Origin of the sequence: Parabacteroides provencensis, assembly GCF_900232875.1 — a bacterium.
Classification (GTDB): Bacteria; Bacteroidota; Bacteroidia; order Bacteroidales; family Tannerellaceae; genus Parabacteroides; species Parabacteroides chinchillae.
On record NZ_LT960491.1, the window covers coordinates 230,686 to 288,356 of the forward strand.

43 protein-coding genes and 1 pseudogene (2 of these 44 only partly in view) are annotated in these 57,671 nt (G+C 39.3%); 16 read left to right on the forward strand and 28 right to left on the reverse strand.

Annotated elements, in window-relative coordinates:
- The 5 genes in view from CTY47_RS14270 to potA are tightly spaced (at most 42 nt apart) and all read right to left on the reverse strand, a layout consistent with a single transcriptional unit that may run on beyond the window.
- Window positions 1-322, reverse strand: partial view of an HAD family hydrolase gene (locus CTY47_RS14270; RefSeq protein ID WP_099465448.1) — the 5' portion only. The gene continues 293 nt to the left of window position 1, outside the view; 322 of the gene's 615 nt are visible here — the first part of the coding sequence; it begins with the start codon at window positions 320-322; its stop codon lies off the left edge, out of view.
- A gap of 8 nt (window positions 323-330) precedes the next feature.
- The gene (locus tag CTY47_RS14275; protein WP_099465449.1) at window positions 331-1,665 is read right to left on the reverse strand and encodes an ABC transporter substrate-binding protein; all 1,335 of its coding nucleotides are present in this window, start codon (window positions 1,663-1,665) and stop codon (window positions 331-333) included.
- A 5-nt stretch (window positions 1,666-1,670) separates the two neighbouring features.
- Window positions 1,671-2,459, reverse strand: coding sequence for an ABC transporter permease (locus CTY47_RS14280; RefSeq protein WP_394340722.1), 789 nt, complete (start codon window positions 2,457-2,459; stop codon window positions 1,671-1,673).
- Complete coding sequence (locus tag CTY47_RS14285) at window positions 2,459-3,229, reverse strand: ABC transporter permease (RefSeq protein WP_099465451.1); 771 nt, start codon at window positions 3,227-3,229, stop codon at window positions 2,459-2,461. Before CTY47_RS14285 ends, CTY47_RS14280 begins: the two co-directional genes overlap by 1 nt.
- Window positions 3,230-3,271: 42 nt before the next feature.
- Entirely contained in the window at window positions 3,272-4,651 is a 1,380-nt protein-coding gene (potA, locus tag CTY47_RS14290; protein WP_099465452.1) for a polyamine ABC transporter ATP-binding protein, read from the reverse strand.
- Between the two features lie 269 nt (window positions 4,652-4,920).
- Between potA and CTY47_RS14295 the strand changes: the two genes are divergently transcribed.
- From CTY47_RS14295 to CTY47_RS14320, 6 genes are all read left to right on the forward strand, one after another.
- Window positions 4,921-6,333 carry an efflux transporter outer membrane subunit gene (locus tag CTY47_RS14295; RefSeq protein WP_099465453.1) on the forward strand — a complete coding sequence of 471 codons (1,413 nt, stop codon included), beginning with the start codon at window positions 4,921-4,923 and terminating at the stop codon, window positions 6,331-6,333.
- Window positions 6,334-6,372: 39 nt separating this feature from the next.
- Window positions 6,373-7,494 (forward strand): efflux RND transporter periplasmic adaptor subunit, encoded by a 1,122-nt coding sequence (locus CTY47_RS14300; protein ID WP_099465454.1) that lies wholly within the window; start codon window positions 6,373-6,375, stop codon window positions 7,492-7,494.
- Window positions 7,495-7,500: 6 nt separating this feature from the next.
- On the forward strand, window positions 7,501-10,620 hold the full coding sequence (locus CTY47_RS14305) for an efflux RND transporter permease subunit (RefSeq protein WP_199163432.1): 3,120 nt from the start codon (window positions 7,501-7,503) through the stop codon (window positions 10,618-10,620).
- Between the two features lie 167 nt (window positions 10,621-10,787).
- Window positions 10,788-12,044 carry an acyloxyacyl hydrolase gene (locus tag CTY47_RS14310; protein WP_099465456.1) on the forward strand — a complete coding sequence of 419 codons (1,257 nt, stop codon included), beginning with the start codon at window positions 10,788-10,790 and terminating at the stop codon, window positions 12,042-12,044.
- Between the two features lie 818 nt (window positions 12,045-12,862).
- The gene (locus tag CTY47_RS14315; protein ID WP_143813400.1) at window positions 12,863-13,084 is read left to right on the forward strand and encodes a hypothetical protein; all 222 of its coding nucleotides are present in this window, start codon (window positions 12,863-12,865) and stop codon (window positions 13,082-13,084) included.
- The gene (locus CTY47_RS14320; RefSeq protein WP_099465458.1) at window positions 13,068-14,213 is read left to right on the forward strand and encodes a sensor histidine kinase; all 1,146 of its coding nucleotides are present in this window, start codon (window positions 13,068-13,070) and stop codon (window positions 14,211-14,213) included. Before CTY47_RS14315 ends, CTY47_RS14320 begins: the two co-directional genes overlap by 17 nt.
- Before the next feature lie 48 nt (window positions 14,214-14,261).
- On the opposite strand, the gene CTY47_RS14325 is transcribed toward CTY47_RS14320, so the two are convergent.
- The 5 genes from CTY47_RS14325 to CTY47_RS14345 are packed head-to-tail and all read right to left on the reverse strand — an operon-like array spanning window position 14,262 to window position 19,363.
- Window positions 14,262-14,633 (reverse strand): YbaN family protein, encoded by a 372-nt coding sequence (locus CTY47_RS14325; protein ID WP_099465459.1) that lies wholly within the window; start codon window positions 14,631-14,633, stop codon window positions 14,262-14,264.
- Window positions 14,634-15,608, reverse strand: a complete 975-nt coding sequence (fmt, locus tag CTY47_RS14330) for a methionyl-tRNA formyltransferase (protein WP_099465460.1) — start codon at window positions 15,606-15,608, stop codon at window positions 14,634-14,636. It abuts the gene before it with no gap.
- A 6-nt stretch (window positions 15,609-15,614) separates the two neighbouring features.
- A complete protein-coding gene (locus CTY47_RS14335) occupies window positions 15,615-17,399 on the reverse strand; it encodes a chloride channel protein (RefSeq protein WP_099465461.1) in 1,785 nt (594 codons plus the stop codon).
- A 1-nt stretch (window position 17,400) separates the two neighbouring features.
- Window positions 17,401-18,801: a sugar transferase gene (locus CTY47_RS14340; protein WP_099465462.1), complete on the reverse strand. Its 1,401-nt coding sequence runs from the start codon at window positions 18,799-18,801 to the stop codon at window positions 17,401-17,403.
- A 1-nt stretch (window position 18,802) separates the two neighbouring features.
- Window positions 18,803-19,363, reverse strand: coding sequence for an L-threonylcarbamoyladenylate synthase (locus tag CTY47_RS14345; RefSeq protein ID WP_099465463.1), 561 nt, complete (start codon window positions 19,361-19,363; stop codon window positions 18,803-18,805).
- A gap of 195 nt (window positions 19,364-19,558) precedes the next feature.
- On the opposite strand from CTY47_RS14345, the gene recJ reads away from it, so the two are divergent.
- The 3 genes from recJ to CTY47_RS14360 are packed head-to-tail and all read left to right on the forward strand — an operon-like array spanning window position 19,559 to window position 24,133.
- Window positions 19,559-21,283: a single-stranded-DNA-specific exonuclease RecJ gene (gene recJ, locus CTY47_RS14350; protein WP_099465464.1), complete on the forward strand. Its 1,725-nt coding sequence runs from the start codon at window positions 19,559-19,561 to the stop codon at window positions 21,281-21,283.
- Between the two features lie 9 nt (window positions 21,284-21,292).
- A complete protein-coding gene (locus CTY47_RS14355; protein ID WP_099465465.1) occupies window positions 21,293-23,209 on the forward strand; it encodes a RecQ family ATP-dependent DNA helicase in 1,917 nt (638 codons plus the stop codon).
- A gap of 60 nt (window positions 23,210-23,269) precedes the next feature.
- Window positions 23,270-24,133, forward strand: a complete 864-nt coding sequence (locus CTY47_RS14360) for a hypothetical protein (RefSeq protein ID WP_099465466.1) — start codon at window positions 23,270-23,272, stop codon at window positions 24,131-24,133.
- 98 nt (window positions 24,134-24,231) lie between these two features.
- On the opposite strand, the gene CTY47_RS14365 is transcribed toward CTY47_RS14360, so the two are convergent.
- Both CTY47_RS14365 and CTY47_RS14370 read right to left on the reverse strand, forming a co-directional pair.
- Complete coding sequence (locus tag CTY47_RS14365) at window positions 24,232-25,077, reverse strand: ROK family protein (RefSeq protein WP_099465467.1); 846 nt, start codon at window positions 25,075-25,077, stop codon at window positions 24,232-24,234.
- A 320-nt stretch (window positions 25,078-25,397) separates the two neighbouring features.
- Entirely contained in the window at window positions 25,398-27,074 is a 1,677-nt protein-coding gene (locus CTY47_RS14370) for a putative transporter (RefSeq protein ID WP_099465526.1), read from the reverse strand.
- Between the two features lie 112 nt (window positions 27,075-27,186).
- Between CTY47_RS14370 and CTY47_RS14375 the strand changes: the two genes are divergently transcribed.
- A complete protein-coding gene (locus tag CTY47_RS14375) occupies window positions 27,187-28,002 on the forward strand; it encodes a peptidylprolyl isomerase (RefSeq protein WP_099465527.1) in 816 nt (271 codons plus the stop codon).
- A gap of 36 nt (window positions 28,003-28,038) precedes the next feature.
- On the forward strand, window positions 28,039-28,413 hold the full coding sequence (locus tag CTY47_RS14380) for a hypothetical protein (protein ID WP_233202204.1): 375 nt from the start codon (window positions 28,039-28,041) through the stop codon (window positions 28,411-28,413).
- Here CTY47_RS14380 and CTY47_RS14385 read toward each other — a convergent pair.
- The 9 genes and pseudogenes from CTY47_RS14385 to CTY47_RS14420 form a co-directional block, all read right to left on the reverse strand.
- Complete coding sequence (locus CTY47_RS14385; protein WP_099465469.1) at window positions 28,391-29,953, reverse strand: NAD(P)/FAD-dependent oxidoreductase; 1,563 nt, start codon at window positions 29,951-29,953, stop codon at window positions 28,391-28,393. The two genes, CTY47_RS14380 and CTY47_RS14385, sit on opposite strands and share 23 nt — an antisense overlap.
- 9 nt (window positions 29,954-29,962) lie before the next feature.
- Window positions 29,963-31,333, reverse strand: coding sequence for a DNA repair protein RadA (gene radA / locus CTY47_RS14390; protein ID WP_099465470.1), 1,371 nt, complete (start codon window positions 31,331-31,333; stop codon window positions 29,963-29,965).
- 2 nt (window positions 31,334-31,335) lie between these two features.
- A complete protein-coding gene (locus tag CTY47_RS17145; protein ID WP_233202205.1) occupies window positions 31,336-32,418 on the reverse strand; it encodes a glycoside hydrolase family 43 protein in 1,083 nt (360 codons plus the stop codon).
- 81 nt (window positions 32,419-32,499) lie between these two features.
- A pseudogene (locus CTY47_RS17480) lies at window positions 32,500-33,453 on the reverse strand (glycoside hydrolase family 43 protein); the annotation flags it as partial.
- A gap of 49 nt (window positions 33,454-33,502) precedes the next feature.
- Window positions 33,503-34,681, reverse strand: coding sequence for a glycoside hydrolase family 172 protein (locus CTY47_RS14400; RefSeq protein ID WP_099465472.1), 1,179 nt, complete (start codon window positions 34,679-34,681; stop codon window positions 33,503-33,505).
- 17 nt (window positions 34,682-34,698) lie between these two features.
- Window positions 34,699-35,688, reverse strand: a complete 990-nt coding sequence (locus CTY47_RS14405; RefSeq protein WP_099465473.1) for an isoaspartyl peptidase/L-asparaginase family protein — start codon at window positions 35,686-35,688, stop codon at window positions 34,699-34,701.
- A gap of 175 nt (window positions 35,689-35,863) precedes the next feature.
- Window positions 35,864-38,074, reverse strand: coding sequence for a GH92 family glycosyl hydrolase (locus tag CTY47_RS14410; protein ID WP_099465474.1), 2,211 nt, complete (start codon window positions 38,072-38,074; stop codon window positions 35,864-35,866).
- A 100-nt stretch (window positions 38,075-38,174) separates the two neighbouring features.
- Entirely contained in the window at window positions 38,175-39,017 is an 843-nt protein-coding gene (gene tatC / locus CTY47_RS14415; RefSeq protein WP_099465475.1) for a twin-arginine translocase subunit TatC, read from the reverse strand.
- A gap of 6 nt (window positions 39,018-39,023) precedes the next feature.
- Window positions 39,024-39,224 carry a Sec-independent protein translocase subunit TatA/TatB gene (locus CTY47_RS14420; protein ID WP_099465476.1) on the reverse strand — a complete coding sequence of 67 codons (201 nt, stop codon included), beginning with the start codon at window positions 39,222-39,224 and terminating at the stop codon, window positions 39,024-39,026.
- Between the two features lie 141 nt (window positions 39,225-39,365).
- On the opposite strand from CTY47_RS14420, the gene fabD reads away from it, so the two are divergent.
- From fabD to CTY47_RS14435, 3 genes are all read left to right on the forward strand, one after another.
- Entirely contained in the window at window positions 39,366-40,244 is an 879-nt protein-coding gene (gene fabD / locus CTY47_RS14425; RefSeq protein ID WP_099465477.1) for an ACP S-malonyltransferase, read from the forward strand.
- A gap of 154 nt (window positions 40,245-40,398) precedes the next feature.
- A complete protein-coding gene (locus tag CTY47_RS14430) occupies window positions 40,399-41,748 on the forward strand; it encodes a Gfo/Idh/MocA family protein (RefSeq protein ID WP_099465478.1) in 1,350 nt (449 codons plus the stop codon).
- Window positions 41,749-41,757: 9 nt separating this feature from the next.
- Window positions 41,758-42,429 carry a 3-keto-disaccharide hydrolase gene (locus CTY47_RS14435; RefSeq protein ID WP_099465479.1) on the forward strand — a complete coding sequence of 224 codons (672 nt, stop codon included), beginning with the start codon at window positions 41,758-41,760 and terminating at the stop codon, window positions 42,427-42,429.
- 79 nt (window positions 42,430-42,508) lie between these two features.
- On the opposite strand, the gene CTY47_RS14440 is transcribed toward CTY47_RS14435, so the two are convergent.
- A complete protein-coding gene (locus CTY47_RS14440) occupies window positions 42,509-44,425 on the reverse strand; it encodes a SusD/RagB family nutrient-binding outer membrane lipoprotein (protein ID WP_099465528.1) in 1,917 nt (638 codons plus the stop codon).
- Window positions 44,426-44,471: 46 nt separating this feature from the next.
- Window positions 44,472-47,639, reverse strand: a complete 3,168-nt coding sequence (locus CTY47_RS14445; protein WP_099465480.1) for a SusC/RagA family TonB-linked outer membrane protein — start codon at window positions 47,637-47,639, stop codon at window positions 44,472-44,474.
- Window positions 47,640-48,376: 737 nt separating this feature from the next.
- On the opposite strand from CTY47_RS14445, the gene CTY47_RS14450 reads away from it, so the two are divergent.
- Both CTY47_RS14450 and CTY47_RS14455 read left to right on the forward strand, forming a co-directional pair.
- Window positions 48,377-51,553: a SusC/RagA family TonB-linked outer membrane protein gene (locus tag CTY47_RS14450; RefSeq protein WP_099465481.1), complete on the forward strand. Its 3,177-nt coding sequence runs from the start codon at window positions 48,377-48,379 to the stop codon at window positions 51,551-51,553.
- A 19-nt stretch (window positions 51,554-51,572) separates the two neighbouring features.
- Entirely contained in the window at window positions 51,573-53,525 is a 1,953-nt protein-coding gene (locus tag CTY47_RS14455) for a SusD/RagB family nutrient-binding outer membrane lipoprotein (RefSeq protein ID WP_099465482.1), read from the forward strand.
- 65 nt (window positions 53,526-53,590) lie between these two features.
- Here the strand turns inward: CTY47_RS14455 and CTY47_RS14460 are convergent, their stop codons facing one another.
- From CTY47_RS14460 to nifJ, 5 genes are all read right to left on the reverse strand, one after another.
- Window positions 53,591-54,589: a M20/M25/M40 family metallo-hydrolase gene (locus tag CTY47_RS14460; RefSeq protein WP_099465483.1), complete on the reverse strand. Its 999-nt coding sequence runs from the start codon at window positions 54,587-54,589 to the stop codon at window positions 53,591-53,593.
- Window positions 54,590-54,796: 207 nt separating this feature from the next.
- On the reverse strand, window positions 54,797-54,958 hold the full coding sequence (locus CTY47_RS17150; RefSeq protein WP_199163433.1) for a hypothetical protein: 162 nt from the start codon (window positions 54,956-54,958) through the stop codon (window positions 54,797-54,799).
- 188 nt (window positions 54,959-55,146) lie between these two features.
- Window positions 55,147-55,689, reverse strand: coding sequence for a beta-class carbonic anhydrase (locus tag CTY47_RS14470; protein ID WP_099465485.1), 543 nt, complete (start codon window positions 55,687-55,689; stop codon window positions 55,147-55,149).
- Window positions 55,690-55,720: 31 nt separating this feature from the next.
- Complete coding sequence (locus CTY47_RS14475; RefSeq protein WP_099465486.1) at window positions 55,721-56,497, reverse strand: Cof-type HAD-IIB family hydrolase; 777 nt, start codon at window positions 56,495-56,497, stop codon at window positions 55,721-55,723.
- Between the two features lie 229 nt (window positions 56,498-56,726).
- Window positions 56,727-57,671, reverse strand: partial view of a pyruvate:ferredoxin (flavodoxin) oxidoreductase gene (gene nifJ, locus CTY47_RS14480; RefSeq protein ID WP_099465487.1) — the final stretch only. 2,604 nt of this gene lie beyond the right edge of the window; the window shows 945 of its 3,549 coding nt (coding positions 2,605-3,549); its start codon lies off the right edge, out of view — the gene reads right to left on this strand; its stop codon occupies window positions 56,727-56,729.

Sequence of the window (57,671 nt, forward strand, 5' to 3'; positions counted from 1 at the left end):
TCGTATTGTATTTTTTCCGAAGTTTCAATAACAGATCAAGCTTATATTCGGGCACATCTCCCAACATGGCAATCCAGGCTTCATTTATTTGCCGATCTGTAAGATTTTTTTTAGCTAAATCACGAATACCATCCCTAAAGTCGGCCGGAGAAATATAGCCTAACTCCAGTTTCATAAAAAGATCTTTGTGCTGAAAATTATTTACGATATTTTCCCGGACATTACTTACTCCCAGTTGTTCAAAAGCCTCGATACAGCGATTGCGCGTCAAATTAATAATAACTCCGCCTAAATCTATGATTATATTTTTAATACCATCCATAATGTTCTTTATTTATACCAACGTTTACGACGTCTGCGATGACGCTGTTTCTGCTTATATTTCCGTATCTTACGAATCACGATCCATACAAAAAGTAGCCCGAATACCGTAAATATCAACAAAAGAATGCCCGTATTCAAATTATCTCCTTTAACGCGACTCCACATTTCCAATACAAGTTCTGTTTCATCTCCGAAGTCACGGATCATTGCGCATCGCTCTACTATTTTTTGATCAGGATATTGGACTAAATTAATCTGTATGCTATCCGCACCAGCTCCAAAAAAATAGCTCAGATTTGAATATTGTGTAATTGTCGTATCAATTTTAGCTTCCAGTATTTCAGGGGTAGCAACAGCACTAACGTAGCCTATTGCATCCATATTTTTCAAAGCAATATCCGGTTGACAAATATAATCAATAAAATAACTGGCTGCCTTTACGTTACATGCGTATTTCGGAATAACCCAGCCGTCATACCATATATTACTTCCCTCCTGCGGAACTTCATATCCAAGATTCACACCAACAGCAGCCGCTTCTTCCATAGCCCAGACTGCATCACCGCTCCAGGTAAGATTCATCCAGGCTTTGTTCTTAGTCATCATTTCTTTTCCAAAATCTGCTTCCCAACCGGCAATATTCGGTTTCATCAATTTCAAATACTTTTCAGCCAAAGCGATTGCTTCAGGCGAATTGTCATTCATCAACTGTTCAACAGAAACTTTGCCTTCTGCCATTTTATTGGCATGGGCATATATAATGGCTGTTCCGTAAGCATCCCGATAGCTATCTTTCATCAGGATTTTTCCCTTATACTCAGGATTCCACAAACAATCCCACGTCATAACCTCTTCACGAGAGATGAAATTTTCATTATAAAGCAATCCGGTTGTGCCCCACATATAAGCTACGACATAATTTGTAGCTACACGTCCGGGCTGGCTCAGTTTATTCAATTGCTCTTTTATATAAGGAGATATGTTATTTATATAATCGGGAGTCTTACCAAAGTTTCGATCTATCGGGAGCAATAAATTTTTTTTCAACATCCGTTCGATAATATATTCGGAAGGGCAAACCAAATCAAAATCTTCATGTCCACGTTCAATTTTGGTAAGCATGATTTCATTAATATCGAAAACCTGATAGATAACTTTTATATCTTCACCCGTCTGTTCTTTATACCATTTCGGGAAATTATTCAATACATCCTCATCTATATAATCTGCCCAATTATATATCTTCAATATTTTATTACGTTCTTCCTTTGTTCTGGAACATGAAGAAAACAAACCAATCAAAAAGGTTAACAGGCATAAGAATCTTAAAATTTTACTCATTTTATTTATCTGGCTTTTGCTTTTTCAGCCCGTTTATTTATAATAATCAATAATACTAACACTGTAACGAAGATAATAGTTGATAAAGGACGAAGCTCAGGTGTCAGCCCTCCTTTACGGGCATCTGCATAAATAAAGGTAGACAACGTTTCTAATCCTTCATTTCCTATAGTAAAAATAGTTACGGCAAAATCATCAATCGATAAAGTGAATGCCAAAATAAATCCGCTAATCATACCCGGCCGTATTTCAGGAAAAATAACTTTGCGTAACGCCTGAAAAGGTGTTGCCCCCAAATCCAGTGCGGCTTCATACACATTCGGATTCATTTTCTTTAAACGGGGCATCACACTTAATACCACATAAGGGGTACAAAAAGTAATATGGGCAAGAAGTACGGTTGTAAATCCCTGAGAAATCCCGAAACTCACAAACAGTAAAAACAAAGATATACCTGTGATAATATCTGCATTCATCATCGGTATTGCATTTACAAAACTAACAACCTGGCGAGTACGCGAACGCAGATTGAAAATGCCAATGGCTGCTACACTTCCCAACAACGTCGATATAATGGCCGCCAATATAGCTATCGCAAATGTCGTCCACAAAGCACCGATTAATGAATGTTGCACATTGCCTGCAAACAAAGAGCTATACAACTTAGTAGAAAAACCTGTCCAGTTACCTAATACTTTAGCTTCCGTAAAAGAGAATATCATTATAATCAATATCGGAGCATAAAGCAATACGAGAAGCAGCCATAAATAAGTCTTCGCTATAAATTTCGCCATCATATCACACCTCCTTCATTTGATGCGTCATCGCTATCATTGCTGAATAAAATAGTGACTCCTATCAATATCAACATAATTAAAGAAAGAGCAGCACCATAATTCCACATTCCATTATTAATATTTTCCTGTACTGTTGTTCCGAAGAGTTTAATGTTATTCATTGTAAGCAACTCGGCAATAGCAAAAGTGGAAACCGTTGGCATAAATACCATAACCACGCCACTCATTACTCCGGGCATTGACAATGGAAAAATAGTTTTAATAAAAACCTGGAGAGGATTTGCCCCTAAATCCTGTGCCGCCTCAACTAAGCTGGAATCCATTTTTTGGAGCGTATTATAAATCGGATAAATCATAAACGGGAGAAAATTATAAACCATACCGAATATCAGAGCACCTTCTCCCAAAGGGAAATCAAGAAAATCGAACAATGCAACAGTAGCCAATGTACGAATCAGTATATTTACCCACATAGGAAGGATAAACAGCATGACCATAGTACGGGATGTATTAAACCGCGCCTGGCTTAATATATAAGCAGCCGGATATCCCAGAATAAGGCAGATTAACGTTGTTATTATAGCAATCCCTATCGAATAAACGAATGTGTTTATAGCTTCCGGGTGCATCATAAACTTCCTGAAATTGGCAAAAGTGAAAGCACCATCCGCATTCGTAAACGCATAAATTACAATCAGGAGCAGCGGCATTACCACAAAAATGGCAAGAAAAACAGCATATGGAATCGTCCAATTCCTACGCCGCATAAAAAAAGCTGAGAATTTAGTAATCACTTCCTTTCCTTTTTATCAATGAATGATTCGTATATTTTCAGGGGCTATAGTAATACCTACCCGGTCTCCGTCGTCCCATACATCATTTGTATCTACAAAAATATTTTCATCCCAATCCGTAAAAACAGTCAGATGATAATGGTTTCCTTTATATAAGATAAATTTCACCTCGCCGGTCAACCTTCCGTCTTCTTCATTATCCTCCAGAATAACGTGCTCAAAATTCACCTCAACCTTAACCGGTGTTTCCGGGTCAATATCTTTCACTTCCTTACATTCAAACACACATCCCAAAAACTCCACATGGGTAGCATCAACCAATTTTCCTTCAAATGTATTGCAAGTGCGTTCTTTCTTCATAACATGAATATCGAATGGCTTCACCAGCAACCCTACTTCCATGCCTGTATCGAAACAATGGTAGTCCTGTACCATAAATTCATATCCGTTCGGTGTTTGAACCATCATTTCATAGTGAACACCTTTGAAGATCGAAGAGGTTACCGTACCTGTCAGCATTGCGGCCTCCGAGGGTTCAAAAATATAAATATCTTCAGGCCGGATAACCACATCGACAGGGACATTATCTCCAAAGCCTTCATCAACACATTCAAACTCGCGCCCGGCAAACGTAACAAGTTTGTCCTTTACCATCAAACCATTTAGCACATTACTCTCTCCAATGAAATCTGCAACAAACGAATTTATCGGTTCATTGTATATATCGATCGGCGTACCAATCTGTTGAATCTTCCCTTCGCTCATGACAACAATAGTGTCGCTGAGCGTCAAAGCTTCTTCCTGATCATGCGTCACATACACGAACGTAATACCTAAAGATTTATGCATCTCCTTCAACTCCATTTGCATATCCTTGCGCATTTTCAGATCCAAGGCAGCCAATGGTTCATCCAGCAAAAGCACTTCCGGCTCATTCACAATTGCACGCGCTATAGCCACACGTTGCTGTTGTCCACCGGAAAGAGAATCTACATCCCTGTATTCATAATCCGTCATCCCCACCATCTTTAAAGCTTGCTTTACCTTTTTGGTTATGGTAGCAGACGGCATTTTTTTAAGTTTCAATCCGAAGGCAATGTTATTAAAAACATTAAGATGCGGGAAAAGTGCATATTTTTGAAATACGGTATTGACAGGGCGCTTATGAGGGGGTGTTTGTGTAATATCTTTTCCGGCAATGGATATTTCGCCTTCCGACGCTGTCTGAAACCCGGCAATCAAACGTAAAAGAGTAGTTTTACCACAACCCGAAGGTCCTAATATAGTAACGAACTCGCCCTTGCGAACAAACAAATTTACATCATTCAGTACAGCCTTATCTCCAAAATATTTATAGACATGTTCTATACCAATAATGCAGTCGGACTTTTGCATAAATCTATCCTTAATTCTATCAAATTAAACAATCAACCGTTCATTTATTATAAGCGGGACAAAGGTACACAATTTGAAGGATAATCAAACACTCCTTCCGTTATCTAAAGATTGTACCAACGTAGTTTTGTTAGTTTAATCGCCCGTACCGCCATCGCGGCCTGTTTATTGAAGGTTTAACACGTTCGTTATAGTTATGTTAACGGAGAAAACAAAACAGAACAATTCCTACTTTTAAATGTTATGAAATAAATCTAAACAAGAATATTATGTACGTATATTTACGCAAATGGTGTTATGCCGTACTCTGCCTTCTTTCGCCTGTTTTACTTTCCGCCCAGAACGGACAGAAGTATCTTGAACGGGCACTTCCCCAGACTTGGCAAGAAAACAGCGACGATTTCCAACAAACATTACCTGTAGACGACCATTGGTGGAGCAACTTCAACGATCCGCTACTCGATTCCCTGATAGCTGTTGCCATAAAACAGAATTATTCTGTTCAAATGGCTGCCGACCGTATTGCCATGGCAAAAGCCAACCTTCGCATACAACAAGGCAGTTACTCCCCAACACTAGGTTTAAATGCAGGATGGACGCGACAACAAAGCAGTGGCAATACCACACAACTGCCTCAATCCGTCACTCAATATACGGATGCATCGCTTAATATGAATTGGGAAATTGATGTCTTCGGCAGTATCCGCAACAGGGTAAAAGCCCAAAAAGAAAACTTTGCCGCTTCAAAAGAAGAATACAATGCTGTTATGGTCTCCCTTTGCGCTCAGGTTGCATCCGCTTATATTAACTTACGGGAATTGCAACAAGAACTGGAAGTAGTAAACAAAAACTGTGAATCCCAACTGGCCGTAGTGAAAATAACGGAAAAAAGATTTGAGACCGGACTTGTTTCAAAACTCGACGTTGCACAAGCTCTATCCGTATATTACGACACAAAATCATCCGTCCCGATGCTGGAAGCCGGAATCATTCAATACACCAATTCCCTTGGAGTTTTAATGGGACTTTATCCATGGGATGTACGCAAAATAACAGAAACCCAACAGCCATTACCCGAATATATTGAACCCGTAGGAGTCGGTATTCCTGCCAATCTATTATTACGCAGGCCGGATATTCGTTCTGCCGAACGGCAGGTCAACGCATACGCGGCTTCGTTAGGAGCATCCAAATCGGATTGGTGGCCCCAGATATTCGTTAAAGGTTCCGTGGGCTTTGCATCTCATGACATCGACAAAATTGCAAACCATAATAGCTTGACTTATGAAATAGCCCCTACCCTTACCTGGAATTTTTTCCAGGGAACAAAGCTGATGCAAGCTACCCGGTTGGCAAAAGCCCAATTGGACGAATCCGTACGTCAGTTTAACGAAACGGTTTTAACTTCCGTGCAGGAAGTCGATAATGCAATGAGCGCATACAAGAATTCCATCAAACAGATTGTTGCCTTACGGGAAGTAGTAAACCAAGGGAAAGAGACATTGACTCTATCACTTGACTTATATAAACAAGGGCTCAGCCCCTTCCAGAATGTACTTGATGCACAGCGCTCTCTGCTTTCATACGAAAATGCCCTCACACAGGCAAAAGGAAATTCACTGCTCAGCCTTATTCAACTCTACCAGGCATTAGGCGGAGGATGGAGCGAAAGTAATAATTGAACTGAAAACTAATTATTGACAATATAAATATAAAGCACAATGAATACGATTATTAAATATAGCTTTACAATAGTAACCCTTTTATTGCTGGCCGCTTGTAAAGGAAAAAACAGTCACCCTGTGGAGATGCCGGTTCCTTCCATTAGTGTAGCGACTCCCGAAATACGGGACATTACACTGACAAAAGACTATCCGGGCTATTTAACATCCGAACTCATGGTCAATCTTGTTGCCCGTGTAAACGGATATTTACAAACCTCTTATCTTAAACCGGGGCAAAAAGTAAAAAAAGGAGATTTAATATATATCATTGAACCGGACATTTACAAAGACAATGTTCAACAGGCAGAAGCTTCTTTAAAAACGACCCAGGCACAGCTAACTTATGCTCAAAGTAATTACGAGAGAATGAAAGAAGCCGTAAAGAGCGGAGCTGTAAGCCAGATTCAAGTATTACAAGCACAATCGACCGTATCGGAAGCAGAAGCATCGGTCAAGAATGCCGAAGCTGAACTAAATACGGCGCAAAAAAATTTAAGTTATTGCTATATACGTGCACCATTCGACGGAAGTGTAACAAGAGGAAAATATGATATCGGTAATTACATTAACGGTTCCTTGCAACCCGTAACATTAGCAACTATCTATAAAGACGACCTTATGTATGCCAACTTCAATATCGAAGACAATCAACTTATGAAAATGCTTATGCTAAATGCCCGGAGCGACGAAGGAAAAGTAAAACTACCTAAAGAAATCACAGTCCATCTGGGAAAAGACGGCAAACAAAGCTATATAGGAAGACTGGATTATTTATCCCCGAATGTAGATTTATCGACAGGTACATTAAATGTCCGTGCAAACCTGGACAATCCCGAAGGCTTATTAAAAAGCGGACTTTATGTAACGATCACATTACCTTATGCCGAAGAGAAACAAGCAATTTTAGTACAAGATGCTTCCATAGGTACAGACCAGTTAGGAAAATACCTTTATATCGTTAATGATTCCAACATAGTTAAATACCGTCATATTGAACCCGGACAACTGATAAACGACACTTTAAGGCAGGTTATCAGTGGCATTCAACCTAACGAACGTTATGTCACAACAGCCTTGTTAAAGGTAAGAGATGGTATGACTATTAAGCCCATAAAATAAAAGATCATGGTTAAATTCTTTATAAACAGGCCTATATTCGCTACAGTACTTGCTCTGATTATTGTAGTAGCCGGGATAGTAACATTAAATATACTACCTGTTGCCCAATATCCCGAGATCACACCGCCTACCGTACAAGTATCAGCTTTTTATCCGGGTGCTAATGCAGAAACGGTGGCACAAACCGTAGGTCTGCCTATCGAAAAACAAGTAAACGGTGTAGACGGAATGTTATACATGAGTTCCAATTCCTCAAGCTCGGGAGCTTATTCTCTCACCATAACATTTGCTGTCGGAACAGATATTGACATGGCCACTGTCATGGTACAAAACCGGGTAAGTATAGCCCAGAGCAGTCTGCCCGAAGCCGTAATTGTACAAGGTATTACAACCAAAAAACAATCTTCCAACATTGTCATGTTGCTTACATTAAGCTCCCAAAAGCCTATGTATAACGGACTTTATTTAAGCAACTACGCACAATTAAACCTGACAGATGAATTAACGCGTCTTCCAGGCATAGGTTCGGTAAGCGTTATGGGAGCCGGCGATTATAGCATGCGTGTATGGCTAGACCCGGACGCTATGCGTATCCGCAACCTGACTCCGGAAATGGTATTTCAGGCTATTTCTACCCAAAACACACAAGTATCAGCCGGATATGTGGGTCAGCCGCTTGCCAATGCAAATGATCCGTTTCAATACACATTAACTGTTCGCGGACGCCTGACCGATGCTCAGGAGTTTGGAAATATTATTTTACGAACTGAGGATGGAGGAAAAATTCTCCGTCTAAAAGATGTAGCCCGTATCGAACTGGGTAGTTCGTCTTATAATGTCGTCTCTAAATTAAACGGAGAAGAAAGTGCTGCGATTGCCATATATCAGCTACCGGGCTCTAATTCTTTAGATGTGTCAAAAGTAGTAAAAGCCAAAATGCAGCAATTGGCCTCCAATCTTCCCGAAGGCATAGAATACCAGGTAACATTGGATACAACAGACGTAATAGATGCCTCCATACATGAAGTACTTATTACATTCATTGAAACAACTCTGTTGGTAGTATTAGTGATCTTCCTGTTCCTGCAAAATTTCAGGGCTGTAATTATTCCATGTATCACAATACCTGTTTCATTAATAGGAACACTGGCTGTTATGTCTGCATTAGGATTTTCTATTAATACACTGACATTATTCGGTCTTATCCTTGCAATTGCCATCGTTGTAGATGATGCCATTGTCGTAGTAGAAAACTCTACCCGTTTATTAGACACTGGCAAATACACACCCCGTGAAGCCGTGACAGAAGCAATGGGAGAAATAGTAGGCCCTATTGTCGGCGTAGTTCTTGTTTTATTGGCTGTATTTATTCCTACTACTTTTATCAGTGGCATATCAGGACAGCTTTACAAACAGTTCGCTTTGACTATTGCATCGGCAACAGTATTAAGTGGAATCAACTCACTTACATTAACCCCGGCATTATGTGCCTTATTTCTGCAGCCAAGCCCGAAAGAATCAAAATTCTTCCTTTTCAGAGGATTCAACAAACTATTCGGTAAGACTCAAAAGCTATATGACAACGTAGTTGGCCATTTCCTGAAAAACCAGGCAGTTACTCTATTCGGTTATGCTGTTATCACGTTTATAGCAATTATGATGTTTATTAAATGGCCCAGCAGTTTTATACCGGAAGAAGATGACGGATATTTCCTTGTTGTCGCTCAATTACCTCCTGCAGCCAGCCTGAATCGTACTGAAACTGTTGTCAAAAAAATCGATGACATATTAAGCCAATATCCGGAAATAAAATCATACGTGAGTGTTAGCGGCTTTTCCATCATGGGCGGTGGAGAACAACCTAATGCGGGAACCTTTTTCGTTATACTGAAAAACTGGAAAGACCGTAAAGGTAAAGAACACACAGCCCAAGCTATCGTAAATCGTTTCAATATGGAGGCTTCCGGAATACAAGAAGCCCAGATATTTGGCATGGTACCTCCAGCCATACCCGGTCTAGGTGCATCCGGAGGTTTACAACTGCAATTAGAAGATCGTAATAATCTGGGGCCAACCGAAATGCAACATGCAATAGAGACATTAATGGAACATTATCACGAAAAGCCTCAGTTATTAAACATATCTTGCATGTATCAGGCTAATGTTCCGCAATATTTATTGAACATTGACCGAGATAAAGTTCAATTGCTCGGATTGCAACTTAATAATGTATTCTCTACATTAAGCTATTATATGGGAGCAGCCTATGTAAACGATTTTGTAAAATTCGGACATATCTATCAGGTAAAGATAGAGGCAAACGATCAATCCCAGAAAGTAATAGATGATGTTCTCCGTTTAAGTTTGGAAAACAGTTCCGGCGAAATGGTACCGTTTTCATCTTTTACAAAGGTCGAAGAACAATTGGGGTTGAATCAGATTAACCTGTATAATATGTATTCTTCGGCTGCTATAACCTGTATTGTCAATCCTGAATACAGTTCAAACGAAGGAATCAAAGCAATGGAAGAACTGATACAGGAGCAATTAGGAAATAATTTCGGCTACGAATGGACTTCCGTTGCCTATCAGGAAACAAAAGCCGGTTCTACAACCAGTACTATTTTTATACTGGCACTATTGGTAGCCTTCCTTGTTCTGGCAGCCCAATATGAAAGCTGGACAAGCCCGGCAGCCGCCATCATGGGATTGCCTGTTGCTTTGCTGGGAGCCGTACTGGGATGCTTTGTCATGGGAGTTCCTATAAGCATTTATACACAAATCGGTATAATCTTATTGATCGCCCTTTCTGCAAAAAACGGTATTCTTATTATCGAATTTGCAAGAGATTTTCATACTCAAGGCAACACCATTCGCGATTCCGCACTCGAAGCCGGACATGTCCGCTTACGTCCTATATTGATGACCTCGTTTGCATTCGTCTTAGGAGTAATGCCTTTACTGTTTGCCTCCGGTGCAGGAGCAGCCAGCCGTATTGCATTAGGAGCAGCCGTTGTATTTGGTATGGCTATCAATACTATATTTGCAACGGCCCTGATCCCTAATTTCTACGAATTAATGCAGACCATCCAGGAAAAATGGTTTGACAAAAAAGAGAAAAAGTAAAACTACCAAAGAGACCGGCACAAAACAACAATAAGCCGGTCTCTTTATTTAATATATAGTAAATTTCCAAATCATTATACCGCATATTTCAAATAGTATAACTATGTTTGTAGGTCACTTTGAGTTAAAGCTCAAATATTTACAAATAACAAGGAGTAACACTACATATGAAAAGCCTATTAGAGATGTTGAAGGTTGTGGTGATTTCAGTAATAATGCTTTTCTTATCCGATATAGCTTTCGCTGAAAGTTTACCTAATAATAACGAATCCGAAAATAAAACAGACAGTACCTTTTCCTCCCATCGCTTTATTCACAAACTTGGAATAGAAGCCCGTCCGGCTTATATCATTCCGACAAATCCTTTTTTACGCGGAGAAAATGAAACAGGGAAACTAATCAGAAGTTCTATTTCCGCACACCTGAGATACTCATTTCAATTCCGTCCCAACACATATACAGACCGTATCTACGGAGAAGCTTACCAAGGAATAGGGCTAGCCTATTACACCTTTAGTGAAAAAAAATATTTAGGTGATCCGTTTGCTGCATATATTTTTCAGGGAGCACGATTAGCCAGATTCAGTCCGCGGTTATCATTCAATTACGAATGGAATTTCGGCGTATCTGCCGGCTGGCATCCTTACGACTTCGATTACAACTCCTATAACAAAGTAATCGGTTCGAAGATTAACGCTTATCTTAATGTCAACTTTTATCTTAACTGGAAGTTATCACGGTTATTCGACCTGAATGCAGGAGTCGACCTTACTCACTTCTCAAATGGCAATACCAAATATCCAAATTCCGGCCTGAATACAACCGGTCTTAAAATCGGACTAGTATACAACTTCAACAGAGAAGAAAATTTTCTTTCAAATTCTTCGGATCACCTCAAAATCCCGAAATTCCCACATCATATCAGTTATGATTTACTATTATTCGGATCATGGCGGCGAAAAGGTGTTGCCTATGGCGACGAACAGGTAGCTTCCCCGGAAACCTATCCGGTATTCGGGTTCAACTTTGCACCAATGTATAATATCAACTATAAGTTCCGTGCCGGAGTATCTGTTGACGGTGTTTACGATGGAAGTGCCAATGTCTATACCGAAGATTATATTGTAGGCACTGAACAGCAATTTTATAAGCCCGGGCTTAATAAGCAGTTGGCACTCGGACTTTCCGGACGCGTAGAATATGTTATGCCATACTTCACCGTCAATTTAGGTATAGGTGCCAACGTATTGCATGGCGGCGGCGATTTAAAAGCGCTTTATCAAGTACTGGCACTGAAAATAGAAGTTACCCGAAGTTCTTTTATCCATATAGGATATAATCTCCAGAACTTTCATACCCCCAACTTTTTAATGCTAGGTATCGGATATAGGTTCAACAACAAATATCCAACATACCACCGTTAGATGACTCTCCAACACACACTATCTGTATAAAATACACCAAAAACGAATCGAATCACAAGTGTAGTTATATAAATCATACGGATGATCTGTTCGATTCATAGTTATGATCTGATTAAGTCATAATTATGAGTAGAAATACATAAGGAGAACTTCATTAATATCTCATAGACGTTACATTTCTGTAATAGGGTGACATTTTTTATCATATATCAAGAAATCATATTTACGTTGCATTTAATTGCTTTTTGAGAGTACAACGTATCAAAACGCCCCGTATATTTGTGTTGTAAAACATATTTGTTAGGTATTATGGTAAAAAGATTGTTTAGTCATTACATCGAATTATTAGGGCGTCAGCCTTGGGCTATTCTGGTTTTACGTGCATGGTAAAATTGGTCAGTCTGAATTAGTAAAATGGGGATATAAAAAATAAGCCCCATTTCTTTAGTTTAAATTTCTATTTTAAATCATATTGATGAGAGGGGTGCAAAAGCATCCCTTTTTTTCTCAATACTATGTTAATATATATTTAACCGACAGAAACTTCAAATAACTATAAGATCAGTAAAACTTAATCCCATCTCATTACTTCTGTCAAGCAATATAATCCCAAACATCTAGAAAATCAAAGCAAATCAAAAAAAAGCACAAACAAACACGCAAAAAACTTTAAATCACACATTTACATCAGACAAAAAAACAATAGTTATATTTTGTTATCCTGTGAACAATTCTCGATAAAGTCAATATTCTACAAACAAAGTTTTACTTATTTTGCATACCATCTAGGAAGGGTAAAATTTATTGAGGGTAAAATTATGGATACGTTTTCTAACGATAGCCAAGTGCTGTTTAAATGCTTTAGCTATCATCCAATAAGCGAAGCTTTATATGATATTAATGGAGCAATAATTGATATCAATCATTCCATGAAAAAGAGGTACGATATAACGGATAAATCATTATTCTTTTTAAATCATCTTTTTGATAATACTTTTTTAACCGATCATCAGAAAAAACGAAATGGCAAAACCGAATAAAGCAAATAATAAGCCAACAGACAAGGCTTCCGAAAACCAAACTCTAATGGAACTGGCTTTGCAAAACAGCCGTGCAACATTATACTCATTTGATTTCAATAAATTTAAAGCCTGCAACAAAGTACATTGTAATCAATGCATTCAGTTTTACGGAAGCAAAAATCATCTATTGCAAAAGAATCAATATATCTGTAAATCTTTATCCTCATTACAACAAGCAGAAGATCAAGCCAAATTACTTCATCTTATTAATAAAATAAGAGAAGAAAAGCTTGAAAAATTCACAACAAATTTCGGATTAAAAAATGATAATAGTAAATACTGTAATTACGAAATAACAGGCAAAACCAAAAAATTTGACAACGATGGCAAACCCTGTTTAATTGTAGGATGTATAATAGATAACCAAGAATACATAGAGCACGAAGAAATCTTACAAAAAGCCAAAGAAAAAGCAGAGATATCAAGTCAATTAAAATCGGAATTCCTTGCAAACATGACGCACGATATCCGCACGCCATTACACGCTATCGTAGGCTTTGCCGAACTACTTAGTGACGAAATTGACCTGAATTTACGACATGAATACATAAACATAATCAAAACAAACAATGAATTATTGGTTAAATTGATAAATGATATACTGGATATATCTAAAATTGAGTCAGATTTATTGACATTTGACTATGTAAATGTGCTTTTACAACCGCTTATGAAAGACATATACATGACTATACAACTGAAAATGAAAAAAGGAATTGAATTAGTCCTAGATCCTTGTTCCGATCAAACTTTATACGTAGATAAGAGTCGCTTAAGCCAGGTTTTGATAAACCTGCTTACAAATGCAATAAAACACACCGCTACAGGTAGCATACATTTTGGCTACAAGTGTGAAGATGGATTCATTCGATTCTACGTAAGCGATACAGGATGCGGTATTCCTGAAGAAGAAATAAAAAATATATTTTCCCGTTTCACTCAAATTGGTATGAATAAAAAAGATGGAGTCGGATTAGGGTTAGCTATCTGTAAAAGGCTAGTTACGAAAATGAGCGGAACAATCTCGGTATGTTCAAAAGAAGGGGCAGGCTCTACTTTTACATTCACTATTCCTCACACACAGTAACGGAAAAAGGAATGGCATCTATATAAACAACAGACAACCTCTTATATACTATTGTTTCGTAGGATATGATAAAATATGCCAACTTACTCCGGCACTGATTAAGAAAAGACAAAGTATAATCCACCATTTCTCAATCAAAAAAGCTGTAGTAGATATAGTTGAAAGCCAAATTATACCAACTGATATAACTTTAGAACGCATAGGTATTGCTTTATCTTCTATAAAATTGCGGATATATGGACCAAAATAGCGATTCTGCATTACTTTATTATATAAATATTCGGAACTACGAATGTAAAACCAACATGTCAGAAGCCAAAACGGAGTTGTAGGAAGTAAGGGCACAAAAATACCAATTGCACCCAATATCAAAAAGAAGGTTCCTAAGACAATATAAATAACCCGCCTGGCCCTATTCATTTACTCAACGGTATAATCACCAATTTGTTTGTTTCCATTGAGAAAGTCTGTTACATTCATACGTTTCTTACCTGCAAGTTGCAAAGATAATAAACGCAAATAGCCACCTTCAACAGCGATGTCAATATAGTTTTTCTTATCGGTAGAAATCGTTCCGATCGGTAAATCATGGTTAATCAGGCGTTTTTCTGTCTGATAAATCTTCAATACCTGGCGGGAACCATCCACTGCAACCAATTCCGTCCAAGCAGCCGGATAGGGAGACAAACCACGGATAAAATCATATATCTTCTTTATTGGCTGATTCCAATTAATATGACAAGTATCTTTAAAAATTTTAGGAGCAGGGCGAAGCTCCGATAAATCTTTATAAAAATCTTCTTGCGAAACAACATCAACCTTACCGGCCAACAACAAGTCTACGGTATCCGTCACTAATTTTGCCCCCATTTGCATTAATGAATCATGCACTGTCCCAACATCATCCGTATCTGCAATAGGCAAACGTCTTTGAAGAATAATTTTTCCCGTATCAATTTCATGAGTAAGGAAAAAAGTGGTTGCGCCAGTTTCAGTATCTCCATTAATTACAGCCCAATTAATAGGAGCAGCCCCACGGTATTGAGGTAACAAAGAAGCGTGCAAATTAAATGTTCCCAACCGAGGCATATCCCAAACAACTTCCGGTAGCATTCGAAAAGCAACTACTATCTGCAAATCGGCATTCCAATCTTTCAATTGAGTCAAAAAAGTTTCATCTTTAAGTTTTTCAGGTTGCAGAACAGGCAAACCTTTTGATTCGGCATATTGTTTAACAGGACTGGATTGCAAAACACTGCCGTGTCTGCCTATCGGCTTATCGGGCATAGTAACTACTCCTACTACATTATAGCCATTTTCCACCAAAACACGTAAGCTCTCCACTGCAAAGTCCGGAGTACCCATATAAACAATACGCAAGTCTTCTTTTCTCATTTTTATTTAATCTCCTGAAAAATTATCAACCAAAACTTCACGATACGAATTAAAAATCTTTGATTTAGACATAAAGCCTATATAATGGCCTTCATCATCCACAACCGGGAGATTCCAGGCTTTCGTATCATCAAAAGTTTGCATTATTTGTTCCATCGGCATACTAATTCGAATTTTAGCAGGTGCCGACACCATAAATTTAGAAACATGAAAACGATTGTAAAGTTCTGGCCGGAACATTATATTACGGATATTATCCAATAATACAATTCCTAGTAAAACCCCTTTTTCATCAATTACAGGAAAAGTATTCCGGGGACTTCGAGCTATCACTTTTACCATATCTCCTAATGACATTTCCGGCGATACCGTTTCAAAATCCCTTTCTATTACATTATCTATATTCAATAATGTTAATACCGCTTTATCCTTATGGTGAGTAAGCAATTCTCCCTTCTGTGCCAAACGCATAGAATAAATACTATGAGGCTCAAACATCAGGATTGTTATATAAGAACTTATAGAAACAATCATTAATGGAAGAAATAAATCATATCCACCGGTAAGTTCTGCAATAAGAAAAACTCCGGTCAGTGGAGCGTGCATTACTCCAGACATTATTCCAGCCATACCTAACAGCGCAAAATTCTTCTCAGATATATACATTGTAAATGGAAAATAATTTGAAGTATGTGCAAAAACAAATCCGGCAATACATCCCAAATATAAACTAGGAGCAAATATACCACCACAACCACCCCCGGCATTTGTAGCGCTGGAAGCAAAGACTTTCGTCAATATTATTAATAATAGAAAAACAATAACTCCCCAATAAGTATCATTCAAATCATAAAACAAACTTTTATCCATTATATGGGAGAATTGCCCGTTTAATAAAGAGCCTATCGTATCATAACCTTCACCATAAAGAGGCGGAAATATAAAAATCAGAATACTTAGCATTATACCTCCCAACAAAAATTTATGCCAATAACTTCCAAGTTTTCTATACATACCCTCTACCCGGTTCATCACACGAGTAAAATAAAGAGATACTAAACCACAAAATACACCTAATAATAACACATAAGGAATACGCTGTATTTCGAAAACTTCCGTTTGAGAAAATTTAAACATAGCCTCTGTACCTGTAAATATATAAGAAACGGTAGCTGCCGTTACGGAAGATATCAGTAGCGGTAATACAGATGTCATTGTTAAATCCAGCATTAAAACTTCTATCACAAAAACAAGACCTGCTATAGGAGCTTTAAAAATACCGGAAATAGCGCCGGCAGCACCACAACCAACCAGAAGCATCAATGTTTTTTGCTCCATCCGAAAAATACGTCCTAAATTGGAACCTATAGCTGCTCCCGTTAATACAATAGGAGCTTCCGCTCCTACAGATCCACCAAAACCAATCGTAACTGAGCTTGCTACAATGGAAGACCATGTATTATGAGGTTTGATACGGCTTTTTCGCTGAGAAATAGCATATAGAATTTTTGTCACTCCATGGCTTATATCATCCCGAACAATATACTTCACAAATAAACCGGCCAACAAAATGCCAATAACCGGATAAAGAAGTAATAAATAATTTACTCCATCCGCAGCAAAATTTGCAGTAAGCAAATGCTGTATTAAATGGATTAACTGTTTTAATATAATTGCTGATGCTGCGGTGCAAATTCCCACGATGAAACTAATAATCAGAATAAAATGTTTTTCTTTTATCCGTTTCTCTCTCCACAACAGAAATTTATAAAATAATCCTTCTTTAGCCATTTTAAATACCTTTGCCTGTAATAACTGTTTTTATTGTATATATCAGAATAGTAATATCCAATATTAATGACATATTTTCATAATATAATATATCATACTTCAACCGCTCTATCATCTCATCTACACTACCTGCATATCCGTATTTTACCATTCCCCATGAAGTAATGCCCGGACGAACGTTGTGTAACAAATAATAAAAGGGAGCTTTCTTTACTATCTGATCTATAAAATATTTACGTTCCGGGCGAGGCCCGACAATAGACATATCTCCTTTTAATACATTCCAGAACTGAGGAAGTTCATCCAACCGGTATTTACGCATAAAACGCCCGAAAGGTGTTACACGTTGATCATTCTCTACAGATAATAACGGACCATTATTTTCAGAATCAACATACATAGTCCTGAATTTATACATTACAAAAGGTTGTCCCATATATCCAATGCGCTCTTGTCGATAAAAGACGGGACCAAAAGAATCTCTTTTCACTCTCCAAGCTATATATAGATAAAGAGGGGATAATAATATCAATACCAACACTGATAATACCTTATCCATAAAAAATTTCACATTTTTCTCAACTTGTGAAAAATTATTATCTGTAACATCAATCAAAGGAATACCGTAAATAGTTTTAATTTTTACCCGCGAAAGAACGTTGGATTTATCTGCCAGCACCTTTATCGGACGTTTATAATGGTAAAGAGAGTACAATATGTCTAACAACTTTTGGCTATCTGAACTGTCTAGCACTACAACCAATTCATCAACAGACTCTTTTTCTATCAAATCTGACAAATCAGCCAACGAACCGAGAATCTGTTGCTGTGTAACTTTAATTGGTATATTTTTATCTTCAGGTATAAACCCAATTACATTATAACCTAATTTATATAACCCTGTTGCAATATAAACTGCTTTTTCTCCTGCACCTATTATCAGAACATTTAAGGCCCATTCCCTCCGTTTTATTTTTCGTATACCATCCTGAGTTATTATTAAACGAGGAATATAGGTTAACAAAAACTGAAGTCCAAACAATGAAAAGAATAGTTCGTAATAAATATGAAAAGAACGAGGTAAATCATTCAGTACAAATATAAAGAAAACAAGAACTACGCCAATAAGTACAGTCAAAAAAGTAGAAAACAATTCTACTAAACGCGATTTTCCAAATGGCTTATTATAGTATCCGGAAATATAATATAAGAAAATCCAAAAAAATGGAAGTAGAAACTGGCCGCCCCATATATATATATATAACAAATAATCTTGCAGCGTACGAAAACCACCATAAACAGCAACTTCATCGTAACGAAGCAGATTAAACAACAGCCAAACTAATGAAGCCGATAGAAAATCCGATATAATATATTTTCCTGCCTGCCAGCTTTTTTTCATTCTATCTGATTACCTGGATAAGTCCTCCCAAGCCCAACTTAATAATATTTGACGGCTGTGCCTTACTCATATCATCCTGACGATATTGCACAATATAATCAACTCCATTTTTTATGGCTTCAGAGATTTCACAAAAGTTTGCAGGAGATTTTTCGCCACTCACATTAGCAGAAGTAGAAACTAACGGTTTACGAAAACGTTCACATAAAGCACGAGAAAATTCCTCATTCGTAACACGTATACCAACGCTACCATCCTCTGCCAATAAATTAGAGGCAAGATTCTTAGCTGTAGGATAAATAATTGTTAATGGTTTATCGGCCACATTTATTAAATCCCAGGCAATATCAGGCAATTCGGATACATACATATTTAACTTAGCAGTACTATCAATCAGTACCAGCATTGCTTTATTATCTACTCTTTGCTTTAACTCATACACTTTCTGTACAGCCTTTTCATTGGTTGCATCACAGCCGATACCCCAAATTGTATCTGTAGGATAAAGAATTACCCCCCCGGCCTGCATTACTTCACAGGCTTTTTTTATGTCTTCCTGCATTTTCTTTACATTATTTTGACAAATGTACAAAGGTTTCGCGGACTTCAAAAAAATAATAAGAAAAAAACTATTTTCACTAAGCAGTAGTTATTATACGATTTTTAATTCCTAACTTTACGGATTGAAATATATTGCATAAGTGGTATTTATACCCAAAATGCATCGATAGCTAGAAAAAAGAAAAAACAATATATAATGATTAACAGATGGAATTTTCGAACCCCAACAGAAGAAGAATTACATAAAAGAGACGAATTAGTAGCCGAACTGGGTCTCAATCCGGTTATAGGTCTTCTGCTTGTTCAGAGGGGAATTACTTCCGTTGAGGAAGTAAAAAAATTCTTTAAACCCAGTCTGAATGATCTTCATGATCCGTACCTCATGCCCGACATGGATAAAGCGGTCAAAAGGTTAAATAAGGCTTTAGGAAATAAAGAAAAAATTTTAATATACGGTGATTACGATGTAGACGGAACAACTGCTGTATCTTTGGTATATAAGTATTTACGTCCCTATTCATCAAGCCTGGATTTTTACATTCCAGATCGTTATGATGAAGGATACGGTATCTCTTACAAAGGCATTGATTATGCGGCGGAGAATGATATATCATTAATCATATCTTTGGACTGCGGCATAAAGGCTATCGAAAAAATAGAATATGCCAAACAGAAAGGTATTGATTTTATTATTTGCGACCATCATATGCCCGATGATGTATTACCGGATGCTGTTGCTGTGTTGGATGCCAAACGAGCTGATTCAATCTACCCCTACGAACACTTATCGGGATGTGGGGTAGGATTTAAACTCATGCAGGCATTTGCCAAAAGCAATAATTTTCCATTTTCAGATTTAGAAAAATTATTGGAACTTACTGCTGTAAGTATCGCCTCTGACATTGTTCCCATTACAGGAGAAAACAGAGTACTTGCCTATTATGGGTTGAAGCAATTAAATTGCAACCCAAGTTTAGGATTAAAAGGTATCATAGACATTTGCGGATTAACAGGAAAAGAAATTACCATCAGCGATATTGTTTTCAAAATAGGACCGCGTATCAATGCTTCGGGACGTATGATGAACGGAAAAGAAGCTGTTGAACTTCTCCTTTCGAAAGACAGTGAATCCGCCAGGGAAAAGAGTGAAAATATCAACCAATATAATGAAGAACGACGGGAACTGGACAAAAAAATAACCGATGAAGCAAATGCTATCATTGACGAATTCGAAAACATGGAAGATCGTAAAGCCATTGTTGTCTATAACCAAGGATGGCATAAAGGTGTCATTGGTATTGTAGCTTCCAGGTTAACAGAAAAATACTATCGTCCGGCAGTCGTTTTAACCAAATCATCCGAATTAATAACAGGTTCTGCACGTTCTGTTACCGGGTTTGATATTTACAAAGCTATAGAAAGTTGCAGGGATTTACTGGAAAATTTTGGGGGACATACATATGCAGCCGGGCTATCTTTAAAAGAAGAAAATCTGGAAGCTTTTACAGAACGCTTTCTGCAACTGGCTGCCGATGAAATTATTCCGGAACAGATGACTCCCCAAATTGACATTGATGCCATATTAGACTTAAAAGACATTAACACCAAATTTATGAACGATCTGAAGAAAATGAGCCCTTTTGGCCCGGATAATCAAAAACCCGTATTTTGTTCTTTAGATGTCAAAGATTATGGTACAAGCAAACTTGTAGGTAAAGACCTGGAACATATCAAGCTGGAAGTTATAGACGGCAATTCCAATACGCCTATCCACGGTATTGCTTTCGGAATGTATCAATTTAGTGAGCATATAAAAGGCATGAAACCTTTTAACATCTGCTATACAATAGAAGAAAACACCTATAACGGAAATACTTCTTTACAGTTGATGATAAAAGATATCAAGCCGGACGATATATGAAGGACACTTGTGGATATTTACCATAAGATATTAAAAAAATATTGGGGTTACCGGACTTTCCGTCCTTTACAGGAAGATATCATTCATTCTGTGTGTGCAGGAAAAGACACACTCGGACTGATGCCCACAGGAGGAGGTAAATCTATTACATTCCAAGTTCCGGTTATGACTATGGAAGGAATTTGTATCGTAGTTACCCCTCTTATAGCTTTGATGAAAGACCAGGTCGATAATTTACGCCGGTTGGGAATCAAAGCCACTGCTGTATATTCTGGGATGAGCAGACAAGAAATCATCACCCAACTAGAAAACTGTATCTTTGGCGACTATAAATTCTTATACGTATCACCAGAACGGCTAAGTACTGAAATTTTTCGTTCAAAGTTGCAGGCAATGAAAGTATGCTTACTTGTTATAGACGAAAGTCATTGTATTTCACAATGGGGATATGACTTCCGTCCTTCCTACCTTAATATTGCAGAGATTCGTAAAGAGCTACCCTCAGCCGTCCCGGTTCTGGCACTTACGGCAACTGCTACACCTGAAGTAGTTAATGACATACAGGAAAAACTGTCATTCAAAGAAAAAAATGTTTTCCAAAAAAGTTTTGCCCGTAAGAACCTTTCATATATTGTACGTCATACTGAAGACAAAATCAATACACTCATATACATATTAGGTAGAATACAAGGAAGTACCATTGTTTATGTGAGAAACAGAAAGCGGACCAAAGAAATTGCAGGTTTGTTACAGCAAGCCGGTATATCAGCAAGCTTCTACCATGCCGGACTAAACCGTGAAGAGAAAACTATACGGCAAAATAATTGGAAAAATAATGAATGCCGTGTAATTGTTTCCACAAATGCCTTTGGAATGGGCATAGATAAACCAGACGTCCGACTGGTTGTCCATCTGGATATGCCCGGATCACTAGAAGAATATTACCAGGAAGCCGGACGTGCCGGGCGTGACGAACAAAAAGCTTATGCTGTAGCTTTATGTTCCGGCATAGACAACGCAAAGTTAAAAAAACGTCTGGCCGATGAATTCCCTGATAAAGATTTCATTTTTCGGGTCTATGAGGCTTTGGGCAATTATTATCAAATTGCTGTAGGCTACGGGTTAGACACCGTACACGATTTTTCATTATCTGATTTTTGTTCTGTATTCAAATTTTCTTTGCTTCAAACACATCATGCATTAAAAATATTAGAGCTATCAGGCTATATTGAATATACGGAAGAAGTAGACAATGCATCGCGTTTACTATTTACAGCCACTCGCGATGAACTCTACAAACATTTACATCAAGACAAAAAAACAGACGAGATTATACAAACTATACTACGGTCATACACTGGATTATTTGCAGATTACGTATATATAGACGAAGCTTTGATAGCAAGCCGTTCCGGGATTAATCAGCAAGAGATATACGATACGTTAATTGGTCTTTCCAAATACAGAGTCGTAAATTACATCCCTCATAAAAAAACACCGCTCATTATTTATACGCGAACCCGTGAAGATCAAAAATATCTGGTTATTCCACACCAGGCTTATGACGAGCGCAAAAAGCGTTTTGAAGAACGTATAAACAAAGTATTAAAATATATTGACGAGAATTCTGTTTGTCGAAGTCGTATGTTACTAGCTTATTTTGGCGAAACAAAATCGGAGGATTGTGGTTGTTGTGATATATGTCTGGCAAAAAATGATTCCGGATTAAGCAACAAAATGTTTAACGATATCCGGAAAGCATTACAAAATACGCTAAAAGAGCAGACCATGCACATTAAGACTCTCGCCGAATCTTTACCATTCCCTGTAGAAAAAAGTATCACTGCGATCCGGTATTTAGCAGAACACGATGAACATTTTATATTAGAAGATGGATATATTCATTATATAAAAGAAACAGAATAACTCCAAAAACAGTACATTTGTGGCTCTACAAATACAAGTACTTTCAAACTTATAAATAACATGATACATTTTTTCAAATCAACAGTCCTCTACATCTCCATATTATTATTTATTCCATCGGCAGTTTTTAGTGAAGATTGGCGTGATAAAATGGAATTTTTAACCTACTCGCCACGCTATTTCGGACCGAATGCTTTCCCCATGCCCGAATTACAAAATGGAAGTGTTGGGAAACGTTGGGAAATAGAATTACGCGGAGAATATAGCTATTATAAAGGAGACAAAACAAAAGATTTATTTGCCCGGCTCTTTATCCCAATAGCAAAGGGGCGTGCAGGCATTGAACTAAGCGGTGTAATTATTGAGAACTACAAAATGACTCCCGAAACAAGAGATGAACGTTCAGCCGTAGAACTGACCCCTCCCATTAAATGTTTTGGAGATTTGATAGCAACCACCTATGTACAAGTAGTCCGCAGTGAAAAATGGGCAGATGTAATGGTCAGTCTAAACTTAAAAACAGCAAGCGGAGGCCGTTTATGTGACGCACGTTTTACTGATGCTGCCTCCTACTGGTTTGATATTACGGCTGGAAGAACCCTTCTAAAATCGGCCGACGAAAGCATGTCTCTACGCATACAGGCAATGGTTGGTTTTTATTGCTGGATGACAAATAACACGGTACATCGCCAGAATGATGCAATTTCGTATGGAGGAGGTATTTCCGGTATTTACAAAAGTTTCACGCTCAATGCTGACTTATCCGGAATTAAAGGATATAAAAATAACGGAGACCGCCCAATGGCCATCCGTACCAAATTAAATTATGAAATTAAAAAGAATATCATTTCATTCCGTTATCGACATGGCTTACAAGACGATTTATATGACAGATACTCATTAGCATATATACGTTGCTTTTAGAAGTAGGATAATTAATAACTACAGCCGTTTCTAAAGCCGCACAGTTTCCATTCACATTCTGCATGGCTTTAGAATACAAGCAAAAGATTTCACCTTAGTTAATAGCACAAAGATGCCGCACCTACAATACCCGGATCTTCCATTGTCGAGTAACGTATTTGCAATTTTTTTATAGAATTAGGATAGTCGAAATCTTTTAAATTTTCACGCATACTTTCTTCAAACAACATATGAGCAGAGGCTACAGAACCTCCAAAAATAATCATTTCCGGGTCTACTGTCAATACTACGATCTTGATTGCTGCTGCAATATAAATTCCTAACTGACGATAAGCTTCCAAAGCCTCAGCTTCCCCTTTCATAGCACGGGCGTGCATTTCTTTTCCGTCAACACCCCATACATTCATAAAGTAAGAACCGCTACAGTAGTATTCCAGTATTTTATCTTTATAAGGCAACATACCGAACTCTCCTGAACCACAGTTGGCATCTGAAAGCAATTTTCCACGTTGAATGATACCACCTCCTAGTCCGGTGCCTAAGGTAAGTCCTACAAAATTCTCAATATCACGTCCATCTCCAAATATACGTTCGCCTAAAGCAAAACAATTTGCATCATTATCGACATAAACAGTAACAGAAAACTCCTTTTCCAGTATCTCTTTTAAATGTACTTCCTCCCAATGTGGGATATTAGCAACATTGTACACGATGCCCCGCATACGGTCTACGACACTGGGAACACCTATTCCTATAGCTGTCACACTTTCATCCCATACAGAATGTATTACTTCTATTAAAGCCCCCAACGTTTCCTCACAATTTTTCGCTTGTTTTGGTGTAGGGATTGTATTCTTTGCTATTAATATACCATCCTTAATACGACCTGCACGCATATTTGTGCCTCCAAGATCTACACCAATAACCGAGTTTTTTTTCTCCATGATATTCTATTATTTCTTTAGCTAACAAATATATTCATTTAATCCATAAAAGAAAATATTTGTTATTATTACTGTCTTATAAAACTTAGTAAATATACAAGCAAGAGAGGACTTACAAAAGAGCTGTCTTTTGAATAAAAAGTCCCGTCTTAACGCTTAAAATGGCTGACTTTTAAAGTGTTAAGACGGGACTTTTATTAATAAAACATATATCCTTTTATTGCTATCCATGTGTACTTCCACTCATAGTTATTGGAAATTTTATAATCTAATTTAAAATAGTTTATCGGACAGCAATAATTGTTATTATTTCTACAGAATCAGGCAAAAAATAAAATTAATAACTGGGCGGTAAGTACTCTCAGAAACATTGTTAACGGATATACAGTTGCATATCCCACTGACGGAGCGTCGTTTCCAGCCGTTGCATTTGAATAAGCCAATGCCGGAGGATCAGTTGTACTTCCGGCTATCAACCCCATTAATGTAAAATAATTGATTTTACAGAAATAACGGCCAATACATCCTACAATCAATAGCGGAACTACAGTAATTATAAATCCATAACCTATCCATGCCAAACCTCCGTTGTTCACGATCGTATCTACAAAGCCATCACCGGCACTCAATCCTACACATGCCAGGAAAAGTGTTATACCTATCTCGCGCAACATAAAATTTGCACTTTGGGTCGTATATGTAATCAATTTATATTGATATCCAAAACGGCTTATCAAGATAGCCACAACAAGAGGACCACCTGCCAACCCTAATTTCACGGGTTGAGGAATACCCGGAAACGAAATAGGAATACTTCCTAAAATAATACCTAATGCAATGCCTATAAAAATAGTAATCAAATTCGGTTCATTCAGACGCTTCATGGAATTACCTAAAACTTTCTCAACATTAGATACTGCAGTTTCAGTACCTACAACATTTACACGGTCACCTACCTGTAACCTTAATCCCGGGGTTGCAACCAAATCCACACCGGCACGATTAATACGTGTAATATTTATACCATATAACTTACGCAATTTTAACTGCCCTAAATGCTTTCCATTCAATTCTGGCTTTGTAATCAAGATACGGCGATTGATAAACTGGCTTTCCATACGTATCCATTGTTTACGTTCCATATCTATTTCTTCGCCGATAAACGCTTTGATCGTCTCAGCATCCTGTTCGGTAGTTATGACAAATATTTTATCATATTCCTGTAAAACAGTTGCGGCAGAAGCTATTTCGATTTGTTTATTATCATTACGCCATACACGGGAAATAACAAAATCCCTATGCTCCAACAAATTTGACAACTCGCTGACCTTCTTACCAAAAAGAGCCGGATTTTTGACTATCAAAGATATAGGCTTCGCTTCATTTATATGTTTATCATCTTCCGTATTAAGCTTTTCCGTTTCTTTCTCAAAACTAATACGAAATACATAACGAATAAAAATCGTAGAAAGAATAATACCGATCACACCCAGCGGATAAGCCACTGCATAACCCAAAGCTATCGTTTTATCAGAAACGCCGAACATATCCGAATAAGCTTGCTGAGCAGCCCCCAGCCCAGGCGTATTCGTCACCGCACCGGAAAGAATGCCAACCATCGTAGACATCGATACTCCCGTAATATAATGAATAACTAATGCTGTTATTACCCCAAGAAATACGATTCCACAAGCCAACATATTTAAAGTCACTCCACCTTTCTTAAATGAAGAAAAGAAACCAGGGCCAACTTGCATACCAACAGAGTAAACAAATAAAATTAATCCAAACTCCTTAAAAAAATGTATTACATTAGAGTTGATCGTAAAACCAAAATGTCCGAGTATAATCCCCACAAACAATACGAGTGTAATACCTAAAGACACACCAAACACTTTAATTCTACCCAGTTGGATACCTGCAGCAATCACAATAGACAACAATAATATAGAATGCCCTATGCCTTCACCCCATAACAAATCATTTATCCAATCCATATTATTTAAATATTTAAAAAACTTATTGCTTATTAATAAGGATGCAAAGGTAGACATTTGTTTTGTGTTTTACAACATAAACATTATCTTTACCCAACAAACATTGATTGCCATGGATAAGACATACAATACGATTATTATAGCGCTTATTATCAATTTATTTTCTTTCCTACATATACAGGCACAAGAAAAAACAGTAACGATAACGACAAATATCGGAGTAATGAAAGCCAAATTATATAATGATGTGCCAAATCATGTCCGTGCCTTTACCGAAAGAGCCAAGGCCGGAAAATATAATGGAACATTATTTTCCCGGGTTATTAAAGATTTTATGATACAAGGTGGCGCACCTGACACGCGGAATGCACCAGCAGGGGCGCGTTGTGGTTTCGGAGACTCTTCTTCTGAAATTATGCCGGAATTTAATCCTAAATATTTCTGTAAGAAAGGTGCCATAGCTGCTCCACGGCAAGGTGATGACGTGAACCCCAAAAAGAAATCGGATATGTCTCAATTTTTCATCGTACAAGGAAAAGTCTATACCGAAGGAAGATTAGACACATTAGAACGGATAAAGAACCAACCTATCCGCAAAAAAGCATTAAAACAATTCTATGAACCGGTTCGTGAGGAAGTAGAACGTCTTCGTGAGGAAAACCCGCAAGAATATAATAAACTGGCAGCTTCTATCAGTGCAAAGATAGACTCTTTTATTCTGGCAACCCCAGGCCATTTAATATTCACTGAAGAACAACGGAAAGCTTATACAACCGTAGGTGGTTATCACTATCTTGACGGAGAATATACTGTTTACGGCGAGCTTATTGAAGGTTTCGAAATTCTTGATCAAATAGCCTCACAGCCTCGTGATGCTTACGACAGACCCCAAAAAGATATACGAATTATAAGTATAACCGTTAAATAAAAAATCATTAAGTTTATGCTAAAAAGAGATTTTATTATGGTACAGATAGAAGAACTGGGGAAAGTAATTGCCCAGCTCATCTTCAATCGTAACTCAAACGGTGGCGGACGCAACCCTGTATTAATTGAAACTGTCTATACATCCTTAAAATTAGACAGAGATTTCTTACTTACAACTTCAATAGACGATCTCCGTCGATTTCTGGACTGTGAAGATTCACAAGGTTTATCCCGCATGGAAATAGCAGCCAAAACACTTATTGAAGACAGTTACATACAACCCGATCCTAATAATAAACAAACACTGCTTCGGGCTAAAGAATTATTAGAATACATACAAAAGCACGATTCAACTTTCTCCTTAGAACGCATTGCTCTAATGGAACAAATCAATGGCTTGCTATCAACATAGCTACCCCTTCCGCACATCGTTCGCCGTCTATAGCCGCAGAAACAATCCCTCCGGCATAACCCGCACCCTCACCGCAAGGAAAGAGGCCTTTTACTGTAACATGCTGATAAGTTTCCCGGTCACGTACAATACGGACAGGAGAAGAGGTACGCGTTTCTACTCCAATCATTGTCGCCTCATTTGTTAAAAACCCATTGGAAACTTTACCGAAATACCGAAGTCCTTCACGTAACCGGCTGGTGACAAATTCGGGCATCCAGAAATGAAGAGGTGATGCCAATAACCCTGGCGTATAAGAAGATACAGGCAAATCAAAGGAGTTTCTTTTCTGTATAAAATCTGTCATACGTTGTGCTGGAGCAACTTGTTTCATGCCACCATTTTGCCAACAATGTTCTTCTAACTGTTCCTGAAACTTTATCAATGCTAACTCTTTATATGAAGCAAATTCGGGAAAATCTTCAGGATGAATTTCCACTACCATACCCGAATTAGCCCAGCGAGAGCCACGGTTGGATGGAGACATACCATTAACAACAACCTGCTTCGGGCCACTTGCCGCCGGAACTACAAAACCACCCGGACACATACAAAACGAGTAAACGCCACGTCCATTTACCTGTGTCACGAAACTATATTCAGCAGCAGGCAGATATTTGCCACGTCCTTCTTTACGGTGGTATTGTATCTGATCTATTAATTCCTGCGGATGCTCTAACCGAACACCTACAGCAATGCCTTTTGCTTCGATTGGAATTGCTTTTTCATGCAAATAATAATAAACATCACGTGCAGAATGTCCGGTTGCAAGAATAACAGGCCCAAAAAAAGTTTTGCCTATATTCGTTTCTATTCCGACCACTTCGTCTCCTTTCATTACAAACGCATCCATTCGTGTTTCAAAATGGACTTCACCTCCACACTTTTTGATCTGTTCACGGATATTCTCAATCACGCGGGGTAATTTATCAGTTCCGATATGCGGATGTGCATCTGACAAAATAGAAGGACTTGCACCGAACTGACAAAATACATTCAGGATCTTATCTACCGAACCACGTTTTTTACTGCGAGTATAAAGTTTTCCATCCGAGTAGGCTCCAGCCCCTCCTTCTCCGAAACTATAATTAGATTCATTATTTACCTTATGCTCACGGCTTATCAAAGCTATATCTTTCTTCCGTTCACGTACATCTTTTCCACGCTCAACTATGATCGGACGTAGACCAAGCTCTATCAAGCGGAGAGCCGCAAACAAACCTCCAGGTCCAGCCCCTACTACAATCACATTCTTCCTATCCGTCACATCTTTATATTCTACAGATTGGTATTCGGATTCTTCAGGTAATTCATTAATAAAAACACGAAGCTTTACATTAACATATATAATACGCTGCCGGGCATCTATTGAGCGCTTCAATACACGAACAGCCCGGATGTTTTCTGCGGTCTCTCCCATTTCACGGGCAGCAACCAATTTTAATGCCTGTTCATTAGCCGTTTCTTCCGGCAAAAGGCGAAGTTGTAATTCTGTTACCATACTTTTATATTATCCGAACAAATGACGGAATGCTTCTTCTACTTTTTTCACCTGAATAATCTGAATTTTGCACTTATTCGATTCAAACCCTTTCAGGTTATTATGCGGAATAATAATACCGGAAAATCCCAATTTCTCTGCTTCCATAATACGTTGCTCTATACGGTTTACCGGACGAATCTCGCCGGACAACCCCACTTCACCGGCCATACAAACACCTGTTTCAATACTAATATCCAAACTGGACGAAAGAACAGCACTAATGACAGCCAAATCTATTGCAGGATCATTTACCTTTAAGCCACCTGCAATATTCATAAAAACATCTTTTTGGATCAGCTTAAAGCCTGCACGTTTTTCAAGAACCGCCAGCAACATATTCATCCGGCGCAGGTCAAATCCCGTAGCACTCCGCTGCGGAGTACCATAAACAGCAGAACTGACCAAAGCCTGTGTCTCAATAAGAAACGGACGAACGCCCTCAATTGCCGCAGCAATCGCCACACCACTCAAACCCTCATGGTTCTGGGTAAGCAGTAACTCAGACGGATTACTTACTTCACGCAATCCGTTTTGTCTCATTTCATAAATTCCCAGTTCCGCAGTACTACCGAAACGATTCTTAATACTACGTAAAATACGATACATATAATGTTGGTCGCCTTCAAACTGAAGAACCGTATCAACTATATGTTCCAAGACCTTCGGACCGGCAATGCTTCCCTCTTTATTAATATGACCGATCAATAAAACAGGAACACCGCTTTCTTTTGCATATTTCAAGATGGCAGCACTACATTCCCGCACTTGAGAAACACTTCCCGGAGACGATTCCACCAATTCAGTAAAAATTGTTTGTATCGAATCAATAATCAACAAATCCGGCTGTACATTCTGGGCTTGTACAAATATTTGCTCCAGATTTGTCTCACACAGAATAAAACAATCCGGAGTATCATGCTTCAGCCGATCGGCACGCAACTTCAACTGTCGGCTGCTTTCTTCTCCTGAAACATATAAAGTTTTCAATCCTCTCAAACCTAACACCGTCTGCAAAACCAGTGTCGATTTTCCAATACCGGGTTCTCCGCCAATCAAAACCAAAGAACCTTTAACCAGACCACCTCCCAGTACACGATTTAATTCCGCATCCTTCAAATCAATTCGCGTTTCTTCTTCTGCCGTTATATCACGCAATAAAACAGGACGGATTTTCACATTATCCGTCATTCCCGGAACAGACCGGCGTGAAGAAGTGTCTTTAGCAATCACTTCCTCTACAAATGTATTCCATTCTCCGCAATTCGGACATTTGCCCTGCCATTTTGGAGAGTCTGTCCCACAGTTGGAACAGACATATACTGTTTTCGTCTTTGCCATGTTTACCTGTTTTGTACCTCCGTCGTCGGCCCATCTACAACTAACAAGCCTTCCGGAGTAAAATGCATTTTGTCAATAAATACAACACGTTCTTCACCCGTCTTTTGGGTACGGCCATGATATACGCAATACATCTGTTTCCTGTCTTTCGACCAAGTCACACTATTATGCCCCGTTCCCGTAACAATACCACCTTTCTCCACATTTTTTTCTAAAACCGGGTTATTATCAGCCTTTTTAAACGGGCCTAACGGATTATCCGAAACAGCATAGCCAACCGCATAATTCGCACCTCCAAAATAGTTTGCAGAGTACATCATATAATACAGTCCATTATGTTTCAGAATAAAAGAACCTTCTGTCCAACGACGGTTCACTTCCCCGGAAGTTACCGAACGGCTCTCCCATTCACTCTGCTTATCTGATAAAGACACAGGAGGACGAAGCAGCATGACCGGCTCACCGATTATCTGAGTAAAATCGGGCGAAATTTCAACGCCATATATCCAACTTTCTTCAATCGTATCAAACATGCCTTTCTTCTTGGCTTCGGCTGCAATTTCACTTTCGACCGGATGTTTATAACAACAGCGTGAGTAATATATATAACATTTGCCATTATCATCCTGCAAGATATTACCGTCTATTGCCGGATATCCGGGATCAAACAACGGTTTATCCTGTAACTCTATAAACGGACCAACCGGTTTGTCAGCCACAGCCACGCCAATACGGAAATTCTCTTCTTCCTTGGTTGGATTATGACGCCAATCCGCACTGAAAAACATATAATATTTACCGTTTTTTTCATAAACTTCCGGAGCCCAAAAGTTGGCAACAGCCCACGATTGAGGTGTATTTCCGTGGTAAACCTGTCCTTCAGATTTCCAATTCACCAAGTCATCCGACGAATAACAGCAGAAACCATCCACCGCGCCGGCACCCGTACCATACATATAATAACGTCCGTCTGAAGCTAACAGAATATACGGATCGCCAAACTGCACAGACAAAGGATTGCTGTATGTTAGAGATATCTCAGCCTCAATTTTCGAACCGGAGGGAACAGGCTGTGGTTCCGACAAAGGAGATGGAATACCGAAATCAGGTGTACCGTCTTCATTCCAACTAAATTTCTGCATACGGATATCACGATTCCAACCCGGTATTGTATCTTTTTTTGAATGATAAATAATATACTCCTCCGTACCATCAGGGGAAACTGTAAACGAAGCATGTCCCACGCCATAAACATCTTCCGTTCCTTGGAAAACAGGTTGTTCACTCTTTATCCAGCTAGCCGGATCCATCGGATCGGCATCACGGGAAGCCAAACGTAAAGAGGCCAGTTTATATGTCGGTAGCCATGACTGGCAACAAGAGTAAATAACAAAAAGGTCATCATTATGTTTCAACACTTCAGGGCCTTCATTCAAATCCAGGTCTCCTCCTATTTCATAAGGTTTATCAGGAGCGGAAATCAAAACACGGTTAGATGAAATCGTCCATGGGTTTTCCATCTTGGCAATATACAACATCTGGGAAGTATGATCCGTCGTCTCCAAATTCTCCCATCCAGACCAAATTGCATAAAGTTGATTATTCAATTCAAACACTGTCATATCAATCGCCCAACGGTTGGAGTCCCAATTACCCAGACTATCCCCCGTATACAGCATACCTTTATCCACATATTCTCCTTGAGGATCATCTGTTACAGATTCCAACACACCGGTGCGCTGATGAATAAAAGGAGGACCACTTTCGCCGGCAGCATAATAAATATACCAGTGTCCATTCCAATAATGAAGTTCTGGTGCCCAAACACAATCCGAATTCCAACCGGTATCAGGAGCCTGCCATACTTTTTTCAACTCTCCTGGAACATGCAATAAAACAGATTTACCGACAGAAATTGTGCGGTCTTCCGTTGACGCACAATAATAGTATATGCTATCATGCTTAATAATCCATGGGTCAGCACCATGAGCAGCAATAGGGTTTTGGAAAAATGCTTTTTCTTCCGCGGCTTTCTTTTCTGCACACGACAAACAAAAAATCAGGGCACATCCTAACAGAATGCTGAATTTACTTATATTCATATAACTTCGATTATTCATTATTACTATTATAATAGCATTGACATTCTTGATTTAACTAAAAAAGCTATTACCATCTAGGAATCTCCAAATCGTCCTTGCTTGGTAATGCAGGAAACTTTGCATGCGGTTCTGTTTGATACCAGAAAGAAGTAGATGAAATATCCGACTTCTGGTTATTGTAACGGAAATCATGACGCCACCCCAAGTCCTGTATAGTTACTTTCAGATCCTTATCAAAACGAACCGGATCCAATATATGCCAACGATACAATCCGAAAGCTGTTACTGCACGGTACAACCCATCTGGACGAATCACCTGGTGCATACCGGCATATGGTGTCGTGAATTCCTGATACTGATGTGTTTTAGAATTCTCGAAATTATACGAACCACAAAAATAATCCTCTGTTCCGGTTCCGCAGATTGTAGGATAGTCTTTGTCGCCATCCATATAAAATTTAATTTCGCCTTCACCCCACCAACAGTTGTCATTTACACGCCAGGCCAGATAGGTTCCGACATATTGTCCTTTGCCTTTAATTCCGTCCACCAGCGTATGCAGCGAACCCTGCGTCGGGTTTGAACGGCGGAACTGAGCATGAAAATAGCCTTCATCCGCCGGAACATCTGTCAATGTATAATTAATCTGATAATAAAGACGCATTTCTTCGCGATCGTTGATATTTTCCAAAGTAATCTTTGCTTTTTTCCGGAATGGCATTTTCCAATAACAATTAAATGCACTTCCGGGGTTTACACAAACAGCCAAAGAAGAAAGCTGAGCATACTCATTATAGGCACTGGCAAAAAAATCACCCACAGGACATTCTACGGAAGGTTCCTTTTCGTCATCCCAATACATACGAAGAATAGAGAAACGCCAATTGCCTGTCGGTGTCATCCATATTTGCTGGATAGCTCCCGAACCTTCAATCTCTGCAATTGTAATCGTTTCACCCGGTTTTACAATGATGAAAGGATTTACTTTCCATCCTTTTCCTAAATCCTTTGCGGCAGCCCACGAATTAGCTTTATTACGTACATCCTTGTCTTTTACCGGATCAGCCATGCCTCCCTTACCACGTTCTCCCGTATAATTTTCGGGGCTGATAGAACGAGTCCGGGCATTAGATAACCGGGAAAGTGTACCCATATTCATATCCAAACCATTAAAAGAATAATTCTGTGCACCCACAGAACCGCTCAAGGCTAACAACACAACTAATAAAACACTGATCTTTTTCATATTACTATTATTACAAACTACTTCAATTCTTTACCTATTCCTACCTTCTTCACTGTAGTTTTTTTCCCTTTTTCTTTATACACATAGCCACGAAACATACCTTCGCTATTAAAAGGCATAGCTATATTTCCCTGCTTATCAACCGCAATCAGGCCTCCGTTTCCGGCATCTGCATTCAATTCCTGATTTATAATATAATCAGCCGCCTGCTCAATCGGTTCTTTCAGATATCTATAACGGGCGCAAAGGTTAAAGGCTACTGCATGACGAATAAAATACTCCCCATGACCGGTGCAGGAAACAGCGCAACTATTATTATCGGCATACGTTCCGGCGCCAATTACCGGAGAATCGCCAATGCGTCCCCACCGTTTCTTAAACATCCCTCCGGTGCTTGTCCCGGCAGTCAGATTTCCATCTTTATCTAATACAACACAGCCAACAGTCCCGTTTTTTTTACTCTCCCGCTTTAATTTTTCGATCCATTCCAATGTTTTTGAAGTAGCAAAATACATGTTGTCATCTACCATTTCAAGTCCTTGCTCTTTTGCAAATTCTTCTGCGCCTAAACCACTAAGCATAACATGAGGCGATTTTGTTTTTACCGCATAGGCTGCATTAATCGGATGTTTTATATGTTTCACACCTGCAACAGCGCCGGCACTTAAATCTTTACCTTCCATTATAGAAGCATCCAATTCAAATGTTCCTTCTGCAGTACAAGTCGCCCCTATTCCGGCATTGAACAACGGATTGTTTTCAAAATAATTAATAACCGCCATAACAGCCTGAGTACCTGCCCCTCCGGCCGAAAGTATATTATCTCCGATTACCAACGCCGAATCGAGAGCGGCATAATACCGGGCGGACTGCTCTGTATTATTCAATAGGTTTCCTAAATTTCCGGCTCCGCCATGTACAACAATTACGTACTCGCGTTCTTGCGCCTGTAAAAAAGATACAATAGAAAACAATATAATAACCGGGATAAGTAAATGCCTTAACATATAGTTTAAAAATTAATGTCTGCTAATATATATATTGAATGTTTCAAAGATAATGTTTCCTCCGGAAATAATTGCCTATCCAATTGAAAATCGTTGCCTACCCTATTACATTCAAATGCCTACCCAATTAAAGTTGGGCAGGCATCTAAATATAAAAACATATATCCGTTACTTTTTACTTATACCAGACTGATCCCGGTTTATTTCCCATTTCGAATTCAAGTGTTGCACCACTCATTATCTGGTCATGGGTAATATAACTTTTATCATACGGTTTTCCATCCATCTTAACAGATTGAATATAAATATTATCAACACTCACGGAAGGAGCCAACACTGTAAACGTCTTGCCATTTGCCAAGTGCATCTTTACTTCCGGGAAAAGAGGACTACCTATTTCATACTGCTGGTCGGCCGGATTAACCGGATAAAATCCCATCGCGCTGAACACAAACCAGGCAGACATCTGCCCACAGTCTTCATTTCCACAAATACCGTCCGGCGCATTTTTATAAAGATCATGCATTACCCGGGCTGCGTATTGCTGCGTCTTCCAAGGCTGGCCAACTTTATTATATAAATAAATAACATGATGGCTTGGTTCATTGCCATGGGCATACTGGCCGATCATACCGGTACTGAAAATCGGTAATTCTTCGTTAGCAGGACTATACGTAAACATACTGTCCAACTTTTGTGTGAAACGTTCTTCACCTCCCACCAATCCGATCAATCCGTCCAAATCCTGCGGCGCATACCAGAAATATTGCCAGCCATTGCTTTCGCAAATATCTTCGGTATAATCATCCGGGCTGAAACCGGATACAAAATTTCCATTTTCGTCACGAGGCTGCATAAATGAAGTAGCGGGATTATACAAATTGCGATAATTCAGCGAACGCTTATAGAACTCATCGGCAATCTCTTTTTTACCCATTTTTTCTGCCATCAAAGCAATGCAATAATCGTCAAACGCATATTCCATCGTTTTGGAAAGCGACCAGTTTTCCCACTTCTTCGGATCACTGTAAGCCGGCACATACCCCTTTTCCTTATAAAATCCGATGCCTCTGTAATCATCACGATTTGCAGTAGCAATGCATGCTTGCAGTGCCTTTTCGGGGTCAAAGTTGCCAAGACCTTTTAAATAGGCATCCACTATAACCGGCACGGCATGGTAACCTATCATCATATTAGTTTCATGTCCGTAAAGATTCCATAAAGGAAGAGCTCCGCTTTGATCATAAAAATTCAGGAATGTTTGTACCATATCATTTGTCCGTTCAGGCTGTATATAAGTATACAGCGGATGAGTGGCGCGATAGGTATCCCACAAAGAAAATGTAGAATAGTTATTCCAGCCTTCCGTCTTATGAACCTTGCCATCCGGTCCAAAATAAGAACCGTCGACATCACTATATAGCGTAGGGGCAATCATTGCATGATATAACGCAGTGTAAAATTTCACTTTGTCATCTGTATTACTGCCCTGTACTTCTATCTTAGATAATTCCTTATTCCATTTAGCTACAGCCTGGTCATAATATTTATCAAAATTATTTTCGGGAACCTCGGCTTGCAGATTCCTGGCTGCACCATCCATACTCACGCCCGAAATAGCAGTATTGACAAGTATCTGTTCATCTTTTTGGGTATTAAAATCAAAACGGACAACGTAAGCCGTCCCAATCCAACCTTTTTCTTTAGTTATAATTGAAGTGGTATCCGTATGATAAGCTGTAAAAGGTTTTGAGAAACGGGTCTGGAAATAAACCCGCTGATCGGGAGACCATCCCTGTGAAAAACGATATCCGCGAACCGTAACAGAATCTACCACCTCTACATAAGAATCGAGCGTAAAGTCCCAGTTCATAGCTTTCTTCAGGTTTAGAAATACGGATGCTTCCGCTTTAGGAAATGTATAGCGCTGAATACCGCAACGGTCTGTAGCCGTAAGTTCCACATTAATATTATAGTCTTGCAACAATACCCGGTAATACCCGGCCGAAGCTGCTTCATCATTATGAGAAAATGTAGAATAAATGCCCAGAGGAGCCGAAGCCTCTTTATAAGGACGGGTTACAGGCATAAACGAGATATCATATAAATCGCCAGCACCTGTGCCTGAAAGATGCGTATGACTGAAACCGGCAATTGTCGTATCAGGATAAAAATAACCGGAAATACGATCCCAGCCAGGCAACCCGTTGTCAGGACTCAATTGCACCATCCCAAAAGGGACTTGTGCTCCGGGATACGTATTACCCGTAAAATCGGTACCTATCAATGGGTTTACGTATTGTGCATAGTCTGCCTCCTGTTTTTTCTCAGGCGTACAGGCTACAATAGCCAGTAAGGAGAGCGCCAATAAGGATTTGTGCTTCATGCTATTTTCTTTATTGTTTTGAGCTTTTACAAAGATATAAAAAAAGATGCAACCTCAAAAAGGTTGCATCTTTGTACAACTATTTTATTGTACTTTCGATTTATTTGTCATCGTCTTCATCTCCGTCATCGTCTTCTTTCGGCGCTTTTCTCACAAAGAAAGCACTCAGTTCGTACAAACCGTACAACGGGAAGAATACAACACTCAGTGTAAACGGATCACTACTCGGCGTAATAAATGCCGCAGCTACCAGTAATCCCACAATAGCATGTCGTCTGTATTTATGGAAAAATCCTTTATGCAACAATCCCAGCTTCGACAACAACCACGATACCAACGGCATTTCAAAGACTATTCCCATCACAAAGATCAGCATCAGGAAATTATCCATATAAGAATCCAGAGAAACTTGCTCTTTGATATCAGGGCTTAGTTGATAAGTAGCCAAAAAACGAAGTGTCATTGGAAATACCATAAAGTAACCGACAGCACATCCGAAAAAGAACATTATTGTTCCGAAGAAAAATACCCAGCGGATATTTTTCTTTTCATTCTCATATAAAGCCGGGCTAACAAATTTCCAAACTTCATACATTAAATAAGGAAATGTCAGCACAAGCGCTAACCAGAAAGAAGTGGTCATGTGAGTAAAAAACTGCGATGCCAGTTTTATGTTAATAATTTCCACATGAAAATTATCATTGCAAAAATCCGGCAACACATCCAGCCAAGGGCTTACATTAATCAGCCATTGGTTTAGTTCACACAACCATCTGTAAAGAATAAAATCGGGACGACAGGGTGCAGTTATGACGAGATTGAATATATCACGCATAAAAGCAAAACTACCGATAGCAAAAACAAAGAGCGCTAAAATAGATCGAAATAAAGTCCAACGAAGTTCTTCCAGGTGATCCCAGAATGACATTTCTTCTTGTTGCATCTTTCTTTACTTCTTATCTGTATTGTTATCGTCTAGTTTAATATCGTCTTCCAAACCTTTTACACCATCTTTAAAGTTCTTCACACCTTTACCAATGCCTTTCATCAGTTCAGGGATTTTTTTACCACCAAAAAGCAACAATACAACAATAGCGATAATAACAATTTCGCCAGTTCCTAAATTTCCAAGAAATAGTAATTCGTTCATGATATTATTATAATTAAATGTTAATATTCTATCTTCAACACAGGGCAAAGATAGTATTTGTAACGAATAGTACCCCTATTATTCCAAATTTATTACCTTTGCAACGTCTTAAAAAAGTAAAATTAGAAAACAATTAGAAAGATGAAAGCGTACGTATTTCCTGGTCAGGGAGCACAGTTTGTCGGAATGGGAAAGGACCTTTACGATAACAATCCACTTGCAAAAGAGATGTTTGAGAAGGCTAATGAAATCCTCGGATTTCGCATTACAGACCTGATGTTCGCCGGAACAGACGAAGATCTGAAACAAACAAAGGTTACACAGCCTGCCATTTTTTTGCACTCTGTTATTTTAGCAAAAACATTAGGGGATCAGTTTAAACCGGACATGACGGCCGGACACTCTTTGGGCGAATTTTCGGCTTTGGTTGCCGCTAATGCTTTATCCTTTGAAGATGGTCTGGTTCTGGTTTCCAAACGTGCCATGGCTATGCAGAAAGCATGCGAAGCTACCCCGTCTACAATGGCTGCCGTTTTAGCTTTGCCGGACGCTACTGTTGAAGAAATTTGTGCAGGTATAGACGATGTAGTCGTTTGCGCAAACTACAACTGCCCGGGACAGCTTGTTATCTCAGGCAGTGTACCAGGTATCGATGCTGCTTGCGAAAAATTATTGGCCGCAGGCGCTAAACGTGCACTAAAACTAAAAGTTGGTGGAGCATTCCACTCTCCGCTAATGGAACCGGCTCGTGCCGAACTTGCTGCTGCTATCGAAGCTACAACAATAAAGAAACCGATATGTCCGGTTTACCAGAACGTCAGCACCAAAGCTGAAACTTGTCCGGAAACAATCAAAGCAAATCTTATTGCCCAGCTAACAGCTCCGGTTCGCTGGACTCAGAGTGTTCAGAATATGATTGCTGACGGGGCAAACCACTTTATTGAATTAGGTCCGGGTGCCGTACTTCAAGGATTGGTAAAGAAAATCAACAAAGACATTACAACTGAAGGTATGCAATAATTTCACCTTCACAATCCAGTAATGCAAAAAGGAGGGTATATCGCTAAGCGATATACCCTCCTTTTTGATTATATCTTATCATTCATATTTTACGAAACAAGTTAAGTATTATTATATTTGCAATTAACAACTAATCTATAAATTATAAATCATAATGACTATTAGAAGAAACTTCCTTAAACAACTAATCGCAGGAGGTATTTTATTACCTTCTGCTCCTCAGTTTCTTTCAGGAAAAGAAAGAATAACAAGACTGCCCCGAATACCAGACCAATCGGATATAAAAGAAATCCGTATTGCTTTAATAGGTAAAGGAGGCATGGGAACAGCAGACACCAACACTGCTTTATCCATAGAAGGTATTAAGCTAGTTGCTGTTTGCGATCTATATGACGCTCGCCTGGAATTGGCAAAGCAAGAATGGGGAAACCATCTTTTCGTTACAAAAGATTATCAGGAAATCCTGAAACGCAAGGATGTGGATGTCGTATTAATCGGAACCCCCGATCATTGGCATCAACCGATTGCTATTGCTGCAATGAAAGCAGGGAAACACGTTTATTGTGAAAAACCTGTTATCCACAAAATCAGTGAAGGGAAAGCTTTGATTAATGCACAACGGGTTAGTGGTGCCTACTTCCAGGCAGGAAGTCAAGGTATGGCCTCATTAGGTAACAGAAAAGCCCGTCAATTAGTGCAATCGGGAATTATCGGAAAAATAAATTTCATCGATGGGCAATTTACCGGAGGCCCCAGGCATTTAGGGCATTATTCCATACCGGAAGATGCATCGGAAAAAACAATCTGGTGGAAACAATTCATTGGAAATGCACCTAAACACGATTTTGATGCACAACGTTTCTTTTACTGGAGAAATTGGAAAGATTACGGAACCGGGATTGCCGGAGACTTATACGTACATGTATTAGCCAGTCTGCATTTCATAATGGATGCCATAGGACCGGAAAAAGTTTATACTACAGGTGGAATCCGTTACCATACGGATGGTTACCGGGATACGCCGGATATTATGCTGGGTTATTTCGACTATCCGGATCGAAATAATACCGGTGCTTTCACTGTCCAGTTGGGGGCAAATCTTATAGATGGCGTTTCTAAAAAATGGGGAAGTACGAATTTCCGCATTGTCGGCTCGGAAGGTACATTGGATGTCGAATGGGACAAAGTAACCCTAAAAACATTCCATCCGCTGGATATTCAATGCTTGGAAGCATTGAATAAAATAGGACAAGGTATCGATACTCCTGTTCAAAACTCCGATACCGAATATACTTTCGTTGCTATGCCGGATTACAAAGGCGGACATTACGATCATTTTAATAATTTTTTTACCGGAATACGGAATAAAACACCTCTTACAGCAGATGTTCTATTCGGCGTACGCTCGGCCGCTCCTGCCCTATTAAGTTATGAAAGTTATATGCGCGGAGAGGCTATTTACTGGGATGCGGAAAATTTAAAGGAAATAAAAAAGAAAAAATAATACAACTCTATGAAAATCTATAACATCATAACAAGTATACTTTTTGTTTGTTGCTTTTGCGCACAAGGCCAAAAGCTAAACCAACTTTCGGATAAAGAGGTAAAAGATGGTTACCAACTTCTGTTCGATGGAAAATCGTTGGACAACTGGATCAATAATACCGATGAATATTTTGTAGAAAACGGATGTATCGTTAAAAAGGCTTCCGGAATAGGTAACTTATACACGAAAGAAGAATTCGACAATTTTGTTTTACGTTTTGAATTCCAATTAACACCAGGGGCAAATAACGGATTAGGATTGCGCCATATCGTTATGCCCAAAGGTAAAGGATATTTAGGAATGGAATTACAAATCCTAGATAACGAAGATCCTCAGTATAAAGATTTAAAACCTTATCAATATCACGGAGGACTATACAATTACGCCCCCGCAAAACGGGGTTATCTGAAGCCTGTAGGCGAATGGAATGTGGAAGAAGTTATTGCTGATGGAGCCAATATAAAAGTTATTCTAAACGGAACTGTTATACTGGATACAAACCTCAAAAAGGTTACACAAGGTATTCCGGCTGAAAAAATACAACCGGGCTTATTACGCTCCAAAGGGCATATTGCATTCCTCGGACATGATTCTGCTATTAAATTCAGAAACATACGCATAAAACCTCTTCAAAAATAAGCCGGCAACGGCTAACCATTTTCATAAAACAAAAAGAGGATGTGCTAAACACATCCTCTTTTTGTTTTATCTTTTCCTGTTATCTGCCATTCCACCATAACAATGTTGTTGTCAGATCAGGTCCTCCTAAAAGTTTCAATGCCTGCTGGTATCCTTCCAGGTTATTTGTCTGAATATTTGCAGGATAACGATAACGTTTAGGATAGAAATCCCAACGGCTTTCTTTAGAAGTTGCTACAGTCAACGGTACCTGATTCAACGGATTATAGTCCTTCTCTACAGCTTGATTCTCAAAGAATGGTAATCCCAAACGACGATGATCACTCCATGCTTCTTCGGGCAACCAAGGTACCTGAGCAATATATTTCTGTGTGATAATCTTCGTCAACACATCATTATTATATGCACCACCCCGGTAAATTGTATTCTTCGGATATTGATAAGTCATCGTTTTATTCGTTTTTGTATACGGGTCTACATAATTAACGGTATAAGATTGTGCTTCTGTCGTATGATCAAAATTAACGGAAGTTCCTATACGGTTATAGTCCTTGGAAACCAGATAATCCGCCACTTCATTTTGCAAACCGTGATATTCAAAACTTGCGGTTATGCCTTGTTCATAATTCGACTTGGCTGTTCCGGGCACATTCCATCCTTTAACAGCAGCTTCAGCAAGCAGGAAATAGCTTTCCCACGGACCAAAGAATACCCTTTTATTCGTATTCATACGGTACTGTTTGGCAATAGACGGATAATTATAGTTTTTACCGGTCAATGAACTAACCAGACCGCCTTTCGTATCCCATTCTCCTGCAACCCAAGTAGTCCACGTATATTTCGGATTAACAGTAACCATAACTTCCGTTGTATTATTCGGATTAAGCAAACCTACCGGCTGTACTTCCGAAGCAGCCCCGATATAGCCAGGGTAAACAACACCGTCGTCAAAACCAACTACACTAAATAATTTCGGTGCTCTCGGATCAACAAATTGAGGTATGCCGTCAAAATAAAAACCGGCACACGGATCATTTGTTGTCAAAGGGAAATGTTGATTCAAATACAATCCCATATATTCATACGGATTTTTCAAGTGACTCTTTAAAGAATCCGGTAGCGGAAATTCGAGGCCTCCTAAACCAACAACCAGGTTTTTGAAAGTTACAGACATAGCCTGACCATTCCATGGACGGGACATGACACCGGTCAAATCTCCCCAACCGTCTTTTTCCTGTACGGACGCAATATCTGCCTGCTCTGATATAAAAGGTTTTGAAGCAGCATCTTCAAACTCGGAACGTGCCAACCCCGGATCTACTCCCGAGATACGCATAGCCAGACGCATACGTAAAGAATTGGCATATTTTTTCCATTCATTCACGTTTCCGGCATAAAAAGCATCTTCATTTGCCATCGCCGACATGTCGATAGACGGATCAAGAGCTGATTCAGCATCCTTTAATTCCGACAATATGAATGTATATATTTCTTCGACACCATCATAGGAAGCCGGCGTACCCGAAAATGCAGAGATTGCAGGAATTGGTCCGAACCCATCCGCTACTTCCGAATTCAGGTACGCACGCCAGATTCGCGCCATCTGTATTACATTTTTATAATAAGGATATTGTTCGGCTTCTCCTTCTTCTACTTTCTTTTGGCCAAGCTGAACAGCTTTCGTTGCATTATTCAACCACCCCACGGCATAATCATTACTTAAATAAAGAGTCATGTAATCATTATTGTCGGTACCTAATGTAAAACCACTTCCCCTGTTAAAACGTGATGTACGATCCCAAGTCAGGATAAATACACGTTCGGCAATTTCAGGATTCATTTGTGCCCCTATAATAGAAGCATTCATAAACCATTCCGGTTTAACCTTACCTTCACCCACTAAATTCGGATCTTCATTTATCTCCGTAAAATCATTACATGAAGATAAACCGGCAAGGGCAAGTATTCCGGCCAATATTATATTTTTTGTCTTCATAATCTTATACATATATTATATATCATATTTTTTAATTCTCTTACCATTAAAATCCGATTGTAACATTAAAGGTATAAGAACGGCTAGTTGGCGCTGCCCCATTTTCAAATCCCGTAGCATTCGTATTTGTTGCTGCTACAGATTCAGGATCAATACCCGGAAGATTATAATGGATCATCCATACATTATTACATGTCGCAGAAAGACGAACACGCTGGAATGGAGTCTTTTTCAACATCTGGCGATTGAAGTCATATCCCAAAGTAATATTACGCAATCTGACATTAGTAGCATTATAAGTATACATTTCCGGCAAACCGTAGTTTCCGGTAGACCCTATTCGTTCCCAATAATTCTGAGGAGTTACTTTAACCTCGTTCATTACATAATCATTTCCTTTCTGAACAACACTGTTAGGTACCACAAATGATTGACGGTCGCCATTAACAACTGTTCCGGCAGCATTACCACGGGTATACAAACCGGAAGCTGTCGCCGAATAAATATCGCCGCCGATACGGAAGTCGATCAGAAAACTCAGGTTAAACCCTTTATAAGAAAAGTTATTGGTAAGTCCCAGCATCCAATCCGGATTCTGGTTTCCCACCTTACTCTTATCCGTTGAAATAAGCGGCAAACCATCCTCTCCTACGACAATCTTTCCATAATGAGGACTATTTTCATCTGTTACACGCTGGAATGTCTGTCCGTATATATCGCCATAAAGGCTTCCTTGTACAGCAACAATCTGCACGGCATCAAACGTTTTGATATTATATAACGTAACACCGGGATACAAGTCTATAATTTTATTCCGGTTCAGAGAAAATTGCGCAGTTGCATTCCAGTTAAAACCCTGGGGACTATTAAAAATTTCGCCATTCAATGAAAGTTCCACACCTTCGTTCTGAATATTACCGGCATTTACTTTACGGGAAGCATACCCTGAGAACGGATCCATCGGCAAGTCTAATAATTGGCGGGTTGCATTCGATTTGTACCATGCAAAATCTATCCCTAAACGGTTATTAAAGAAACGAAAATCGAAACCGGCTTCCCAGGATTTGATCAACTCGCTCCGTACAGAAGAATCAAACAATACTTTACCCGGTTTGGCTATAGTATTTCCGTTTTGATCTTTATCCACAGAGAAATAGTTATACAACTGATACGGATCAAGGTCGTTACCAACCTCGGCATAGGATGCGCGAACTTTAGCAAATGAGAACCAGTCCGGCATTGCCCCCCCTAATTTAGGAACCATATCCGAAATTACACCTGAGAGGCTGACAGACGGATAAAAATAAGAACGATTCACTTTACTCATTGTTGACGACCAGTCATTGCGCGCAGTAATATCCAGGAATAAGTAGCCATCCCAGTTCAATTGCAAAGAACCATACAAAGAATTCATCCGACGACGGATCAATTCCGAAGTTACCGTCGGTTTATCAACGCCATTATTTAATGAAAACAAATCCGGGACAAGCAATTCGCCTGCACTTGCATTCATTTTTGAACGCTGCTGCTGCATCAGGTTTCCGCCAAATGTTATAAACCCTCCCAAACGGTCTATCAGATTATCTTTACGGGCTGTAGCCAGAAAGCTGAAGTTATTTTCATAAAAAGTTTCCGATCCTTCACTGTAAAGGCCTCTGGGAGTTGTATTACCACCGGCATATACCTTTTCATTCTTTGTTGTTGTATAATAATCGGTCCCCCCCCTCAATTCAATGTCAAACCAATCGGTCGGAGCATATTTCAAAGATAAATTACCCAACAAACGATTACGCGTATCTTCATTTTGGCGATACTTCGTCACCCAATACGGGTTTTCCTGCGGATTATTGGAAGCATCATACCAAATCATTTTACCATTTTCATCTACACTGTTTTCAAATTCTTTTATATTCAAAGAACGGGGCAAATTATATATCGTATTGAATGCATTTGACGGATTGACCCCTTGAATAGGACGGTTATGTGCATTCATATTAATATAGTTGACTTTAGCATCTACTTTCCATTTTTTTGCTTCATCCAGGAATGTTGTAGCACGAACCGTTATATTGGTTTTGTTCAATTTCGATTCGGGAGTTATACTGGCATCATCCGAACGATTAACAGATGCAAAAACAGAAGTTCCTTTAATATCCTGCTGAAAACTTACCCCTTCATTAAAAGACGTACCCGTACCAAAAAATGCATCAATATTGTCATACGTATGCAATGGCACATCTCGCCCAAGCCAATCCTTTACAGTCTGTCCTTCGGCCTTAGGCCCCCAACTCAAACGGGATTGGTTATCATAAATACCGACAGAGCCTTGTCCGAAATCGTCCTGCATGTGAGGTTTAAGAAAAATAGTCTCGGCAGTTATACCGGCATTGACAGTTAAACCCAATCCTTCGGTTTTACGTCCCGATTTCGTTGTAATCAGGATAACCCCGTTACCCGCACGCGATCCATACAGGGCAGCCGCCGAAGCTCCTTTCAATACAGTCATAGATTCTATATCTTCCGGGTTAATATCAGACAGCCCATTACCCATATCCGCACCCGAGTTTCCCCAAACATCATCTACACCACCGGTAAAGTTATCCATAGGAGTACCATCCACTACTACCAGAGGTTGATTACTGCCGGTTAACGAGTTATTACCACGAAGTACGATTTTTGAAGAACCGCCAACCCCATTACTGGAACGAACTATCTGCAAACCCGAAACTTTACCGGACAATGAATTGGCAAGATTAGGTTCACGTGAAGAAAGTAAATCGTCTCCCTTCAGTTCCTGCATTGCATATCCCAATGCTTTCTTATCACGTTTCATCCCGAGTGCCGTCACAACAACTTCATCCAGCTTCTGGGTATCTTCAGAAAGATGCACTGTTAAAGTAGACTGTCCTGTATAGGGAATATCTTGTGGAACGTAGCCAATAAAAGAAATCTGGATAATATCTCCTTTTTTCACTCCGTCCAGAGTAAAATTACCGTCCAAATCGGTAATCGTACCATTGGTTGTTCCTTTAATAATTACAGACGCCCCGGTCACCGGCCCTAGAGCATCTTCCACCGTTCCCGACACCTTTGAAGTCTGCTGGGGAACACTTGCTGCCGGATTTTCCGTACCGGGTATCGCATATAAGCTTCCTGTGAAACTCAACGCACCCAATAGAAGAATCAGGCTGACTGGTCTGAATTTTTTCAACATAACTAATGTTTTTTGTTTAATTTATTACACGATGTTTAGCGTAAAGCGATATCTTTTATTCATTATAAACACAAAAACACAAGATATGTTCTGACTTTAACATAGTATGGGACGCTTTATTACCAAAACGTTCCATACATTTTTATTGTACTTAAAACCGAATTCATAGTTATGACTTTTAGAAATCATAACTATGAATTGAAAAAATCATCACGATGAAATTTTTTGATAAATCCGCTACCTGGGTGTTCGGCTTGGCTCCGGCGGAAGATATACTTATTACGAAGGTATTCCGGTCTACTATGATGTTACCGCCCGAATAATTAGTTTAAAAACGACATTTTTATAACACACATTTCTAATATCAAAATCAGCTTTATAATGGTATAACTGTTATTGTCATAACAACAGTAGAAACCTGTATATATTCTTAAAATCTATAACAAATCAACAATCACTGAATAATAAACATTTTAACATAACACTTCAATAATGAAGAAACTAGCTATGTTAAAATTGAAGGCTTCCCATATTTTTTTTAAGAAAAATAACACAGTGAAATAAATATTTCATATATTTGCCACGAATATAAAATGAGCAGAGTTCTTTTAGTACTATGATAAAACAAATAACACTCTTAAACGCATAATCTAACTGGCTCTTCCTTTTTATCGAACAAATAACAGACTTTTGTTTCGCCAAGACAATGTCTATTTATTTAAATAAAACCATCAGTTATGTTGAAAAACTTTAAACCTGTCAGCTTAATTCTATTTGCAGGTGCTTTGTGTTTCTCAGGAAACGCCTATGCAGACCTTGCACCTGTTAAGCAAAGTACCAACATTTCCCAACAATCGGGAAAAGTTACAGGTACAGTAGAAGATGCATTAGGTCCTGTTACCGGAGCATCTGTAGTTGTAAAAGGAACAACCAATGGAACCATTACCGACTTTGACGGTAATTTCACATTGGAAGGTGTAAAAAAAGGAGATGTCATCCAGATATCTTTCATTGGTTACACAAGTCAGGAAATCACTTACAACGGCCAGCCTTTGGGAATAATCAATCTGGCGGAAGACACTCAGAAACTGGATGAAGTAGTTGTTACTGCTTTAGGTATCAAACGTGAAAAGAAAGCATTGGGATATGCTACGCAAGAATTGAAAGGTGACGCTATCCTGGATTCTCGCGAAAGCAATGTGACCAACGCCTTATCCGGTAAAGTTTCCGGTTTGCAGGTTGTTCGTTCTTCCGGTGGTCCGGGTGCTTCTTCCAAAATTGTTCTTCGTGGTAACAATTCTATCACAGGAACAAACCAACCTTTGATCGTAATTGACGGTATACCTATGGATAACTTTCAGGGTGGTGTTGCCGATGCATGGGGTAACAAAGGACCAGACATGGGTAACGGTCTTTCCGATATTAATCCGGAAGACATCGAATCGATGAACGTATTGAAAGGTGCTTCTGCAGCAGCTCTTTACGGTTCCCGTGCCGGTAACGGTGTTATTTTGATCACCACTAAATCCGGTAAAAAACAGTCAGGACTGGGTATCACTGTTAATGCAGGAGTAACTGCCGAAACTATGTTTATGCAGCCAGACATCCAAAATTCTTACGGACAAGGATCAACCGGCATTTATGATGTGAAATCACGTTTCAGCTGGGGTCCTATAGCCGACGGCTCTGTAAATATCGATAGTTGGAATGGTAAAAATGTACCGATGTATACTTATGACAACGTTGGTAATTATTTCGATACAGGTGTATCATTTAACGAAGGTATTTCTTTCCAGCAGGCAAACGAAGGTACTTCGGTATTCGCTTCTATCAATCGTTCTGACGACAAAGGTATTGTTCCGGGTGCAAAACTGAGCAAGACTTCTATTAACTTGCGCGGTACGATGGAGTTCGGACCGGACAAACGCTGGAAACTGGATGGAAAGGTTAACTACCTGAACAACATCGGACATAACCGTCCTCTCCAAGGTATCAACCAGTCAAATGCATTCAGCACTATCTACAACTTACCTCGTTCAATCAATATCCTCGATCTGAAAAACTGTTTGGACGAAGACGGCAATATGATTTGGTGGGATACGGAAAGTACACCGCAGGAAAACCCATACTGGACAAAACAGTACAGAACAAATGAAGATACACGTAACCGTTTCCTGGGTACGATGTCTTTGTCTTATAAGATTTTTGACTGGTGGAACGTTGAATTAAAAGGTGGTACGGACTACTATACAACAACTACAACCAGCAAACTATATGCAGGAGGAAATGTTACTCCTAAAGGTAATTATTCTGAAGGTTCTGAAACATTCTACGAAAACAACTTCAGTTTCCTGACTACAGCTCAAAAAGACAATCTGCTCGGTAAATTCGGTGGTTTTGTAACATTTGGTGGTAACTTAATGATACAAAAAAGATCCGTAGAAAAAATCTCTACCGGCGACTTACTGATCCCGAACCTATTCTCCATCAACAATGCTGTTGACAAAAATAAGATGGGACTTGAATATACTTTGACGCAACGCAAAATGAATTCATTATACGGTTCATTCCAGATCAATTATGACGGTTGGATGTTCTTGGACATCACGGCTCGTAACGACTGGTCGTCTACCATGAGCAAGGTAAACCGTTCCTATTTTTACCCATCTGTTAGCTTATCTGCCGTAATATCGGATATGGTTCAAAAGAACGGAGGCTCTTTACCAGAATGGATGACATTCGCTAAAGTACGTGCCTCTTTTGCAGAAGTGGGTAATGACTTGGATCCATATCAACTGTATACAGTATATTCAATGAGCAAAGACCCATACGGAAATCCGGTTGCCAGTCCGGGAAGTGTACTTTTTAATCCGGATGTACGCTCAGAGTTAATTAAGTCATGGGAAGCCGGTGTTGATTTGAAATTCCTCAACAACCGCTTAGGTATTGACTTCGCGTGGTATAAGAGTAACGCTACCCGCCAGTTGTTGGATTTACCGCTAGACCCGTTCTCCGGCTATTCAAGCAAAAAGATCAATGCCGGTAACATTCAGAACTCAGGTGTGGAACTTATGGCTTATGCAGATATCTTCCAGAACCCGAAAGGTTTTAGCTGGAACATAACTGCTAACTTATCATTCAACCGCAATAAAGTTATCGACCTGTACGAAGGTATCAAAGAAATGGGATTATCCGACGGCTCTTTCAATGACGAAGTAAAAGTAGTAGCCCATACCGGCGGTATGTACGGTGATATATACGGTAAGAAATTCCAACGTGTGGAAAGTGGTGCTGACGCAGGCAAAATTATTGTGGACGCACAAGGTTTACCTTTGTTGACTTCTGATCTGCAGTATTTAGGAAACCAGCAACCTAAATGTATGCTTGGTATCACCAACACATTCAATTATAAGAATATCTCTTTGAGCTTCTTGATTGACGCGCGTATCGGTGGTAAAATCTATTCGGCTACAACAGCTAAAATGTATTACAATGGTTCGGCAGCAGGAACAGTCATAAACGGTGCTCGTGAAGAATTTGTTGTACCGAATTCTGTTACAGCTTCCGGAGATGGCTATACAGCAAATAACACATCTGTTACTCCTCAGTTATATTGGCAACGTGTTGGTACAGGCAACCTGGGTGTTGGAGAAGCATTCCTTTATGACGCAACAAACGTTCGCCTTCGTAACTTAACGCTAGGCTACACGTTCGACAAGAAGTTATTGGCAAAAACACCGCTGGAACGTTTGCGTTTATCTTTCACAGCAAACAACCTGTGGATGATTGCAAGCCACTTAGAAGGTATTGACCCTGAATCGGTGTCGACAACAAATACCAATGCTACCGGTATTGAATTGGGCGCGGCTCCTACTTCCCGCTCATATACATTTAATGTTACAGTTGGTTTCTAATTGAAAGGAAAATTAAAGTATGAAGACATTTAATAAAATAATGATAGGTCTTGCTTCTTCGGCAGCACTGTTATTCACAGCATGCAGCGACTTTGAAGAGATAAACAAAGACCCTAACGCCGTAAGCGAAGACAATGTGCAGGTTGCTCACTTGCTAAACAAATCGATAACTGAAGCACAAATGGACCCCCATATTGCAGAACGTATATTCGTATTGACATGGAAACGTGCTGCTCGTTTTGACCGTTCCAGTGGTTTTACTATTGGTGCAGATAACGAAGGTTGGAATAATGACTATTTTGGGACAGGCTACGGTGTTGGTTGGTTAAACAATGTAAATGCAGCTATTAACCTCGCCGAAAAACGCATTGCAGACGGAACAGCTAAGTCATACGAAAAAAACGTATATCAAATGGCCCGTATCTGGCGTGCTTATCTGATTTCAGAGTTGGCAGATTGCTTCGGCCCGATTCCGACAATCAATAAATTTGATGGAAGTGTTGCCCCTTACCAAAGTGTAGAAGAAATCTATACATTTATCTTAGCAGAGCTGAAAGATGCCGTATCAAAAATAGATGAAGCCGAAGATATGTCTCCGATTACGGGAGCCAATAACGTTTCGGACCAGTTCTATGAAGGAGACATGAAGAAATGGAAAAAATACGGCAATTCTTTACGCTTACGTTTGGCTATGCGCTTGACCGTAGCCAACCCAGCTTTAGCCAAAAGTGAATTTGAAAACGCAGCTAAAGGCGATCTGATCACTACATTGAACGACATGGCTCAGGTACAGGAAAAAGACGGATGGGATGGTGCTGCCGGTGTTATGTCCCGTACATGGAACCCGCAACCTATATCGGCTACTATGAATAACATCTTCCTTGGCTTAGGGGGTATCGATATTCAGGTTGCTGATGAGATCAAAAACGATGTGAAGATCAAAAGCGCCACGAAGTATATGGGATTACGCTTTGATAAGCATTTACCAACTTCTACGAATGATCCGAGCGCCGGTTTCTTTTATGACGGTTTACCCGACAAAATCGACCCGCGCGCACTTACACTGTATAACATTCCGGGATATAAAGACAATGTTATTTATTCCGATTATATCGGAGAACCTGCAACAACTGCCCGTTTGGCAGATCCGGCAACAGGAGAACTTGTTGACAAAAACAATAAGGATTATATGAAGTTAACCGTTAAGTATACATGGAATACGTGGGTTGCCGGTAAATGGGATAAAAAATCCAGTTTATCAACAGAACTGACCGGTGCTTCGAAGAACTATCCTTCAATTGCCAAAAAATTCCGCATGAGCACCAACAAACGTGTTTGGTTTGCTCCGTGGGAAACGTACTTCTTATTGGCAGAAGCAGCTGTATACGGATGGAGTGTTCCCGGAACAGCCCAGTCTAATTATGAATCGGGGATTGCTGCAAACTTCGAATACAATGAAGTATCCCAATTTCTTGGCGATTATCTGAAATCTACAGACTATAACCGCGTAGGTACGTCTGTTGCATTTAATCATACGGCAGAAGCTACTCCGCATGAAGTAACCTATTATGACGGTTATACCGGTGAAGCAAAGACTATGACTTATACTTATCCGAAGAATTCTATCTACAAAAACGGACAGTATAACAATGATCATCTGACGAAGATTATCACACAAAAATATATCGCTCAGAATCCATGGTTGCCTCTGGAAGCTTGGTCTGACCATCGTCGTTTGGGATTACCTTTCTTCGAAAACCAGGCAGTAGAAATAGATTACAATCCAACAGCACATGAAGTGCCATTGACCAGAGGTACAGCAAAAGAATGTAAGTGGGAATTTTATCCAAAACGGATGCGTTACCCATCTAGCTTAGAAACGAACAGTAAAGATAGTTACGACCAGGCTATGCAATTACTCGGCGGTGTAAATGACACCAATAATCCTCTGTGGTGGGAAATGAAGAAATAAACTTCGTTTAAATCATATACTAGAAAAGGCTATCTCCACAATGGAGATAGCCTTTTCTTATCTTCTTAAAAACTTTTTTCATTTGCCATATTCCACATATTCAGGAAAGAGGCTTTTGTGATATTGACTACTTTGTCCCAATTAATTTTTGAAGCTTCATCACCCGGTAAATGATAATCAGGATGCCCATCCGTATGATACCAGATAATAGGAATACCTAATTTAGCAAAAGTCCCATTATCGCTCCCACCCGTCGGATTATCCCACGGACGGTAATCCGGATCCAGATTCAGATTATACTGTTTAATGTCGTTTTTCAACCATTTGCCAAAAGCAGGATGCGACTCTGTATAGAAATAAACAAAATAGGAAGGGCGCTCTTCTATATGATTACGGCCTATCATATCAAAATTCAGATATCCTTTTACTTTACTAATTTCAGGGAAAGACTGGGCAAAGGCTTTAGACCCGAGTAACCCCTTTTCCTCTCCATCCCAAAAAGTAAAAAGAACTGTTCGTTCCGGTTTTTCGCCTGTAGCCTGAAAAGCACGCGCAATCTGTAATACGGCAGAAACGCCCGAAGCGTTATCGTCCGCCCCATTATATATCTGATCGCCGGCTAGCATCGGGTCAATACCCAAATGATCATAATGAGCCCCTACTATCACGTATTCATTTGGGTTCTTTCCTTCTATCTTCCCTATAATATTATTCATTGCCAGCTTTTGATGTACCCCTTTCTTCAGTTTGGAAATAGAATCAGGATGGACCTGCCAACGGCCATTCTTTTGTCGTTCTACATGATAAGCTTCAAACGGATGATAATATGAATCGCCTAATGGTTCTATCCCTAAAGATTTTAAATTAGCAACTATATATTCTGCAGCTATCCGCCCACCGGGGAAACCGGCTTCGCGTCCCTGCAGCTCATCACTAGCCAGGAAGCCGATATGAGCTTCGGCAGTTGCCTGATTTATTACATCCAAACCTTTTTGTTGGGGAGATTGTGCCCACAGGGCAGTACTTAAAAACAATGATACTAAAAGAAATCCTGATTTATTCATCTCGTCGTGTTTCTGAGTTTATTTATAGAAATAGTTTTCAGCTCTGGTTGCAAAGATAAAGGTTTCATTGAAAACAAAAAAGGCTTTCCATCGCTCTTTGGCAGCGTAGAAAGCCGGATCATTCCTTTTTTCGAACTCACCATCCCGTTTTATACGGAGGTGAGGATATTTAAAGTATTGTTTAATTCAAATAAATTGCAGTATTAATTAATTCTTTACTGCACTTGCGTTCATTTCGTCCATAAGACGACGAATTTCAGCATTTACCCGTTGACACATTGAACCATTTCCAACAGCCTGATAACGGTCTGCCTGATAACGCAACATCGCTAAAGCACGTAAGCTTTTTTCATTTTCTCTCATCATCATAATCATTTTAATTTATACTTTCCACGCTTGGAAAGCTTGGGTTAATAATACACGTCCTATACAATCTTTTTCTTTAGTACGCTACAAAGATAACCATTTTTTCCGATAAAATGTTGTACAACATAATAATTTATTTCGTTTTTCATTTTTTTAGCCTTTAAAAAGCCTGCATTCTATTGAATATTCATTCATTCCACAGGCGTCAATTCTCCTGTTATTGAATCAATTACAAACCCTCTTACCACGATATCCTTCGGTATCAGGGGATGTTTATATATTTGCTCTACAGTTTCATGAACAGACTCTTCGGATGTATGAAACCCATGCAACCACGATTCGAAATCGATACCGCAATAGCGCATCATATCTATATGGTCCTGAGGTATTCCGCGTGCTTTCATTTTCTCAATCAACTCAGCACTATTCATATGTTTGGCTCCGCAATCAGTATGACCAATAATCATAATCTCCTCCACACCCAGCTCATAAATAGCAACCAATAAGCTACGGATCACACTACCGAACGGGTGCGATATAATAGCACCGGCATTCTTGATCACCTTAACATCTCCGTTTTTCAAGCCTAAGGCCGCCGGAAGCAGTTCGGTCAGACGGGTATCCATACAAGATACAATAGCAATCTTCTTATCAGGAAATTTGGTTGTTATATACTTTTCATACCCTTTGTTTTTCACGAACCCGCGATTAAACTGAACTAATTCGTCTATCATAATTCCCCCTTTATTTGAATAACAATTCAGGTCAAATAATGTTGAAATGCTTTAATGCATTATAAATGCCATTATTATCCACCGAAGTGGTTACATAATCTGCAGATTTCATTACATCTTCGGCCGCATTACCCATCGCAACCCCCATTCCTGCATGTTTTAACATGGCAATATCATTCCCTCCGTCACCAAAAGCCATACACTCATCCAGATTGATCCGGAAATGTTCCAACATCTTATCTATTCCTATCCCCTTATTACTTCCGGCAGGAACTATATCCGTAAATAAAGGATTCCAACGGGTAGACTCGCAATGTGACAAGATAGACATAATCCGTTTTTCCTGTTCTGCAGTAAAAAACGCAATTAGTTGATAAACAGTATTGCCGTAAACGTCTGCTACCGGACGAATAGGAGGCGACGGAAAGTTTAATAAACGGAAAACATCCTTAACTGCCTTATCCGTATAGTTCATAAAAATTTCATTTTCCATAACAAAGGCACATGGAAATGAGCCTTCTTTCTCCTGATAACGAACCAAAGATTCTATATCCTTATCCGGAATACTATGTTTATAAACCACATCATTCTTTCCCGCCAGAACATATCCTCCGTTCAAAGTAACATAACCATCAAATTCCAAATTTCCCAGATTATTGATAGAGCTTAAATGACGGCCGGTTGCAATAAACACTTTTATCCCTCTTTTCCTCAATAAGTCAAGTGCATGAATCGTAGACTGGGGTACAACATGAGTCTTAAAACTAACCAATGTTCCGTCAATATCAAAAAATACAGCCTTAATCATAACTTAAAATCTTTTTACCTATTAATTTAATAACAAAGATAGAGAATAAAATTCGTCGAATATGAACACTAATAAGTAAAATTTGGTATCTGACAGTATTTGGGTAGGCAACTAAATTAAACAGGATAGGCAACCTACAAAGAAAGGGTAGGCAACAAAAAAAAGAGACTGCCTGACTATTTGTCGTCAGACAGTCTCTCTTATTTTATTTAATGAATAATATATTCAATTATTCAACACCCCACTGCTGATTAGCCAAACGCTTGTAGTTGTTATAACGCCATCTAGCATTGTCTTCGGCAGCCTGATACAGCTCGGCAGCTTCTGTCGGATACTGTTTCATCAAGGAAGCAAAACGTACTTCACTCTTCAGGAAGCCCTGGAACTTAGCCCATTCGGGTTCCTTAGAATCAAGTGTAAACGGATTCTTACCTTCTGCTTCAAGAGCAGGATTGTAACGCCACAAATGCCAGTAACCACATCCTACAGCTTCTTTTTCTTCAGCCTGAGATTTACCCATACCAGCTTTCAAACCGTGGTTAATACATGGTGCATAAGCAATAATCAAAGAAGGACCGTCGTATGCTTCAGCTTCGCGGATAGCTTTCAATGTCTGAGCTTGGTCGGCACCCATAGCAATCTGTGCAACATATACATAACCGTAAGTAGTAGCCATCAGACCGAGGTCTTTCTTACGTACTCTCTTACCGGAAGCAGCAAATTTGGCAATTGCACCTACCGGAGTAGCTTTTGAAGACTGGCCACCAGTGTTAGAATATACTTCGGTATCCAAAACAAGGATATTAACATTCTTGCCGGAAGCAATTACATGATCCAAACCACCGTAACCGATATCATAAGAAGCACCGTCGCCACCGATAATCCACTGTGAACGTTTTACCAGGAAGTGAGACATTTCCTTGATCTGAGCACAAACCGGGCAACCTTCGGCAATTCCCTGCTCAACAAATGCCATAATCTGCGGAGCCAGTTCCTTAGTCTTGTCTGCATCGTTCATGTTTGCAATCCATGCAGCTGCAGCTTCTTTAGCTTCAGCCGGAGCATGTTCGCCTGCAACGATCTTATTCATCAGGTTAGCCAGGCGTTCACGCATCTTTTCGTTAGCCAATTCCATACCCAGGCCAAATTCGCAAAAGTCTTCGAACAATGAGTT

Coding starts and splice junctions, on each gene's coding strand:
- CTY47_RS14470 (WP_099465485.1), bottom strand. CDS start 55,689: ATGATAGACGAATTAGTTCAGTTTAATCGCGGGTTCGTGAAAAACAAA.
- radA (WP_099465470.1), bottom strand. CDS start 31,333: ATGGCAAAGACGAAAACAGTATATGTCTGTTCCAACTGTGGGACAGAC.
- CTY47_RS14320 (WP_099465458.1), top strand. CDS start 13,068: ATGGCAAAACCGAATAAAGCAAATAATAAGCCAACAGACAAGGCTTCC.
- CTY47_RS14300 (WP_099465454.1), top strand. CDS start 6,373: ATGAATACGATTATTAAATATAGCTTTACAATAGTAACCCTTTTATTG.
- CTY47_RS14370 (WP_099465526.1), bottom strand. CDS start 27,074: ATGGATTGGATAAATGATTTGTTATGGGGTGAAGGCATAGGGCATTCT.
- CTY47_RS14310 (WP_099465456.1), top strand. CDS start 10,788: ATGAAAAGCCTATTAGAGATGTTGAAGGTTGTGGTGATTTCAGTAATA.
- CTY47_RS14365 (WP_099465467.1), bottom strand. CDS start 25,077: ATGGAGAAAAAAAACTCGGTTATTGGTGTAGATCTTGGAGGCACAAAT.
- fmt (WP_099465460.1), bottom strand. CDS start 15,608: ATGAGAAAAGAAGACTTGCGTATTGTTTATATGGGTACTCCGGACTTT.
- CTY47_RS14400 (WP_099465472.1), bottom strand. CDS start 34,681: ATGAAAAAGATCAGTGTTTTATTAGTTGTGTTGTTAGCCTTGAGCGGT.
- CTY47_RS14430 (WP_099465478.1), top strand. CDS start 40,399: ATGACTATTAGAAGAAACTTCCTTAAACAACTAATCGCAGGAGGTATT.
- CTY47_RS14450 (WP_099465481.1), top strand. CDS start 48,377: ATGTTGAAAAACTTTAAACCTGTCAGCTTAATTCTATTTGCAGGTGCT.
- CTY47_RS14380 (WP_233202204.1), top strand. CDS start 28,039: ATGGTACAGATAGAAGAACTGGGGAAAGTAATTGCCCAGCTCATCTTC.
- CTY47_RS14335 (WP_099465461.1), bottom strand. CDS start 17,399: ATGGCTAAAGAAGGATTATTTTATAAATTTCTGTTGTGGAGAGAGAAA.
- CTY47_RS14440 (WP_099465528.1), bottom strand. CDS start 44,425: ATGAAGACAAAAAATATAATATTGGCCGGAATACTTGCCCTTGCCGGT.
- CTY47_RS14345 (WP_099465463.1), bottom strand. CDS start 19,363: ATGCAGGAAGACATAAAAAAAGCCTGTGAAGTAATGCAGGCCGGGGGG.
- CTY47_RS14285 (WP_099465451.1), bottom strand. CDS start 3,229: ATGCGGCGTAGGAATTGGACGATTCCATATGCTGTTTTTCTTGCCATT.
- CTY47_RS14410 (WP_099465474.1), bottom strand. CDS start 38,074: ATGAAGCACAAATCCTTATTGGCGCTCTCCTTACTGGCTATTGTAGCC.
- CTY47_RS14435 (WP_099465479.1), top strand. CDS start 41,758: ATGAAAATCTATAACATCATAACAAGTATACTTTTTGTTTGTTGCTTT.
- CTY47_RS14475 (WP_099465486.1), bottom strand. CDS start 56,497: ATGATTAAGGCTGTATTTTTTGATATTGACGGAACATTGGTTAGTTTT.
- tatC (WP_099465475.1), bottom strand. CDS start 39,017: ATGCAACAAGAAGAAATGTCATTCTGGGATCACCTGGAAGAACTTCGT.
- CTY47_RS14325 (WP_099465459.1), bottom strand. CDS start 14,633: ATGAATAGGGCCAGGCGGGTTATTTATATTGTCTTAGGAACCTTCTTT.
- CTY47_RS14460 (WP_099465483.1), bottom strand. CDS start 54,589: ATGAATAAATCAGGATTTCTTTTAGTATCATTGTTTTTAAGTACTGCC.
- CTY47_RS14275 (WP_099465449.1), bottom strand. CDS start 1,665: ATGAGTAAAATTTTAAGATTCTTATGCCTGTTAACCTTTTTGATTGGT.
- CTY47_RS14280 (WP_394340722.1), bottom strand. CDS start 2,459: ATGGCGAAATTTATAGCGAAGACTTATTTATGGCTGCTTCTCGTATTG.
- potA (WP_099465452.1), bottom strand. CDS start 4,651: ATGCAAAAGTCCGACTGCATTATTGGTATAGAACATGTCTATAAATAT.
- fabD (WP_099465477.1), top strand. CDS start 39,366: ATGAAAGCGTACGTATTTCCTGGTCAGGGAGCACAGTTTGTCGGAATG.
- recJ (WP_099465464.1), top strand. CDS start 19,559: ATGATTAACAGATGGAATTTTCGAACCCCAACAGAAGAAGAATTACAT.
- CTY47_RS14455 (WP_099465482.1), top strand. CDS start 51,573: ATGAAGACATTTAATAAAATAATGATAGGTCTTGCTTCTTCGGCAGCA.
- CTY47_RS14385 (WP_099465469.1), bottom strand. CDS start 29,953: ATGGTAACAGAATTACAACTTCGCCTTTTGCCGGAAGAAACGGCTAAT.
- CTY47_RS14405 (WP_099465473.1), bottom strand. CDS start 35,688: ATGTTAAGGCATTTACTTATCCCGGTTATTATATTGTTTTCTATTGTA.
- CTY47_RS14305 (WP_199163432.1), top strand. CDS start 7,501: ATGGTTAAATTCTTTATAAACAGGCCTATATTCGCTACAGTACTTGCT.
- CTY47_RS14340 (WP_099465462.1), bottom strand. CDS start 18,801: ATGAAAAAAAGCTGGCAGGCAGGAAAATATATTATATCGGATTTTCTA.
- CTY47_RS14315 (WP_143813400.1), top strand. CDS start 12,863: ATGGATACGTTTTCTAACGATAGCCAAGTGCTGTTTAAATGCTTTAGC.
- CTY47_RS14375 (WP_099465527.1), top strand. CDS start 27,187: ATGGATAAGACATACAATACGATTATTATAGCGCTTATTATCAATTTA.
- CTY47_RS17150 (WP_199163433.1), bottom strand. CDS start 54,958: ATGATGATGAGAGAAAATGAAAAAAGCTTACGTGCTTTAGCGATGTTG.
- CTY47_RS14360 (WP_099465466.1), top strand. CDS start 23,270: ATGATACATTTTTTCAAATCAACAGTCCTCTACATCTCCATATTATTA.
- CTY47_RS14420 (WP_099465476.1), bottom strand. CDS start 39,224: ATGAACGAATTACTATTTCTTGGAAATTTAGGAACTGGCGAAATTGTT.
- CTY47_RS14445 (WP_099465480.1), bottom strand. CDS start 47,639: ATGTTGAAAAAATTCAGACCAGTCAGCCTGATTCTTCTATTGGGTGCG.
- CTY47_RS14295 (WP_099465453.1), top strand. CDS start 4,921: ATGTACGTATATTTACGCAAATGGTGTTATGCCGTACTCTGCCTTCTT.